Origin of the sequence: Mucilaginibacter celer (assembly GCF_003576455.2) — a bacterium.
In the GTDB taxonomy this organism is placed as follows: Bacteria; Bacteroidota; Bacteroidia; order Sphingobacteriales; family Sphingobacteriaceae; genus Mucilaginibacter; species Mucilaginibacter celer.
In genome coordinates this window covers 3226756-3284426 of record NZ_CP032869.1, presented here as the reverse complement: position 1 = coordinate 3284426, position 57671 = coordinate 3226756, and the positions used below count along the sequence as shown (strand labels likewise).

At 45.0% G+C, this 57671-nt stretch carries 47 protein-coding genes (1 of these 47 running past the window's edge); 30 read left to right on the top strand and 17 right to left on the bottom strand.

The genetic code is table 11. The features are described from left to right. The first annotated feature begins 475 nt into the window (after positions 1-475). The gene (locus HYN43_RS13045; RefSeq protein ID WP_119409765.1) at positions 476-949 is read left to right on the top strand and encodes a Dps family protein; all 474 of its coding nucleotides are present in this window, start codon (positions 476-478) and stop codon (positions 947-949) included. 53 nt (positions 950-1002) lie between these two features. On the opposite strand, the gene HYN43_RS13040 is transcribed toward HYN43_RS13045, so the two are convergent. Further along, on the bottom strand, positions 1003-1302 hold the full coding sequence (locus HYN43_RS13040) for a hypothetical protein (protein ID WP_119409764.1): 300 nt from the start codon (positions 1300-1302) through the stop codon (positions 1003-1005). A gap of 252 nt (positions 1303-1554) precedes the next feature. On the opposite strand from HYN43_RS13040, the gene HYN43_RS13035 reads away from it, so the two are divergent. The 4 genes from HYN43_RS13035 to HYN43_RS13020 all read left to right on the top strand — a co-directional run bounded on the left by HYN43_RS13035 (position 1555) and on the right by HYN43_RS13020 (position 10366). Then, a complete protein-coding gene (locus tag HYN43_RS13035) occupies positions 1555-4128 on the top strand; it encodes a BamA/TamA family outer membrane protein (protein WP_119409763.1) in 2574 nt (857 codons plus the stop codon). A gap of 280 nt (positions 4129-4408) precedes the next feature. Further along, entirely contained in the window at positions 4409-7825 is a 3417-nt protein-coding gene (locus tag HYN43_RS13030) for a SusC/RagA family TonB-linked outer membrane protein (protein WP_119409762.1), read from the top strand. An 18-nt stretch (positions 7826-7843) separates the two neighbouring features. Continuing rightward, positions 7844-9481 carry a SusD/RagB family nutrient-binding outer membrane lipoprotein gene (locus HYN43_RS13025; protein WP_119409761.1) on the top strand — a complete coding sequence of 546 codons (1638 nt, stop codon included), beginning with the start codon at positions 7844-7846 and terminating at the stop codon, positions 9479-9481. Between the two features lie 69 nt (positions 9482-9550). Then, positions 9551-10366 (top strand): tyrosine-protein phosphatase, encoded by an 816-nt coding sequence (locus tag HYN43_RS13020; RefSeq protein WP_119409760.1) that lies wholly within the window; start codon positions 9551-9553, stop codon positions 10364-10366. A gap of 103 nt (positions 10367-10469) precedes the next feature. Here HYN43_RS13020 and HYN43_RS13015 read toward each other — a convergent pair whose 3' ends face one another. After that, positions 10470-11453 (bottom strand): metallophosphoesterase, encoded by a 984-nt coding sequence (locus HYN43_RS13015; RefSeq protein WP_119409759.1) that lies wholly within the window; start codon positions 11451-11453, stop codon positions 10470-10472. A 380-nt stretch (positions 11454-11833) separates the two neighbouring features. On the opposite strand from HYN43_RS13015, the gene HYN43_RS13010 reads away from it, so the two are divergent. The 3 genes from HYN43_RS13010 to HYN43_RS13000 all read left to right on the top strand — a co-directional run bounded on the left by HYN43_RS13010 (position 11834) and on the right by HYN43_RS13000 (position 18805). Further along, positions 11834-17146 carry an Ig-like domain-containing protein gene (locus HYN43_RS13010; RefSeq protein ID WP_119409758.1) on the top strand — a complete coding sequence of 1771 codons (5313 nt, stop codon included), beginning with the start codon at positions 11834-11836 and terminating at the stop codon, positions 17144-17146. A 56-nt stretch (positions 17147-17202) separates the two neighbouring features. Next, positions 17203-17901: a head GIN domain-containing protein gene (locus HYN43_RS13005; protein WP_162996446.1), complete on the top strand. Its 699-nt coding sequence runs from the start codon at positions 17203-17205 to the stop codon at positions 17899-17901. A 433-nt stretch (positions 17902-18334) separates the two neighbouring features. Then, positions 18335-18805, top strand: a complete 471-nt coding sequence (locus tag HYN43_RS13000) for a hypothetical protein (protein WP_162996445.1) — start codon at positions 18335-18337, stop codon at positions 18803-18805. A gap of 81 nt (positions 18806-18886) precedes the next feature. On the opposite strand, the gene HYN43_RS12995 is transcribed toward HYN43_RS13000, so the two are convergent. Continuing rightward, on the bottom strand, positions 18887-19396 hold the full coding sequence (locus HYN43_RS12995) for a hypothetical protein (protein ID WP_119409755.1): 510 nt from the start codon (positions 19394-19396) through the stop codon (positions 18887-18889). Positions 19397-19845: 449 nt separating this feature from the next. On the opposite strand from HYN43_RS12995, the gene HYN43_RS12990 reads away from it, so the two are divergent. The 9 genes from HYN43_RS12990 to HYN43_RS12950 all read left to right on the top strand — a co-directional run bounded on the left by HYN43_RS12990 (position 19846) and on the right by HYN43_RS12950 (position 29299). Beyond that, complete coding sequence (locus tag HYN43_RS12990; protein ID WP_119409754.1) at positions 19846-20733, top strand: hypothetical protein; 888 nt, start codon at positions 19846-19848, stop codon at positions 20731-20733. A gap of 31 nt (positions 20734-20764) precedes the next feature. Continuing rightward, on the top strand, positions 20765-21148 hold the full coding sequence (locus HYN43_RS12985; protein WP_119409753.1) for a hypothetical protein: 384 nt from the start codon (positions 20765-20767) through the stop codon (positions 21146-21148). A gap of 63 nt (positions 21149-21211) precedes the next feature. After that, positions 21212-21778, top strand: a complete 567-nt coding sequence (locus tag HYN43_RS12980) for a papain-like cysteine protease family protein (protein WP_162996444.1) — start codon at positions 21212-21214, stop codon at positions 21776-21778. Further along, entirely contained in the window at positions 21775-23151 is a 1377-nt protein-coding gene (locus HYN43_RS12975) for a hypothetical protein (protein WP_119409751.1), read from the top strand. Before HYN43_RS12980 ends, HYN43_RS12975 begins: the two co-directional genes overlap by 4 nt. Positions 23152-23234: 83 nt before the next feature. Then, the gene (locus HYN43_RS12970; RefSeq protein WP_119409750.1) at positions 23235-24617 is read left to right on the top strand and encodes a hypothetical protein; all 1383 of its coding nucleotides are present in this window, start codon (positions 23235-23237) and stop codon (positions 24615-24617) included. Positions 24618-24651: 34 nt separating this feature from the next. Next, positions 24652-25725 (top strand): polyprenyl synthetase family protein, encoded by a 1074-nt coding sequence (locus HYN43_RS12965; protein ID WP_205589928.1) that lies wholly within the window; start codon positions 24652-24654, stop codon positions 25723-25725. 11 nt (positions 25726-25736) lie between these two features. Further along, positions 25737-27392, top strand: a complete 1656-nt coding sequence (locus HYN43_RS12960; protein WP_119409749.1) for a hypothetical protein — start codon at positions 25737-25739, stop codon at positions 27390-27392. Between the two features lie 269 nt (positions 27393-27661). Continuing rightward, positions 27662-28360, top strand: coding sequence for a hypothetical protein (locus tag HYN43_RS12955; protein WP_119409748.1), 699 nt, complete (start codon positions 27662-27664; stop codon positions 28358-28360). A 24-nt stretch (positions 28361-28384) separates the two neighbouring features. After that, complete coding sequence (locus tag HYN43_RS12950; RefSeq protein WP_119409747.1) at positions 28385-29299, top strand: hypothetical protein; 915 nt, start codon at positions 28385-28387, stop codon at positions 29297-29299. A 63-nt stretch (positions 29300-29362) separates the two neighbouring features. Here the strand turns inward: HYN43_RS12950 and HYN43_RS12945 are convergent, their stop codons facing one another. The 4 genes from HYN43_RS12945 to HYN43_RS12930 are packed head-to-tail and all read right to left on the bottom strand — an operon-like array spanning position 29363 to position 32035. Beyond that, positions 29363-30013, bottom strand: a complete 651-nt coding sequence (locus tag HYN43_RS12945) for a response regulator transcription factor (RefSeq protein ID WP_119409746.1) — start codon at positions 30011-30013, stop codon at positions 29363-29365. A gap of 43 nt (positions 30014-30056) precedes the next feature. Continuing rightward, complete coding sequence (locus tag HYN43_RS12940; protein ID WP_119409745.1) at positions 30057-30845, bottom strand: sensor histidine kinase; 789 nt, start codon at positions 30843-30845, stop codon at positions 30057-30059. Next, the gene (locus HYN43_RS12935; RefSeq protein WP_119409744.1) at positions 30803-31465 is read right to left on the bottom strand and encodes a hypothetical protein; all 663 of its coding nucleotides are present in this window, start codon (positions 31463-31465) and stop codon (positions 30803-30805) included. Before HYN43_RS12935 ends, HYN43_RS12940 begins: the two co-directional genes overlap by 43 nt. Continuing rightward, positions 31466-32035, bottom strand: a complete 570-nt coding sequence (locus tag HYN43_RS12930; protein WP_119409743.1) for a hypothetical protein — start codon at positions 32033-32035, stop codon at positions 31466-31468. A gap of 397 nt (positions 32036-32432) precedes the next feature. Here HYN43_RS12930 and HYN43_RS12925 point away from each other — a divergent pair, with 397 nt between their 5' ends. Genes HYN43_RS12925 through HYN43_RS12910 form a run of 4 tightly spaced genes read left to right on the top strand, consistent with a single transcriptional unit; the run spans position 32433 to position 41688 of the window. Continuing rightward, positions 32433-32966 carry a phage tail protein gene (locus tag HYN43_RS12925; RefSeq protein WP_205589927.1) on the top strand — a complete coding sequence of 178 codons (534 nt, stop codon included), beginning with the start codon at positions 32433-32435 and terminating at the stop codon, positions 32964-32966. Positions 32967-32998: 32 nt separating this feature from the next. Beyond that, a complete protein-coding gene (locus HYN43_RS12920; RefSeq protein WP_119409741.1) occupies positions 32999-33925 on the top strand; it encodes a methionyl-tRNA formyltransferase in 927 nt (308 codons plus the stop codon). Positions 33926-33973: 48 nt separating this feature from the next. Further along, positions 33974-40789, top strand: coding sequence for a cadherin-like beta sandwich domain-containing protein (locus HYN43_RS12915; RefSeq protein WP_119409740.1), 6816 nt, complete (start codon positions 33974-33976; stop codon positions 40787-40789). After that, positions 40789-41688 carry a PorP/SprF family type IX secretion system membrane protein gene (locus HYN43_RS12910; protein ID WP_119409739.1) on the top strand — a complete coding sequence of 300 codons (900 nt, stop codon included), beginning with the start codon at positions 40789-40791 and terminating at the stop codon, positions 41686-41688. The genes HYN43_RS12915 and HYN43_RS12910 overlap by 1 nt, the downstream gene beginning before the upstream one ends. A gap of 6 nt (positions 41689-41694) precedes the next feature. On the opposite strand, the gene HYN43_RS12905 is transcribed toward HYN43_RS12910, so the two are convergent. Continuing rightward, entirely contained in the window at positions 41695-42105 is a 411-nt protein-coding gene (locus HYN43_RS12905; protein WP_119409738.1) for a nuclear transport factor 2 family protein, read from the bottom strand. A 130-nt stretch (positions 42106-42235) separates the two neighbouring features. On the opposite strand from HYN43_RS12905, the gene HYN43_RS12900 reads away from it, so the two are divergent. Beyond that, entirely contained in the window at positions 42236-42661 is a 426-nt protein-coding gene (locus HYN43_RS12900; protein WP_119409737.1) for a DUF1801 domain-containing protein, read from the top strand. A gap of 16 nt (positions 42662-42677) precedes the next feature. Then, on the top strand, positions 42678-43376 hold the full coding sequence (locus HYN43_RS12895; protein WP_119409736.1) for an ankyrin repeat domain-containing protein: 699 nt from the start codon (positions 42678-42680) through the stop codon (positions 43374-43376). Between the two features lie 10 nt (positions 43377-43386). On the opposite strand, the gene HYN43_RS12890 is transcribed toward HYN43_RS12895, so the two are convergent. Then, positions 43387-44358 carry a helix-turn-helix transcriptional regulator gene (locus HYN43_RS12890; RefSeq protein ID WP_119409735.1) on the bottom strand — a complete coding sequence of 324 codons (972 nt, stop codon included), beginning with the start codon at positions 44356-44358 and terminating at the stop codon, positions 43387-43389. A 97-nt stretch (positions 44359-44455) separates the two neighbouring features. Here HYN43_RS12890 and HYN43_RS12885 point away from each other — a divergent pair, with 97 nt between their 5' ends. From HYN43_RS12885 to HYN43_RS12865, 5 genes are all read left to right on the top strand, one after another. Then, positions 44456-46543, top strand: coding sequence for a TonB-dependent receptor plug domain-containing protein (locus HYN43_RS12885; protein WP_119409734.1), 2088 nt, complete (start codon positions 44456-44458; stop codon positions 46541-46543). Between the two features lie 30 nt (positions 46544-46573). Continuing rightward, positions 46574-47185 carry an HmuY family protein gene (locus HYN43_RS12880; RefSeq protein WP_119409733.1) on the top strand — a complete coding sequence of 204 codons (612 nt, stop codon included), beginning with the start codon at positions 46574-46576 and terminating at the stop codon, positions 47183-47185. A gap of 182 nt (positions 47186-47367) precedes the next feature. Next, positions 47368-47859 (top strand): cupin domain-containing protein, encoded by a 492-nt coding sequence (locus tag HYN43_RS12875; RefSeq protein WP_119409732.1) that lies wholly within the window; start codon positions 47368-47370, stop codon positions 47857-47859. 243 nt (positions 47860-48102) lie between these two features. After that, positions 48103-50031 (top strand): arginine--tRNA ligase, encoded by a 1929-nt coding sequence (argS, locus tag HYN43_RS12870; protein WP_119409731.1) that lies wholly within the window; start codon positions 48103-48105, stop codon positions 50029-50031. Between the two features lie 37 nt (positions 50032-50068). After that, complete coding sequence (locus tag HYN43_RS12865; RefSeq protein WP_119409730.1) at positions 50069-50833, top strand: DUF4272 domain-containing protein; 765 nt, start codon at positions 50069-50071, stop codon at positions 50831-50833. A gap of 84 nt (positions 50834-50917) precedes the next feature. On the opposite strand, the gene HYN43_RS12860 is transcribed toward HYN43_RS12865, so the two are convergent. The 6 genes from HYN43_RS12860 to HYN43_RS12835 all read right to left on the bottom strand — a co-directional run bounded on the left by HYN43_RS12860 (position 50918) and on the right by HYN43_RS12835 (position 55232). Next, positions 50918-51208, bottom strand: a complete 291-nt coding sequence (locus HYN43_RS12860) for a YXWGXW repeat-containing protein (RefSeq protein WP_119409729.1) — start codon at positions 51206-51208, stop codon at positions 50918-50920. Positions 51209-51276: 68 nt separating this feature from the next. Continuing rightward, positions 51277-52167, bottom strand: a complete 891-nt coding sequence (locus tag HYN43_RS12855; RefSeq protein WP_119409728.1) for a 3-hydroxyacyl-CoA dehydrogenase family protein — start codon at positions 52165-52167, stop codon at positions 51277-51279. Positions 52168-52211: 44 nt separating this feature from the next. After that, the gene (bioD, locus tag HYN43_RS12850; RefSeq protein ID WP_119409727.1) at positions 52212-52829 is read right to left on the bottom strand and encodes a dethiobiotin synthase; all 618 of its coding nucleotides are present in this window, start codon (positions 52827-52829) and stop codon (positions 52212-52214) included. Next, positions 52819-53955 (bottom strand): aminotransferase class I/II-fold pyridoxal phosphate-dependent enzyme, encoded by a 1137-nt coding sequence (locus HYN43_RS12845; protein ID WP_119411227.1) that lies wholly within the window; start codon positions 53953-53955, stop codon positions 52819-52821. Before HYN43_RS12845 ends, bioD begins: the two co-directional genes overlap by 11 nt. A gap of 69 nt (positions 53956-54024) precedes the next feature. Then, the gene (locus HYN43_RS12840) at positions 54025-54381 is read right to left on the bottom strand and encodes a hypothetical protein (protein WP_119409726.1); all 357 of its coding nucleotides are present in this window, start codon (positions 54379-54381) and stop codon (positions 54025-54027) included. Positions 54382-54455: 74 nt separating this feature from the next. Next, positions 54456-55232: an XRE family transcriptional regulator gene (locus HYN43_RS12835; protein ID WP_119409725.1), complete on the bottom strand. Its 777-nt coding sequence runs from the start codon at positions 55230-55232 to the stop codon at positions 54456-54458. Between the two features lie 86 nt (positions 55233-55318). Here HYN43_RS12835 and HYN43_RS12830 point away from each other — a divergent pair, with 86 nt between their 5' ends. Beyond that, on the top strand, positions 55319-55675 hold the full coding sequence (locus HYN43_RS12830) for a GIY-YIG nuclease family protein (protein ID WP_119409724.1): 357 nt from the start codon (positions 55319-55321) through the stop codon (positions 55673-55675). On the opposite strand, the gene msrB is transcribed toward HYN43_RS12830, so the two are convergent. Both msrB and HYN43_RS12820 read right to left on the bottom strand, forming a co-directional pair. Continuing rightward, positions 55662-56138: a peptide-methionine (R)-S-oxide reductase MsrB gene (msrB, locus tag HYN43_RS12825; RefSeq protein WP_119409723.1), complete on the bottom strand. Its 477-nt coding sequence runs from the start codon at positions 56136-56138 to the stop codon at positions 55662-55664. The genes HYN43_RS12830 and msrB overlap by 14 nt on opposite strands. Positions 56139-56262: 124 nt before the next feature. Next, on the bottom strand, positions 56263-56829 hold the full coding sequence (locus HYN43_RS12820) for a fasciclin domain-containing protein (protein WP_119409722.1): 567 nt from the start codon (positions 56827-56829) through the stop codon (positions 56263-56265). 126 nt (positions 56830-56955) lie between these two features. Here HYN43_RS12820 and HYN43_RS12815 point away from each other — a divergent pair, with 126 nt between their 5' ends. Next, positions 56956-57671, top strand: the 5' portion of a protein-coding gene (locus tag HYN43_RS12815; RefSeq protein ID WP_119409721.1) for a phosphotransferase enzyme family protein. Its footprint extends 286 nt past the window's final position; the window shows 716 of its 1002 coding nt (coding positions 1-716); the start codon lies at positions 56956-56958; its stop codon lies off the right edge, out of view.

Below are 57671 nucleotides of genomic sequence, written 5' to 3'. Positions count from 1 at the left end.
TATTTTTAGATAATGAGAACTTATGGTTATCAAATTATTAAGCGGGTATCGGGAGGAAATTATTTATTAACAAACAGCGCATGATGTTAACAATCAAACAGTAATGGCTTGAGTGGATAGGGTGTTATTTGGTGATTTAACACTAAGGATATGTAGAAATAAATATATTATATATATGGCTGATTTAGCTGTGTTTTGAAAATTACCTGTTGCCCGGTAAAACGTATTGACCGGGCTGTTGAGGTTGAAAAAGCCAATTGTTATTAACGCCTCAATGCTTCTTTGTTACCTAAATCCCGGAATAGTTAATTTAGAATGGGAAGATTTAAGGTGCTTTTGTCATTAATAAGTATAAGTGATAAATGTTATTTTTTTTACAGGATATGCTTTTTACTTTTATCGCCGATTAGTGTAGTGCCGATATTGGTACCCGCTTAAATCAACATAGAACAATCAATCTGTAAAACATAAAAACATGGAACCTAAAATTGGTATCACCCCCGAAAATCTGGCTAAAGTTGCCCATGCGTTAAACGGCGTACTGGCCGACGAGTTTGTATTATATACAAAAACCCGCAACGCGCACTGGAATATTGAAGGCCCGGATTTTCACAGCAAGCATTTGTTTTTCGAATCGCAGTATAATAAGCTTGACGAGATTATGGATAGCGTGGCCGAGCGAATCCGTTCATTAGGCCACTACGCCCCGGCAACGCTGAAAAGTTTCCTGCAATTAACTCATCTTTCAGAGCAACTGCACGAAAAAAACGACGGCGATGGCTTTATCCGCGAACTGCTTAACGATCATGAAAGCCTGATCATCCGCCTGCGCGAAAACATCAACTATTTTGCAAACGATCTGCATGATGCCGGCACAAGCGATTACATTACCGGTTTGATGGAAACCCACGAAAAAATGGCCTGGATGCTGAGATCACATTTAAGGTAAGCAAAAAAACATTACATTTTAGTATTGGTGATAGCCTGGCGGGTAAATTCCTGTCAGGCTATTACGTTAAACAGGATGAGGATTGCGGTAATAAAAAGCACTATCATCCCACCCAGAAACAGGTAATCGGCCGTGGTTTCCAGTTTGCCTCCCGGTTTGATGTTGCCGCGGATTGATAAGAAGGATAAAATGCAGCTCAGCATAAAAAATACAAGGGCGATGGTAACAGTTTCGTCAATATAGGTGCGCTCGGATAGTTTCAGAAACTTTAATGAGGTAAGCACTACAAAACAAAGTCCCAATAAATTGGATGCCGCATTTAATATATGTGGTGATTTGGTGTTGGCTGCCATTTTTTTAATCAGAAGAATTAAATATCATTAAAACTATGAAAATATCCGGTTACCGGCAGCCGTAAAACCGCCGGTTGCTGCACCCAACCTCCGATAATTATATTATAATAGGATTAAATAACGATATATCGTTATTTAATTTCTTGTGATTTTTGTTTAAATTATTGAAAATAAGTGTTTTATGGTTTTGGTGCGCGAGTTGCTTTGGTTTTTCTGTATTTTTAAAGCTCCTATATCTTAATACGTATACCCATGATAAAAAAATTACTTGCCTCCTCACTATTTGTAGCCTCCGCTTTTTATGCGCATGGGCAGGCCATAGCGCACTCGGCCTGGCAAAAATTTCCTGATAGTACCGTTGTAAGTGTTCATGCATCTTATAATGATGTGAGCGGCATACACCGCTGGTTGTTTGGCGAAAACTATCGTAAAGATTGGGCCATGAAAGTTAAACTGCCGGTAATTAAATTATCGGAGGTCAACGGAGGCCTGACCCCCGTAAAGGAAGGCGGCGGTCTGGAATCCAAATCGCTGAGGCTGGAAGACAAAAGTGGCAGGGAGTGGGTATTGCGCAGCGTAGAAAAGGTACCGGATAAGCTGTTGCCGCCAAACCTGCAGGGCACCTTCGCGGTTGATTGGGTAGGAGATGAGTTTAGCGGCCAGCATCCATATTCGGCCTTAATTGTACCGCCATTGGCCGAGGCGGCACAGGTACCGCATGCTAACCCCGTAATTGGTGTTGTAGCTGCCGACCCGGCCCTGGGCCAGTACAGCAAAACCTTTGTCGGCCTGGTTTGCCTGATAGAAGAGCGGGAGCCCATCGGTCATTCGGATAATTCATTTAAAATGCAGGATCAGTTATTAAAAACCAATGATAACCGGCTGGACGGAAAGGAGTTTTTACGCGCCCGCCTGCTTGATTTGCTGATGGGCGACTGGGACCGCCACGAAGACCAATGGCGCTGGGCCGACGACAAAAAGGGCAAAGGCAAAACCTATACCGCCGTTCCGCGCGACCGAGACCAGGTGTTTCACGTAACCCAGGGTGTATTCCCCTCCATTGCGGCTTTACCGTGGATAGACCCTTTGCTCGAAGATTTCAGCCCGGAGATCCCGCGGGTAAAATTTTCTCTTTTTAAAACCCGCTTCATGAAGGAGTACCCCGACGCGCATCTTAGCTATGACGAGTACATGAAGGTAGTGAATGAGTTTGTAAAAGCCGAGACCGACGAAGTGTTGGAAGCCGGTTTAAAACGCTTACCCAAAGAATCGTATAATTTAAGGCATGCCGAATTACTGGCCATATTAAAAAAGCGTCGCGATAATATTCCCGCGGCAATGACCGAATACTATAAATTTATCAACCGCATAGTTGATATCCGCACAACCGATAAAAGCGAACTGATCACTATTACCGATGCCCCGAATAACGCAACCCGCATCACTGTATCAAAGCTTAACAAAGATGACGATACCAAAGATCAGTTAATGGATATGATTTATACTCCTGATATCACTAAGGAGATCAGGTTATATACCTCGGCCGGCGATGATAAAGTGCAGATCAATACCGCTAATTCATCAATAAAATTGAGGCTGATAGATAGTATAGGCAACAAAACAGTTGATGTTAAACAGGCATCACGCCGGGTGCAGTTTTACGGTCGGCAGGATAGTATCACATTTACAGGTAATGCGGGCCGGTTAAGCAAACATTTATCAAACGATACCTCAAATACTCAGTTTTTACCTACCAACCTATATAATGTATGGATGCCGCTTGCTACAGCGGCCTTAAATAAGGATGATGGCTTTTTATTAGGCCTGGGTTTTAAATATACCGGTCATGATGGTTTCCGTAAGCTCCCTTATTCAACCGTGCAGCAGGTAATGATCACCCACTCGTTTGCTACCGACGCGTTTAGGATCAATTATAAAGGTGAGTGGATTGATGCCTTTGGTAAGGCTGATTTTACCATGCAGGCCAATATTCAATCGCCCGATAATACGGTGAACTTTTTTGGTCTTGGTAACACCAGCACGTTGAACAAATTTCCGGGCTACCGTACTTATTACCGCACCCGGTATGATATTTACCAGTTCGACCCTGCTATCCGCTGGCATACCGGTAAAAACAGTGATATCAGCGTGGGCCCCTCATTCCAGTTTTATCACCTCGATTTGAATGATAATGCCGGACGGTTTATCAACCAATCATCACTCATCAATTCGTACGATAGTTTAACCGTTGGTAAGAACAAAGCACACCTTGGCGCGCTTATCAATTACACAACCAATCAGCGCGATAATAATATCCTGCCAAAAAAAGGTTTCTATTTTACGGTAACAGCTCAGGGCTATACCGGACTTAATGATTATTCAAAATCGTTTGTGCAGATCAAACCCGAGTTTACTTATTACCAAAGCCTTACCCCGGGCGGTGCCATTGTGCTGTCAGACAGGGTAGGCGGCGGCGTAAGTTTTGGCAAGCCTGCTTTTTATCAATCGATGTTTTTAGGTGGACAAGGTAATTTACTCGGCTACTTACAAAACCGCTTTGCAGGCAAGCACATGGTGTTTAACAATTTGCAGGGCAGAGTTAAGCTGGTTGATATAGCCAGCTACATTTTACCCGGCGAGCTGGGGCTTGTAGGCTTTTATGATGCCGGCCGTGTTTGGATAGAAGATGAGCACTCGGATAAATGGCATACAGGCACCGGCGGCGGCTTATATTTTGCGCCGGCCAGCTTAACGGTATTACAGTTGCTTGCAGGTCACTCCAGCGAGGGCTGGTATCCTTACATATCGCTTAATTTCAGGCTGTAATTAATCTATGCGAAAGCGCATATAAAGCATAACGAAAAAGAGCCGGAAATTGATAAAACGATTTTTCGGCTCTTTTGGTTTTAGATTGGTTTAGAGTGAGTTATGGCTTCGGTGTGCCAAATTGTATCAATGTTAAAAGAATTAAGAAATATTTAACATTAAATGATAAAATGAGGCTTTAAAATACATTTGTTTATAATTCCTTATTCCTATCTTATTAATATGAAAATCCTGCCTTAATACAGCGCCGGTAGTTTTGTTGCAAACTAACTGTATTGCAATGAAACAAAATTTACTTAAAATTTCACGGTTGTTGCTGCTTTTTGTGGTTTGCTTGTTTACTTACAGTAACCTGCAGGCGCAAAGCTTAACGATCAGAGGTATCATTTTAGATGATGCCAATCAGCCGCTTCCCGGCGTGAGTGTACGGATTAAAGGTACAAACACCGGTACTGTAACCGGTATTGAAGGCCGCTTTACAATTGCGGCTACCAAAGGAGATGTTTTAACCTTCAACTTTGTTGGTTATGCTTCACAGGAAGTAACCATCGGAACAGAAACCTACCTTTCAATCCAAATGAAATCTGATTCGAAATCATTAACCGAAGTTGTTGTAACGGCTTTGGGTGTTAAAAAGGAAGTTCGCCGCATAGGTTACTCATCACAGGATGTAAAAGGCGAGGAGTTAACCAAAGCCCGTGAGCCAAATGCTATCAACTCATTGGTTGGTAAGGTTGCCGGCTTAAACGTAGGCGTTTCTGCCGAGTTATTAGGCCGCCCGCAATTGGTTTTACGTGGTAGCACCGATCTTCTTTTTGTGGTTGACGGTGTGCCGATCAACTCTGATACCTTTAACATTAGTGCCGACGACGTTGAAACATATACCGTATTAAAAGGCCCTAACGCTGCGGCCCTTTACGGTTTCAGAGGCCAAAACGGTGCTATCCTGATCACTACCAAACGCGGTACCAAAGATAAAAGAGGTTTCTCTATCGATCTGAACTCAAGCACTATGCTTGAAAAAGGTTTGGTTGCCGTTCCTAAAAACCAAACTGATTACGGTTATGGTACAGCTTACGCTTATGATTACGGATCTGGTTTGTACAGTACAGCTGCCACCGCAGGTAGCGGTTCGTTCCGTGCCAACATCTGGGGTCCTAAATTTGATGGTCAGCCGGTAAGGCAGTATGATAGCCCTATCGATCCGGTAACCGGCATCCGTGGTACTTCACCATGGTTGGCAAGGGGTAAAAATAACTACGAAAACTTTATCGAAACAGGTTTATTAAGCAACACCAACCTTGCCATCGGTGCATCTGGCGAGCTTTATGACCTTCGTGCATCTTACGCGCACAACTACCAAAAAGGTACAGGCCCTAACACAGGTTTAAATGCCGATAACCTTAACCTGAGCCTCGGTTACAAAATCAGCAATAAATTACGTGTTGATGGTAACTTAAACTTCAATACTCAGTACAGCAAAAATATTCCTGATGCCGGTTACGGCCCAAACAGCTATCCATACATGTTTAAAGTATATGGTTCGGCCAGCTGGGATGTACGCGATATGGAGGATTATTATAAAGCTCCTGCCGGTAATCCGCTTGGTAAACCGGGTGTTACACAATACTATGCAGAGTACGGTCGTGAAAACAACCCTTACTTTGTTGCCAACGAATGGCTGCGTGGTCACTACAAAACCGATGTTTACGGTTATTTAAAATTAACTTATAGCTTCAATAAAGATTTGAATCTGGCTGTGCGTTCGCAGGTTACTACCTGGGATCAGTTACGTACCGAAAAAGTGCCATCTTCAACTGTATTGAACTCGTACCTTGCTCCAAGCGGTTCGCCGTTTAAAACCTGGGATGCCACTTATACCGGTGATTTCCGCCAGGATCACCGTAACCTGATTGAGAATAATACCGATGTTTTGTTATCATATAACAAAACCATTAAGGATTTTAACATCAGTGCATTAGCAGGTGCAAACTCACGCTCGTATAAATATGTATCAGACTGGAGCTCGACCAACTGGTTGCAATCAAACGGAAGCCAGCTTGATAACGCGGCTTACAGCTTAAATAACTCTAAAAACTCAGCCGCAAGGGTTTATGCCTATAACGCCAATATGCAGGTTTACAGTGCTTATTACTCGGTTGATATCGGTTATAAAAACTATTTTACCCTCAGCACTACCGGCCGTGTAGATAAAACATCTACGCTGCCTTCAGGTAATAACACATTTTTCTACCCATCGGTAGCACTTAGCTCGGTAATCAGCGACTATGTTAAATTTCCTGAGGTTATCTCATTCTTAAAAGTACGCGCATCATGGGCGGATGTTAAGGGCGCTTTAACCAGCTCAACCATTCCCTCAGCTTATGCTGCTTCAACAAACTTTACCAAAACGGTTAACTCGGGATTGTTGGGCTACGGTACAGAATTATATTCATCATATGATGGTCCATCATATGCTAACCAGTTAGGTTTATCATCTGGTACATACTACAATGGTACTTCTTCCATCGCAATTTCAAATACGCTTGCTAATCCTAAAGTTAATCCATTTGACGTAGGATCTTATGAAGGCGGCCTTGATGTTAAATTCTTTAATAATCGTTTAAGTTTTGCCGGTACCTATTTCAGAACAGTTAACGGTCCGTCGATATTCCCGTTAGGTATACCTTCTTCAACCCTTTATTATGCGCACACCGAAAATGCGGTTACTTCGCTGAAAAAAGGTTTCGAGCTATCATTAGATGGAGCGGTAATACGTAACCCTAACGGTTTCTCATGGAATATACTTGTTAACTACTCTACCTTTAAAGAAACCCTTAAGGATATTTACGGTGATGAGAAAAGTATTCCGATTAATAACCACGTGTACAAAATCGGCGACCGTTTAGATGGTTATTATGGTATCAAATTCCTGCGTTCGCCAGATGGACAGATCATTAATAACTCTGCCGGTATTCCATTGCCATCTCAATCAGGTATTGATAACCTGCAATACTTAGGTCACTTAAACCCAGACTTTAGCTTCGGTATCAATAACAAATTCAGCTACAAAGCATTTTCTTTAAGCTTCCAGTTTGATGGCCGCGTAGGCGGTAAAATCTATGATGAGGTTTACTCACGTATGATGAACGCCGGTACAGCTATCGAAACCGTACAGGGTGCCTACGGTGCAGCCCGTTTAGCCGATTGGAACTCATTAGTTTCTACCGGTAAAGTTGGTAACAACGGCTTAGGTTCGTATGTTGGCCCGGGTGTGGTTATCGCTTCCGGTACTCCAAAATATGCAAACGGTGTTATTTCAAACCTTAACGAGTTAACTTTTGCTCCAAACACAGTGCCAACCACTGTACAAAACTATGCTTCAAACGGTTTATTTAACCAAAATATTGACGAGGCCTTTTTGATCAGCCGTACTTATGCAAAACTGCGCGAGGTAACTATTGGTTACACCATCCCTCAAAAATTCCTGGGTAAATCATTTATCCGCAGGGCTTCAATTACCCTGGTAGGCCGTAACCTGTTATACTTTGCCGCACGTAAAGACATTGATCTTGATCAGTATGCTTCAGGGTTTAACCTGTCAACTCTTGGTACACAGGGTGTTAAGGGCTTGAGCAGCGATCTGCAAAGCTCAACATCACGTCGCTATGGTGTTAACTTAAACTTTGGTTTCTAATATATAAATCGAAACAAAATGAAAAAATTTAAATATTCTATCCTGATACTTGCGCTACTTGCGGTAAGTATTACAGGATGCCAGAAAATGGATGGTTTGCAGGCAAACCCCAACGTAAACAGTGCTACGTCATTACTTCCTCCGTCATTATTCTTTAACCACGCAGCCTACAGCTTGTACCAGGGCGGTGGTGTTATTGACGGCAGGCCGGGTTCGGTATTTGAAGGTCCGTGGGATCAGGTAATGCGTTGGAATCAGTACACAGTATCAAACTTTGCTTACTACCGCGGTCAGAACGCTTACATCTGGAGCAACAGCGCAACTGCATATGATTTGATTCGTTATGCTAATTTCATGGAGCAAAAAGCATTAGCTTTAAACGGTACCAACAACAATATTTACGGTGCGTTGGGTAAATTTTTGCGCGCTTACAGCTTTGTATGGTTAACTCAACGCGTTGGCGATATCCCTGCAAGCGATGTAGGTAACACTACAACGCTTACACCCAAATACGATAGCCAGCACGATGTTTATAAAAGGGTATTAGCCATGCTGGATACTGCCAACACTATTGCAGCAACCGCTATCAAACCTAATACATCAACCAACAACTCATCATTACTGGTTGACGGTGATATTTATGGTTTAACTTATGCACAATGGCAAAAAGTGATCAATACTTATAAATTACGTGTGTTGATAAGCCTGAGCAAACGTGCAGATGATAATGCTGATTTGAGTATTAAACAGCAATTTGCGGCTATTGTAAGTAACCCGAATACTTATCCTATCATGACGGCTAATGCAGATAACCTTGCTTTCAAATATGTTAGCTTGAACCCATATCCTCACTCGCCTACCGATGGTTATAACATTTATGAAAGTATTGGCCAGGTATATTTAAAAATTACCACTGATAACAAAGACCCACGTACATTTGTAGTGGCTACACCATCGCCGGCACAGCTTGTCGCTCCAAACAATAAATCAATCGGCGATTTCAGCGCTTATGTTGGTGCTGATATTAACTTAACCCAAACACAGTTAAACACTGCAGTAACAGCAGGTGTGCCAACAGGAGCATTAAGCCCTTACTCGTTTGTAAGCTTTAAAAGGTATTATTCATCATTAACCGGTCCGGAACCATACATTATCCTTGGTTATTCAGAAATGTGCTTTAACATTGCCGAAGCTGCTAACCGTGGCTGGTTGCCGGGTGTTAGTGCCGCTACATGGTATGGTAATGGTATCGATGCGTCATTAGCTTTCTACGGTATCAGCAATGGTCAAAGCCTTACTATAGGCGATATAAAAGGTAATACATTAGGTACAGTTACTGCAGATGTTGCTGCCTTTAAAACAGCTGCTGCTTATACAGGCGACAATGCTGCCGGTTTAACCCAGATCCTGAACCAGAAGTATGTTTCGATGTTCCAAAACTCAGGTTGGGAAGCATATTACAACTGGCGTCGTACAGGCATCCCTGCATTGGTACAGGGAGGCCCGGGTATAGGCACATCAAATAACCTGATCCCACGCAGGTGGCAGTATCCAACCGACGAAAAGGTTTATAACACTGCTAATGTAAACGCTGCTATACAAAGCCAGTACGGCGGTACTGATGATTTGTATAAGGATATGTGGCTTACTAAATAATATACATACGATTAATTAATTAAACAGGGGTCCGGTTTCGGGCCTCTGTTTTTTACATTTAAAACGGATATGAAAAAATTACTATTGTTATTATCTGTTTGCCTTGCCGGGCAAACGCAAGCTCAAATTGCCGACAGCACCAAACGCAAGGTTGAATTGCAAGGCGCTGTAAATTTTCGCGATATTGGCGGTTATGCCACTAAAGACGGACACCACGTAAAATGGGGAAAGGTTTACCGCAGCGCGGATATGAGTAAATTAACGGATCAGGATCTGGCCACTTTAGCCGAACGTAAAATAGCTTATGATGTGGATTTACGTGGCACTCAAGAGTCAAAACAGGCTCCCGACCGGATGAACCCCAATACCGATTATATTTTATGCCCGGCTGGCAGTGATGATGCCAACGGCAATATGATGCAAAGCCTGAGGAAAACAACCCATGGCGACTCGGTGATGACAGCTTATTATGCCAATACAACATTCCTGGCCGACAGGTACAAGCCATTTTTTGGTAAGCTGCTGGCAATGCCGGAAGATAAGAGCCTGGTGTTTCACTGTACAGCGGGTAAAGACCGTACCGGTATAGGTGCTGCCTTGTTGTTATACAGTTTAGGCGTTCCGTACGAAACTATTATGAAGGACTATGAAGCTTCGAACTATTATCGCGCAGCCGAAAATGCAAAATCTGTTAACGGCATGGTGAATTTTATGAAAATTGATGAGAACGTGGCCAAAGATGTATTAAGCGTTAAAAAGGAATACCTTGACGCCACTTTCACAGCCATCAAAAAACAATACGGGTCGATTGATAATTATCTTAAAACCCAGATTGGGTTAACCGATAAGGACATCAAAGCGCTTAGAGCTAAGTTTTTGGATTAAGAAAATATCGCCAATTAATTAAAAGCCGGGACGAGCAGATGTGCTGGTTCCGGCTTTCATTATATTTAAAGGATTTGTTTGTTCACCCTTAGCTGGCAGGGGCTTACTTAGTCAGCGTAGTTTCGTATAAAACTTTACCCGCCATGTTAATAGCCTTAACATGCAGTTTATTGCTGTTGATGGCAAAGTACATAAACCCGTGTTCAGAAGCCTCAAATTTACTATAGGGTATGCCCGAGGTAACCGGAGTAAGCTCCGAGCCTGCACCAGAAATAAACTGGTGCGTGTATCCCTCAGGTTTTAGGTGTTGCAGTGAATGATCATGTCCCGATAGGTAAACATCAACCTTATATTTTTCAAAAATACCGGCCATTTTTTCTCGTATCGTAAGCGTATCATAATTTTTAATACGCGGACCAACAGTGTAATAGGGGTGATGACCAACAACCATTTTCCACTTTACATCGGCCGATGCGTTTTTCAGTTGCTCATTAATCCATACCATCTGCTCTTCAACCATTTGCTTTTTGTCTTCGTGAAGCATCGGGTCGGTATCAATCATCAGCATTAATAACTTATCCGTTTTGTCGCCGGTTTTGCCTAAAGGGAATTCTTTTTTATAGTAGAGTGATGGCATATTCCAGCGGCGGCTTACCTTGCTGTATCTTACCTGCGCCTGCGGATCGGCACCCCAGTCATGATTTCCTAAAACAGGGTACCAGTTACATTGCAGCGAGTGTGCGGTGTAAATATTTTCGAACGAATAGTGAAAAAGCGGGTCGTTTTCGCTGATTACGCCAAGCGGATAAAAGTTATCGCCAACAGATACCACAAAATCGTTAGGATTGGCGGCCCCCCACAAACCCATTTGTTTGGCTACTTCGGTCTGGTCGTATTCGCCGTTGCGGCCCCAATCGCCAATAGCCATAAAATGCACGTTAAATTCATCTTTCAAACCGGCCGATGGTGAAAGATCGTCACTTTCAAAATGGGTAACGGTTTCGCCTGCAAGGGCTGTTATTGGTGTTATGATGGATGCGCCAAGCGCCGTAATTGTGGTATTTTTAATAAAATCTCTGCGTTTCATTTTAAATGGTTGGTGTTTGCCAGGGGCCAAAGGTAGATAAGGCGGCAAGTTGCTGTAATAAGAAATATTTAAGTAACGGTAATCATTGTGTTAACCTAATGCCCCGTTGTCGGGAGATTCTACCGGCAGTAAAAACAAACTTACAGGTAATGAAAGGTTTATCGGTAAGCGATATTTTTTATCTCGAAAGAAAATTTCCAAAAAGTTAACAATCGGCCTCCAAAACTGAACAATTTGAACAAAACAGCCGTATAAATCCTCACCTGATTAATTGTACCGGCATAGTAAAGCTATTTATCGCCCTGAACATAAATACTTCGCAATAATGTCTGTGACAACCTTATAATTAACTAATATGATTTAAAGGCTTTTAAGGTTTCATGAGCAAGCGTTTATTTACTATATTATTTTTATTCCTGGCGTTGCCATTTGGCTTAAGCGCACAAAACTGCGCCTTAAGTGTTAATATATCATCGCCCGGGACCACCATTTGTTCGGGAAGTTCGGTGGTGTTAACCGCCGCTACTACTGCTGGTACCGGGCCCTTCACTTATTTATGGAGCACCGGCGAAACCGGCTCAACCATTAGCGCTAACAAAGCAGGCACTTATACCGTAACCGTTACTGATAAAACCACCGGCTGCAAAGCTGTTGCCAAAGGCATTACACTGCGCGAGGCAAGTACGCCGGCAGCGCCTGCGGCCAAAAACGCCGTAGTTTGCCAAAATAGTCCGGCTACGCTCACTGCAACAGGCTCGGGCGGTGTTTATCAATGGTATGATGCACCCGTAAGTGGTAACTTTTTAAAAACCGGCGACACCTACGTTACGCCTCCCATAATGGGCACCACAACCTTCTATGTTGAAACTACCGTTGGTGGCTGTACAAGCCCCCGCACAGCCGTAACAGTTTTCATAACCGGCAAACCCGATGTGGCCGGTGCTGCAGTATGTTCGGGGGGGGGTGCTACCTTGCTGGCCAGCGGTGCCGATAGTTATACCTGGTATGACGCAGCAACAGGAGGTAAAGTTGTTGGTTCGGGGCCGTCGTTTAGAACACCACCCTTGCTTAAAACAACAATTTATTATGTGGTTGCCGCAACTAACGGCTGTACCAGTGCGCCAACGCCGGTTATAGCCAGGGTAAATCCGCCGCCGCCTACACCTGTTGTTACCAATGTCAATATTTGCTCGGGGCAGGTAGCCAGTTTGCATGCCGATGCGCCCGAGGGTTTTTTTGATTGGTTTGATGTACCAACAGGCGGAGTTTCCTTGATTTCGAGTCCCGACTATACAACCCCGGCATTAACTGCCACCAAAACATATTACGTACAGGTAAAGCTTAACGATTGCGAAAGCCCGCGTGTACCGGTAACCGTATTTGTAAGCCCTATACCGCAAACGCCCGCACCGCAAACTGCTACGGTTTGTTACAATACAGGTACAACCTTAACTGCCGCCGCAAAACCGGTGGGTACCTATGCCTGGTATGATGCTGCCATTGGCGGCCGCCTGCTAAAAACGGGCGTCACCTTTAATACGCCTGCACTTACAAGTAATACCACTTATTATGTTGAAAACCGCAGCAATGCAGGGTGTATAAGCGAGCGCGCAGCCGTAAAAGTGGCAGTTAATCCTCCGGTTGCCACCCCTGTTGCTGCCGGAGCTGTAATTTGTTCGGGTGCGATGGCCTCACTATTTACAACATCACCGGCCGATGGAAACTATCAGTGGTATGATGCCCCCGTGGGAGGCAAACTGCTGGCTGCTTCGCCCCATTATACCACACCGGCATTAACCGAAAGTAAAACCTACTATTTACAGGCAACTGCCAATGGTTGCGCCAGTACACGTACTGCTGTGCAGGTTACGGTTATCAAACCGCTTGCAGCACCCAAAGTTTCAAATACTACAGTTTGTTATAACGGCGCGGCGGTACTTACCGCTACCGGCGCAAGTGGCAGCTATGCCTGGTATGATAGCGCTACTGGCGGCAAACTATTATCAACAGGTTCAACTTATGTTACCCCCAATTTAACTTCCCAGGCAACTTATTATGTCGAAACCTCGGTTAACGATTGTGTGAGCCCCCGCACAGCCGTTACAGTTGATGTGATAACCCGCCCGTCGCCGCCTGTCGCAAGTGGCACCTCAGTTTGTTCGGGAACATCGGCACAACTAAAAGCCGGCGGAAGCGGTATTATCGAATGGTTTGGTGTGCCTGCCGGCGGAACGCCGTTGTTTACGGGTAGTAATTTTACAACCCCAAAGCTCTCCGAGAAAACTGTCTACTACATTCAAAGCAGGGTAGGCGATTGCGTGAGCCAACGGGTGCCGGTTACGGTTAACATTAGCTCTACAGATGATACACAATTTGTATATCCTTCGGGAACTTTTACTCCTAAAAGCCCTAATCCCAAACCGATAATTAATAATCCGTCGGGTGGCACTTTTACTTCATCGCCTGCCGGGCTGGTTTTTGTTGATGATCACACCGGCGAAATTGATGTAAAAGCAAGTGCGCCTGGCCAATACATTGTTACGATAACCAGTAATGGGTCTTGTGCGGCAACTTATAGCGCGGGTGTAAATATTGTTTCGGTATTGAATGCCCGGTTTGCCTACGGGGGGCCGTTTTGTCAGTTCGGCCTTAATCCACAGCCAAAGTTTTTTCCTAATGCAAGCGCGGGCACTTTTACGGCTACACCAGCGGGTTTAACTTTTACCAGCACAGCCACGGGCGAAATAAATTTAGCCAAAACTCAACCAGGAACCTACGAGGTTACGAACACCATTTACAATTTCGACGGAACGATAGCCAGCTCAGAAAAGGCTAAAGTTACCATTGATCAGGGGGCTATTGCCGATGCCGGTCCCGATCAAACTGTAGCACCGGGAAGCACCGTACAACTGGCGGGCAGTATAATTGGGGTAGCCGGAGGGCGATGGTCAGGCGGTTTGGGTAAGTTTTCTGATCCTGACCGGGGGGACGCAACTTATACCCCCGCGGCGGGCGAACGCCAGGTAACGCTTACCCTCACAACCGATGATCCATCAGGAACCTGCGGCCCCGGCGTTGATAAAGTGATTATTAATATAACTACCGGTTTACCGGCACCTACTGCCCCCGGTACATCAACTTGTAAGGGCAGCATTGCTACAGTATCTGCTACGGGCCCGGGCGGCACCTACCATTGGTATGATGCTGCCGAAAACGGTACCGAACTATCCACCGGACCAAACTTTATTACCCCGCCACTTACACAAACAACAACCTACTATGTAAATACCACCGTAGGTAATTTAATCAGCGAAATGACGGCTGTAACTGTAAGGGTTAACGAACAGCCGCAGCCACCCATAGTACGCAGCCTGGTGGCCTGCGAGGGCAGTCCCACCACGCTTACCGCCCGGGGCTCAAAAGGTACTTACCAGTGGTATGATGCTCCCGTTGGCGGCACACTACTTTCGCTTGATAGTATTTATGTAACCCCAGGGTTAGTAAGTAATACAAGCTATTATGTACAGGCCGTGGTTGATGGCTGCGTGAGCGAGCGGACCAAGGTTGATGTTACGGTAACCAAACTGGCAAAAATAACCAGTGCATCGGCCAATATCATTTGCAGTGGCGTTGCGCAGAGTTATGATATCACGGCCGATCAGCCGGGTACAACCTTTTTATGGTCGCGTGCGGCAGTGGCCGGGATAAGTAACACGGCGGTATCCAATCAGTCATCGCCACAAATTACCGAGACGCTTACCAGCGCAACCGCCGATCCGGTTGATGTTACATATACCATAATACCGGTGGTTAACGGCTGCTCGGGCCAGCCTTTTAATTATGTGGTTACGGTTTATCCCTCGCCACAGGTTACCAGCGACCCGGCTTCCAAGCTTTGTAATATGACTACCGGTAACTACGCCGTTGGATTTAATATTCCGGGTGTAAGCTTTAGCTGGTCGCGCGAGGTGGTGCCGGGTATCAGCAACCTGGCGGTGAGGGGGCAGATGGCCAATGTTATCCGCGAGGTGCTGTACAATACCACCAATAAACCTATTGATGTTACCTATGTATTTAACTATCAGACAAGCAATTGCTCCGGCCCACCGTTTAAATGGGTGGCAACTGTTAATCCATCAGTTAATATAACCAGTAAAGCAGCTGATGAAACCTGCAGCGGATCGGCTTTGGATTATACCATAACTTCCAACGTGTCATCGGCAACCTTTACCTGGAGCAGATCGGCAGTTCCGGGTATCAGCAACCCGGCTTCGGGTACGCAAACCGGTAATAAAATTAACGAGGTTTTGGTAAATAAAAGCGCTTCGGCCATTAATGTTATTTATGTGATAACGCCAAAAGCTTTTGATTGTGATGGGATTCCCTTTGCTTACCTGGTTAAAGTAAACCCCGAAATACCACAAAGAAAAATCCGGACCAACTCGCCGGTGTGTTTAAACAGCGACATCAAACTTAATGTTGACCCGGTTGCAAAAGCTACCTACCGTTGGACAGGCCCTGATAACTATAACGCATCCGGTCCAAATCCTGTAATTAAAAATGTCACTAAAAAAATGGCCGGCATTTATAGCCTGTATATTACTGTTAATAACTGTACCAGTTTAGCTGATACGGCAACGGTTGTTATTAATGATCCGCCAACGGCTAAAGCCGGCAAAAATGTGCGTGCCTGCGTTACCGACGAGTATATTCAGTTGGAGGGCATTATCGGGGGAGGAACAAACACCGGGGTATGGTCGAGCAGTGGCACGGGGCATTTTTCGCCTTCTGAAAATGAAAAAAGAGCACGTTACATACCATCTGATAAGGACAAAACAGCCGGATCGGTAGTGCTTACGCTTTCGTCAACCAGTAAGGATGATTGTGATATAGCAACATCTGATATGACTATCACCTTCGGTAAAATACCGGGTGTGGATGCGGGCAAAAGCATTGATGTTTGCGAACAGCAAAAAAGTGTAAAAATGGATGGTACTGTGTTTGCGCCGGGCGGCGGAAAATGGACAACCAGCGGCACCGGTACCTTTATATCTCCCGAAAGCGAGCAGGGGGCCGTATACCAGCCCTCGGATGAAGATGTTAAAAAAGGTTCGGTAAAACTGACGCTTACGGCCAATAACCCCGGCCAATGTTATTTTGCCACCGGTACCATGACCATAACGTTTTTGCCGCCGCCATCGGTTAATGCAGGTGGAGTGCGGTATGTGCAAAAAAATCATACCATAACCTTAACACCTACGGTTAGCGACGAAAATGTGCAATACCAGTGGCTGCCGGCAACAGGACTAAATGACAATAAGATAAAAGAACCTACACTAACCGGCGATGTTGATGGTATTTACACACTATACGTAACCGATAAACTGGGCTGCGTTGGTAAAAGCGAGGTGATGATCAAGGTATCGCCGGATATCACTATCCCCAATACATTTACCCCTAATGGCGATGGGATCAATGATTTTTGGGAGATTAAAGGCCTTATAGCTTACGAAAGCACCACGGTTGATGTATTTAACCGCTATGGCGAAAAGCTGTTCCACTCAGTAGGGTATAGTAGCCCCTGGGATGGTTTGTTTAATGGTAAGCAGTTGCCGGCCGGCACTTATTTTTATATCATCGATATGAAAACCGGGAAACCACCCTTATCGGGCCCGGTTACTATTTTGCGGTAAAATATATTGCAACGTTTTGCTGCAGCATGCGTCTTATAAACAAAAAACAGGCGATTATGAAAAAAATTATCTGCTCAATGATGGCATCGTTACTTGTTGTAGCGGTAGCCTTTACTGCTTCGGCACAAACAGTTACCCGTAATGTTTCGGGCTATAACGGCATTGCCTGTGGCGGCCCATTCAATGTATTTATTAAAATTGACGGAACAGAAGGTGTAAAGCTTGATGTTGATGCCAATATTGTTGACGATATTAAAACCGAGGTAGAAAACGGCATCCTGAAGGTTGAGTTTAAAGATCACTGGAAAAACCACCGCAACATTCAGCGGGCTAATATTTATATCTCGGCAAAAACTGTGGGTTATTTGGCCAACAGCGGTTCGGGTAATGCCACTGTTGATGGTGTGATGACTGCCGAGAATGCTAAAATAGCCTTAAGCGGATCGGGCAATATTAAAACAGCCGTTAAATCAGGCACACTTGATCTGAGGATCAGCGGATCAGGTTCGATTGATGTTAAAGGTAGTACCGGCATGGCCGATTGCCACATTAGCGGTTCGGGGCAAATCAACGGTAAATCGTTAAGTACCGAAACTGTGGAGGCTTCAATTGCAGGCTCTGGCGACGTAAATATTATGGCCAGCAAAAAGGTGTCGGCCCGCATAGCAGGTTCGGGCAGCGTGGTGTATTCAGGTTCGGCAACTATTGGCGAAACCCGCTATGCCGGATCGGGTAGGGTAAGCAAAGCCGATTAATTTAATCATTATATAGCGTATGAAAAAGACTGCCGGCCGGCAGTCTTTTTTTGTATTTGCTCTGTTTTTGTTCCGGTGTTCCACTTTTTTAGGTGGAACACTTGCGTATTTTTTAAAAATAAAAATACTTGATAATCAAATAGTTGCATTTTGTTGAAAATGTTGATTTATTAAATTGGAACATATTAGTGTTGATAATCAATTAGTTATATTTTTTAAAAAACAAAAGTGGAACACCCGTTTTTAAAATTGGAACACCTTTTTTTTGAAAATTGGAACGCTAATTTTTGCCCGAAAATACAGGTAAACGGCCCGGGATCCGGATACCTGCTACAAGCTGTTGTTTGATAGTGCAACCTCCTTGTTTTAATATTTTTTAAAACTGTAGCGATTGATACGCCTGATGCGTAATAATTATAAACTTTGTAAGTTTATGAAAACACCTATCCCATCATCACAAAAAACAATTAACCTTTTGCTGCTTGCCGGCATGTTTTCTACATGCCTTAGTGCGTGCAAAAAAGATAAGCCGCAACCGCCCGAACCGGTAAAATCAATCATGGGCGATTGGTATACTTCTTTGAAAACAGGTGAACAACGCACACATATTTACTTTTTTTCGGATAGTACAGTTGCAACGCGCAAGCTGCCCTATGCTGATGGAGAAACAACAGATACCGTATACAGCGGCCGGTTCAGAACCCAGGGCGACAGTTTAAAAATATCGATAACCGAAAAAACAATAAATCAGCAGGGAGCCGTATTAAGCAAAGAGCCATCTAACATTAAAATTTTTCAGCAGGCCACCTATAAAATTACCGGGCCAAACCTTGTATTAAATTATACGGATACAGATGGTGCCGCTGCCCGCATTACATTTTTGAGGCTTTTGCCATTGATGTAAGCTGGCCGCAATGGTGGGAAAATAAAAAAGGCCTCCCCAAACCAGGAAGACCTCAACCAATAAATATACCGATAGAAAAAATTACATAGATGGGCTCAGGGCTGCCTTGCGTTGTTTGTGCAATTTAATGGCCTGGTAAATCATCACCACGGTGAATATGGTAACCAGCGAGAGCAAGCCCGTTTTAACAACCGGCGAATCGGGACCGTCGGCCAAAGGTTGTTCAACCGGGAGGCGGGTAAGCGTTTCTACCACAGCCGGAACAAGCGAAAAGAATAATGTAGCTGTCATGCCCACGGTTTGCACATAATCGGCTTTGCCACCAAATATGCGTAAAGCAGGCGCGTAATAAACAATAGGCAGTAAAATAAGGATGAGGATTGACAGGTTGTGCGCACTGCTGAGGTGCCCGGTTTTCATTACCAGGAATGACGACAGGCAGGCCAGCACGGTAAATACTGCATACAGTTTCCCGTTTTTTGATTTTGGGCTGATCTTTCCATCCTGGAACAAGGCCATAAATCCTACCGCTACTCCCACAATGCTGATTGCGGTATGAATGGCTCCGAATGTTGATAAAGCGTTTGGCATAATAAAGAGTTTTAAGGTTAAAATATTGTTTTTTAGTGATTTGTAATTTGATGTGCCATGATTTGTCCAATGTATATGCCATTGTTTTAAAGTGTTGATATTGAGTATTTTGTGATTTTGTGTGACTTTTTGATGACGATATATCGTGAGTGCGTGCCGCTGCTTACGGTATATAGCAAGTAGCGGACCGGGCCCGGAAACTATCTTGCACTCATCACAGATGAGCGCAAGAAAATGCGACAGTACTTTCGCCTCCTCCAAACTCCCCTTAATCAACCTTTATTCCACCCTTAAATCCCCTTTAAATAAGCTGTTTTCACCCCTGCGGCCGGCCCGCATTCAGCATAGTTTTGAGCTGTAATCAATAGGCAAAAAGGCTGTCGCGAACAGGCAGCCCGGGCCCAAAAAAAGAAGAGTTTAGAATCTAAACCTTATCATCAAATCAAAACATGGACTTACTTATCAGCCTCAACCAGGAAAAATTAAATCAGGCTATTGCAAAGCTGCATAGCGATTCTAAAATTCACGCGTCGCTTTTCGTCGGATCAAAAAAAGGAAGTTTTGAAAAAGTGGATTTCCAGGTAGACTGGGATGTTACCGCCTCACCCCAAATTGATTTCAGGCCGCCAACCATCAACGAATGGATAAGCAGTATTAAAAGTGACGGCGGCAGGGCCATACCCTTGGATAATGCCTTTATTGTTTTTTTACCAGCCCTGGCGATAACCTTTTTTGATGGTGTTGATACCCGGCGTACCGAGTTTCCACTAACCATTATCGGCCGCATCCCCAATAACAACCAGGGTGCGCTGTTAACCGCCGAAGCTGTTGTAATTGATCTGTCCCGCTTATCCGATCTGGATAGTTATGTTGCAAGGGAAGAGTTTATTCCTGAGATTATCGACCAGGTTAACAAGGCCATATCAGGCCTCCAAATCCCCGCTCCATCGTTTGAAGGGGTTATGCTTACACCGCCCCGTGCCGGCATCAGCAATAAAAACCTCGTGGTAGCCTTTAACCTCATTGATCGTGGCCAGCCTGATGTAAGCCATGTATTTGTACCCGATAAACCTTTTGTGGTGATGGCCAGCCAGGACCTTATGCGCATAGCGGCCAACTACATGGTAACTACCCAAATTCAGGGTCAAACATTCCGTCTTGACGACAGGGTAGGCGGCTCGGGCTTTAATGCTCATTACAGCGTGGAAGCCCATATCGATTATATGCATGTTGAGCCTGCCGGTAACCCTACCATATTCAGAACAATGGCAGGCATGCGTGCCTTCGCTCAGGCCGGCGTCACCATCGATGTTCCGTACGATCCTACCAAATGGTAACCTTATCGCAAACAATTAAAAAAATAATACCATGGCAACCGTAAACGTAAATTTTGATCTCAGCCATCAGCCAAACCCTATCACTTTAAACCTGCAGGTACAATTAAACCGGGGCACTTTAACTATTGTACCGGTAGATATTCCGCGGGTTGTGGTAATTGCCATACCGCGCTATTCGGGCGGCGTGTTAGATAAAATCCTTTCAACCATCCTTGCACCCATTGCCAATATCATAGCAGGTTCGCTGGGCATGTTTGCTTCAGATATTTTCAGGGATAAAAGTTTTGATGTTTTCCATGTGCCTAACATGAGTTTCAATGCGCCGGGCATGACCATCACGCTAAAGCCTGCCAATCTTTCGCTGGGCGATTTTAACGGGATGCTGATGATTGGCGGTGATATCGAAATTTCATAAATGCGCTGGCCGACGGTATTAAAAAAACTGATGATGAAAATCATTATTGAAAATGAAAATTCAATGAGATCCAGCCTGGGCAATGCAAAAAAACTGAGTCCATCGGCCGGGGAATATATACTGCCTAACTCAACGCTGGCAAACCAACAATTGGAGCGCTGGTGCTGGGCCGCCATAGCCCAGGGATTAACGGCTTACTATCATCAAAACACTATCCAACAATATGAAATAGCCTCGCAGGTGTTAGGTTTTGATTGCTCGGCTTATACCGATAGCACTGATGTTAGCGAGCGATGCAATATCAATTATAACCTTGATAAGGCGCTGGAAGCTGTTAACTGCTACAGCCACTGGAGCCCCGGCAAGCCTTTTTTTGAGCGGGTACAGTTTGAGATAAGTATGGGCAGGCCGGTTTGCCTCCGGATAAACTGGTTTAAAGGCGATGCACACTATGTGATGATTAACGGCTTTAATGCCGCTAACGCAACGCTGCATATCCAGGATTCGTTGCATGGCCCCAGCCAGATAGTCTACAAACATTTCCCATCAAAATACCGCGCGGGCGGGGTATGGGCAGAAACCTATTGGACTATAAACAAATTATCAACCCAAAAAACTAAAAACCAATGAGCCAATTTGATGTGGCGGCGGGTATTTCCCAACAAGCCATCAACAACGTGATCCGCTTCCTGTTTGATAACGACGAAGCGAAGGAAAAACTTTTTACGTACCAAACCACCCAAACCATTCCTGATCTGGGCGATTTTGAACTGAGCCTGGTAATTAATGAGTTACCGCTTATTGTTTTTGAAGCGCCAACGCATGAGGAATGGGACGCTGCTATTAAACAGGAAAAGGCAGAGTGGCCTTTAGCCAACGGTTTTAAGCTGCAACTGCCATCGGTAACCGGCACAATGACTTATGATGAAGTAAGCACCACCGCAACCGGAGAGGTTATTATTATTTGCGATTTATTTGCCACCAGCCTTACTGATGTATGTTTAAAACCGCGGGCGATATTAGTTGATCAGACTGATTTTTCTGAAATGGATGCCGAACTGGTTAACCATCAGCTGGTGCCTGCACTGTTTGATATTGTTGACCCGGTGTTAACAAGCATCACTATACCGGCCATCCCCGCCTTTGAGGGTGTTGAACTGCAGCCTGTTGCCTTTAAAATAACCGGCGGCTCCATTGTGCTGGCATCATCGCTTAAAACCAATCCCGCCACCAATATCAGCGATTATACGCTGCCATCCGGTCTTACGTCGGGTGTTTACACTGAAGTATCAAGCGCTATCCCTAATGTTTTGCTTAATAAGGAGGTTAAAGGGCAAACCTTTGGTGATGAAGATAAAACGGGGCCTAATGAATGGTCGGCCGGGTACAAAATTGCCGTTACGGTTGCCGATTTGTCGCTCGATTTATCCGACGAAAAAATCACCGCGAAGCTAACTCCGGGCAATATCTCGGCAAAGGGCGAAGTAACCGGTTTGGGCATAGGCATCACCAAATCGGTATTATGCCCGGTAACCACGGCTATCGATGCCATGGTTGATCCGGATAACTGGGATAAATTAACTGCTTCGTTCGCTGTGAGCATTACTCCTAAAGAGGCATCTGTAGTGGCCGAAGCCAAACTGGTAACTGTAAAGGTTAAGGATAAAGATGTTCAGAAAGTACGCCTCAAAGTGGTATCAACCAACGAGTTTGCCATCAGGGCGTTGCCTACCTGGTCGGGCTCTATTGTGGGTACGGTAATGGCTACAGCCACCAGTGCCCTGGTTGATATGATCCCGAAATCGTTAGATAAGCTTATTGTAGATAAGATTATCACCAATCACCTGCAAAGCCTTGATGTTTATTCGGTACCCGTTATATCCAACACCATAGCGGGAGTGAAAATTTCGATAGGCATTCCTGATAATTCAATCACGGTATCAACAGGTAAAACCATAGTGCAGCAGCTTGAAATAAATGCCGTGCACGTGCCTGCCAACTAATAGCCCCAATTAAACAAACAACATAAATTAACCGGCACAGCACCCGGTTACAAAAAGGTTAAAACCAATTAAAAACTAAAAAAATGAACTGGAAAAATACCGAAAAGGCCATATATGCTGCTGTTAATAACCAGGCGCAGCAATTTGCATTAAAGGATACGGCCGAATATCCGCTGGCATTTAACGTTGATATGCCAACCTCATACGCTTTCAATAACGGCAACCTGAGCTTTAAGTTTACAGATTTTGTATGTTCCGATTTAAGGGATGTTCAACTCATTTCAGATGCCTGTGTAAAAACCGGCGATCAGGTCAGCATCCGTTTAATGCTTGATAAAATAACGCTGAAAGGCAGGTACACCATCAACGCTAAAATGGCTCACAAAATAACCATGGATACAGCCGGTAACATGTTGGATTTTGAAGATGAACGCGATTTGCTGCAGGCCGCAGGTGCAGACTCGGGCCGTAAGGATACCCTGAGCGCCGACGAGCAGCGCGCCTTTGCCGCAAACGCGCAGGACCAGGAAAAACGCCTGATGGATACGCCTGCAGGCCGTGAGCTGATGAAAACCTACCGCGAGCACAACGAAATATACAACGAGGTATTTAACACCAACCCTGCGGCCCGCAGAAGCTGGTATGCCAACGGTGCCACAGCCGCCATGGCCCGCGATACGGATTTCGCCCTGAAAACAGAGGGGGTGGTAGTTAACTCGCCCACAAAAACCTATGGCGTAAAAAATACCAGCTACAATGCCAACGCTATTTTACAGCAGCTGAACATATTTTCGAACACGCTGATAGCCGATCCGGATTTTGATATTACCGATCCCGATTCAAAACCCGATCCGGATAGTAAATACTATAAAGCCGCGGCTGCCGCTTTATCATTTGGTAAAGCCGTGGATCTGAATACCCATAATAACGATAAAAATATCAATCCCTTAACCGCTAACCAGGTTTATGATCACGTTAATAACTCAAACGCCATGCTGCCCCCGGTTACTGTTGAGGAGGTGATGAATGTTTTCTCGCAGGCCAATGGTAAAGGCGGGGCTGATGAGGCCGAAGGTAAAGGCTGGATAGTGCTTGATGAGGAACAGCGTAAACTGGTAAGGATGTGGCAAACAGAAGCCATCCAGCGGAAAGCTTTTGATCCGAATATGGCAGCTACTGTTTTATGGGAGGGCGAATGTGGTGCTGAGATCATCAATACCACGGTTGATGTAGAGCTGAGCATTAACGAGGCTGCACAACAAATAACTATTGATAAAACAAGCGTAAGCCTGCCAACTTTCGAATTTGATATCGACGATTCATCATGGACGGGTAAGGCTGCCGAGGTGATCCGCGAGCGCGTTTCGCAGCTTTATTTTATCAAAAGCCTGATAAGCAGGCAAATTGAGCAGGGCATTCAAACCGTAATCAATCAATCGGTTTTAACAGCCCTGCAGGCATCCTGAATTAAAATTGTAACAACTCACTGATTTTACTGCTTTGGAACCTAAATACGAAATAGACGATCTGAGCGGCAGCAGACCCGGACTTAAAATTACGACCGGCAGGACTAAAAACCCTGTCGATCGTATTTTGAACGATCTGCTTCCGGTTGATATGCTGCGCTTTAAAGAAACGCTTGCATCAGCGCTCGAACCGCAAAAAAACTACCTTACCGAAACCGAGCTTAACCTGTACAACCGGGGCAAAAAGCTGCGCCCTGTAATGATGATGCTTGCCGCCCGGCTGATTAGCGGCGATGGTGAGCTGAGCCATAAGGTGATTAAAGGTTCGGTATCGTTAGAGATGCTGCACGTAGCCACCCTGATACATGATGATATTATTGACAACTCGCTTTTACGCCGGGGCTTATCATCTGTTAATGCTACACGTGGCGTAAACGCGGCCATTTTGGTTGGCGATATGCAGTTTGTGCAGGCCATAAGGTGTTTTGTGGATGCCATTGATACCGGCAGCGAAATGGAATTGGTAAAGCTGGTGTTGGATACAGCCTTCAAAATTTGCGCGGGCGAGCTGGACGAGATAAACGCTGATCCGCATGCTTCTACCAAATCGCTTAAAAATCACTATTTCGAGGTAATAGAACGCAAAACGGCCATTATGTTTGGCCTGGCCTGCGAAACAGGGGCGGCAATTGTAGATGGCCGCACCGGCGAGGCAAGGCGCATAGGCTTTTATGGCCGCAGGGTAGGGCGGGCCTTCCAGATTATGGATGATCTGTTCGACTTTTTGCAGGATGCCGCTACATCGGGTAAAATATTAGGTACCGATCTGGCCCAGCGCAGGCTCACCCTCCCCATTATTTACGCGATGGAAGAGCTGGGTGATGATCACCTGGTAAGTAAAATAGTGCGCGGAACCATTGAAGCAACACCTGAGTTGCTGGAGCGGGGACAGGAGGCTATCAAAAACACCTCCGCCTTCGAGCGTTCATACGCCGATGCCCGTTTCCAGGCCCTCGATGCCCTGGAATACCTGAAGCCCTTTAAGCATAACCAATATTACCAGGCGTTGGAAGATATTGCCCTGTATACTGTCGATCGTAGTTTTTAAACCGATAACCTATGCCTTTTTTTAGTTTTTTACTCAATACTATCCGCCCGAGGGTTAACGATGAACACAACAAGCGCTTTTGGCTGCCCGGTGTATTAAAAGGAATTGATGGCCCCAAACCGGATACAAAATTGCTGCCTTTAAATATAAGCGATTGCAATATAGGCGCACTGAGCGGCGAGCCATGTACACTGGTAACAGAAGGTGTGCTTATAGGGATACGGACCGTGCTTACTGCGAAAAAGAAGGAGGTACGCCCGATAAATTTTGATCGTGAAGACATTATTCCCGATCCGGCAAACCCTGCTCCCTTGCTGTCGTTCAGTAACCTTGTTTTAAACGGGTTGGAAAATCAGTGGGTTTTGGATGATATGCCGGTTATTCAAAATAGCAGCGGCTATGAGGTGGTGATTAAACTTCAGCCCAACCATTATCCGGCAAGTACAGGATTAAGCGCACTGGGTATAAAAAGCGATTACCTGCTTTCGTTCACTGCCTGCGCTGCCGATTTGCCCGATCTGGCCAAATATAACGGCGGCTACAAGCAAAAGGTTGATGGTAGGGGCAAGGTTAGGCTTAGCATTATCAACGCGCTTTTAAAAGCAACAATTGGAGTTAATATTACCGGCGACGGACCAGACAGGCAGGCCGCTGTTGAGTTTAAAAATATTGTTTTTACCGATTTTTCTGCGGAGATGCCATTAGGTATCGAGGTAGATGAATTGGATGTAGAGTCGACCCTCAGCCAGTATTTTGTTGGCAAATGGGAAGATATGGCTAAAGTAGCCATGACATCTCCGCAAGGTGTGGAGGGCATTTTTGCCCGGGTTAACGCCGCCTTGAACGACGCGGATAACCTGCGCAGATTATCGGCCGAGGTTTCGCCGATGCTGGGGAATGTGCTGAACAGTATTTTTGGCACGGTGATGCCTCATGGCTTGCCGGTTGCTGAACATGCAGCTTTAAACCAGGTTGACGAGTATCTGTTCGACAGGATCAGGTATGCTTTTAATTATATAGATAATGACTGGTACCTGCCCAAAGCGGTATGCGCCTTGTCATCACCATCGCTCGAGCCCCTGCTGGTTGACCGGATCAATCTGCCCGATCAGAAGATAGCGGGTATGCTATTCGAGAATATCAGGATAACAGAACTTAATGTGGCGGGTTTTTCAAATATAATTGCACCCGCCGCGCAGCTATTATTTGATGAAAAGGGCAACCTTGATGCTACCCTGAAATTATGTGCACTTAACCCGCCGCCTGTTAAACAGTTCAGCGGTAAAAACATCCCGGCCCCGCCGCTTAAAGGTACGGCTAAAATTACCCTCGAGCGTAAGGGCAGCGAGCCTGTAACCATCAGTCTTGAAGTTACCATGCAAACGGGCGAGGTTAGCTTCCTCAACGAATTTTTGGGCGATAGTGTTGATACATTGCAACTGGATTTAAAATACCTGCGGCTTAAGGTAAGCCCCGATGTTATCACAATTGTTTTAAGTAAAGATTCGCCTTTTTCAGGCTTCATCTCATCAAAAATAAATACGCCCGAAATTAAAAATGAGATTATCGCCAAACTGAACGAATACGCGGCGGATAACCTGAAAAGTATCAGCGCGCAAATAACGGAGGCTATGCGTGCTGGGATAATATCGGGGCTGGATGTGTGAGATTAACCAAAACCCGATATTGGGAAACGCTCGATAATTTTTAAAAAAAATGTCATTTCGATAGAGCAGAGGGCGGATTGAGGGAGGCGCGAAAGAGAATTCCTGTACGCCATGCAAAGCGATTATGCAAGGTGTAAAAGCAGGGCGTACAAGATTTATCCTCACTCCGGCGCTCATCCCTACCCCGGTTCGTTCGAAATGACATCGGGCTTTTCGTCTCCGCATTAAACTTATTAAAACATAAATCAATCACCTTAAAAAATTAAATCATGTCACAAACAGATCCATTCATCTCGCTATTGATCATTTTTATAACCGATCCGGGCAGCGATTTTTATCTCCCTAAATTATTACAGGCCTGCAATGATCCAAAGCTTGAACCCTACACCAATAATAATATCGATCTGGGCACTTACCCGGTAATGAGGCGCGATTACAGATTTAACCTCATCAATATTAAAGTGGAAGGGATCAGCAATATCCAGGTTGAAAAGGAAGGGGCAAATGTACCGAGGATTTACATCAACGGCAGCAACGTTAAATTTTACGCCCGGCGCCCTAACACCGAAGCCCCCATGCCGCAACTGCCCGCCAAACTAAAACTGGCTGCCGATTTGATCATCACCCCGGTTGGCAGCGTCTCGCTCCCTGCAATACACGTAACGGCCGACATCGCGCACGCCCAGCTTTTCGGCGAATTTGATGCCACCTCTAACGGACGCGACGCTGAAACTATCCGCATCACTTTCATAAAACTTGCCCTGCAGCAAATGTTGGATCAGGCTGATAATATCGTGTTTAATATCGATGCCAAATCTGTTTTTAACCAGATGATCAACCGGATCATTAACCAGGATTCGGTAAAGCTTAAACTGGTAACCGAGCTGAATAACCAGTTAAGTTCGGCCTCGGTTTTGGGAACGCTCAGCGCGCAATCAACCGCGGCAGCTATAGCTGCACTTAAATAAGAGGTATATCAAATTAAACCGGTTATGGAGCGGGAATTAAGAGGTACGTTAAACGATGTTAACGGCTTTCTAAGCCTCATCAGGCCTTATTGCACCGGCGATAAGGCCCGATTTGAAATTTCGTGGACATTAAGGCCCGGTTGTTTTGAAAAATACGGCCGGCTTAATTATTGGATGGATCTCCACTCAATTGCTGATGGAGAGGTGGTGAAATTCATCCTTAATGATTTAAACGCGCCGCAGCAGATAAAAAATGCTTTTGAACAGTTTACCGGTCCCTTATGTGTAGGTTTTGGCTTCGCCACAACAGGTGGCTGGCCGGTGCTTCGCCTTTATCTGCACGGCCGGGGCCGCAAAGCACATGAAAGGGCCGGTTATTACGAGGCCTGGCGATGGGATCCGCACGGAACGGTTAAAAAGCATGTTTATACTTTTCAGTTCCATTCCGATATAACAGGAAGCGCCGTATCCGGATCTATCCCCGCCGTGTTTACGGATGCCTTTAATAAGATGACCGGCAATGAACGCTTCAAACAAACTTCCGGCTACTGGATTCGCAAGGATGCCGCGGGTATAACAGATAATATTTATTTAGCCCTGCCCTGGATGCCGCCTGTTGGGCAATTACCCGGTATTGATCAGGTACTGAATGATCTGAATATCCCGGACTGCTTTCGCCGGCAGGTTGCGGAGTTTCCGGTGAGGAATTTTGGTTATAAAATAAAAAATGGCACCCCGGAGATCACGATCTATACACCCGGTGAAATTTTTGGTGAAATACCAGATAACGAAGCAGAGTTGCAATATGCCGTTTTAAAAGCGGCGAATGAAGCAAATGCGTATTTAGAATTGTTTGCAGACGCCTTGCAGCCAGGTGTTACCGGCAACCAAAGTCAGCCATCCTTTGCGCAGGTAAGTTGGGATGGCTTTAGCAAATAAGAAGCCCGTTTGTCATTTGCCCGATCAAAATGACATCGTTCATTAATTAGAGTAGATTTCCTTTTAAACCGAGATCAACTCATTTTTGATGGCAAAAAGCACCATCCCCGTCCTCGATTTTAGCCCGAATTTTTGAAACAGCGATTCGCGATAGTTATCGATAGTGTGGGGGCTCAGGTTCATTTCTTCGGCTATCTCCTTGTAAGTAAGTTCGGAGCAGCTCAGTTTTAAAAACCTAAGCTCGTTGACGGTAGGTTCTTTTGATTTATCAACCTGGGCATTTTTATTTTGCATGGTATGCAGCAGTTTGCCGCTTACCAGTTCGTTTAGGTAATAGCCGTGTTTGCGGATGGTTTCGAGAGCGAATACCACATCCCTTATTTTTGATTCTTTGAGCATGTAGCCCACCGCACCGCTTTTGAGCATATTGATGATAGGCTTATCATCATCAAACATACTTAAGGCCAATACTTTTACCGATGGGTGGGTTTGCTGCAGCCAGGCGGTGGCTTCGTACCCGTTCATCACGGGCATGGTAATATCCATCAGGATCATATCGGGCAGCGGAAACTTTTTTAGCTTGCCTATCATGTCTTCGCCGTTTTCGGCATCAAATAAAATTTTAACTTCTTTAAAATCGCCAAGAAGGCTTGCCATGCCCTGCCTGAACAAAGTATGGTTATCAACAATAGCAATTTGTATTGGAGCGGTCATTATGATACGGGGGTAAATAATAGGTATAAAGGTATAATTGTGCTTATAAAGGTACGTATATATTTATTAAAGTGCCTTTTCCTGGTTCCGAGTTAATTTCGGCGCGGCCGTTTACCAGTTCGGTCCGTTTTTGCATGTTGTGCAGGCCCATGCCCTGGCGTTTGCCAAATACTTCGGCTACGTTAAAGCCTATTCCATTATCGGCTATGGCAAGCTGCGCGCATTGCCCGGTGTTTGATAATTTAACGGTAACCTCCGTTGCTTTCGAGTGCTTTACCGCATTATTCAAAATTTCCTGGAATAGCCTGAAAATAACAATCTCTTTATCCTGTGCATCCGGCGCAGTTACAAAACTATCGGCGCTGAAATCAATTGTAAAATTAACAGAACGTTTTATCCACTCCAGTTCAAATTCAATTGCTTTCACAAGCCCTTTGCTCAGCAATTCCTCGCCGTGAAAAAGGCGGGAGAGGCCGCGCAGCTCCTGGATACAACGCTTGGCCAGGTCTTCGGCGTGGTTTATTTTATCGGCAAGGCGGCTGGTATCATCTAAATCCACCGAACCTAAAGTCATGGCGGTAAGGCTCAGGATCTGGCCGATATGATCGTGCAGATCATAAGCTACGGCCTGCAGGGTTTGTTCCTGCACTTCAACCTGGTTGCGTAACAGCTTGCTTTCGTAGTCTTTTTGCAGCAGTTCCTTCTCTTCAAAGTGCTTTTTTTTGCGGCGGTTACTGATGATAACGTACGCGATTAAAAAGGTCGGCGCTATCAAAAAAATAACCGAAACTAAGATGATGAGATGAAAGAAGTCTTTTGACGATATCTGCATATAAACGCGTACGACCAGCAGCCGTAAAGCAATAGGTTTAACGCATTAAAGATAATATACCGGGCGGTTAAATTAAAGTCGGTTTCTTCTTTAATGAGATATTGAAAAAAAATGTTACTTACCGTACTGCCGAAGTAAAAAAACAATACGCCGTTAACCCACCAAAACTCGGGCGAGGAAAGGAGTGACTGGTAGTCATCATATTTCTGCACCAGGTAATAATATACCAGCGATGCTACTACGAAGACCACCGAAATTACAGAAGCCGTGATATCAACATAACCCTGAAAATGTTTAAAGAATACGAACTCTGAAATATATACTGTAAGGAATATAAAAGCCCATGCTGCTAAAAGTTTAAAGGGCTTAAAATACCTGCGGAACAGGTAATAAAAAAAGTAGCTCACCGTACCACACTCGGCCGTAATAAAAATATCATAAACGATGGAGTTACGCTGATGATGATCGCGCAGGTAAATGCCTGTAAACTCGATAAGGCAGGTTGCAAACTGGTAAATGAGCAATACCCGCCAGGCAGGGGTTTTATCCCAGGCTACACAAAACAGGCCAATAAAAAAACACAGGAGCTCGGCTCCTGTGTTGATGGTGATATAATGCACTTATTTATCAAATAAAGTTGCTCCGATTGATTTGCAGGTAGCGGGAGGAGGGCAAAGCTCGCCGCGGTTTTCGGGCGTGGTGGTGAAGATACCGCCGCTACCGCCATTTGAAAACGGCGATCCTTTATAATAATCGTTATGGTTGCCGCTGGCCTGGTCAAGGTAGGTTGATACCATAATAAGGGTGCTGTGGCCCCAGTAATCTTTTGGCGGGGTGTTGAGGCCTTTAGGATTGTAATGGTTGTCATAAGCAGCCATGTAAAAGCGGATCCCGTCGCCCTTTTCGGCCTTGATTTTTTTAACCAGGCTGTCTAAACGGTCGATACTGAACCAGATGCACCTGGTGTTAGGACGTTTTTTACCAAGAACGCCTTCGCCGGGAATGCTGTCATGCGTGTTCCGGCTAAAGTTGGCCACATACTTCATCGCCGAATCAACGCTGATGGTGTCGGGATCGAGTACAATTGATGGTGCCGGAGTGGTAGCCGCGCCCTGGGGCTTTTGGGTACATGCATAAAATGACATGGTGGCCAGTACGGCCGCTGCAATAGTTAGGTTTTTAAGGTTCATTATAGTTTTTGTTTTAGGTGTTTACGAAAGTGCAATATTTTAAATTAATCAAAGAAAGATTTAGTGCGGCTGCCAAAATCATTTTCTCCTGCCAAGAAATATCCATCCCCTTTTAATTATTCATTACAAAATTATAGGTAATAGTACTTGTAAAAAGGGTGTTTTCACCCTTTTAAACCTTTAGTCATAAACGGAGATTTGGGATATCAAATAATGAAGATGCAGGTTGAAATTTTTACTTCGGTTATAAACAGGTTATCCGGTTATAATAACCTTAAAGCGCTGATTAAAAATAAATTAATTAGTATTATAATAGTTAATAATTAAAACAAAACCATACATTTAACCCAATCAATTATCAACCTAAAAAAGAGGCTTAAGCCTTATTGCTAAAATTATGGAACCTTACATTGGCGAAGTCCGCATGTTTGCGGGCACCTATGCCCCCCAGGGGTGGGCAACCTGCGATGGTCAGACCATGTCTATCGCTCAAAACCAGGCTTTGTTTGCTTTAATTGGCACCACCTACGGCGGTGATGGTATTCAAACCTTTCAACTGCCCGATTTAAGAGGCCGTGCACCGGTACACGCCGGGCAGGGACGTAACCTGAGCCCTTATACACAAGGCCAAACTGCAGGTGCGCAGGTAAACTCGCTTACCGTAGCGCAAATGCCACAGCACTCGCACTTACTGGGCGCAAATTCGGCTGGTGGTAACCAGATTATTCCTACAAATTTTTATCCATCGGATATATTGGATCCGGTTACCGGTTCCGGTACGCCATTTTATTCGGACGTTGCTCCTGATGTTACCCTTAACCCGGCTACTATACAATCAACAGGCGGCGGGCAGCCGTTTTCAATACAATCGCCGGTGCTGGCTGTAACCTTTATCATAGCGCTTACCGGTATCTGGCCACCGCGTCCGTAATCTTTTTCAACCCTAAACCATTGAAATTGACAATGAAAATAGGCATTGTATCAAATTCAAAAATCTGCATACCCCTGCTTTCTTATTTAAGTAATTATAATAAAGCAGGGGTTATGCTCTATCTCGGCAAATCCGAGAACCCCGATCTGAATATTAATGAGATCATCGGGTTTTGCAAAGCGAGAAATATATCGGTTTATACCGAACATGATAAAGAAGAACTTTATGCCTGGCAGCAAATGCTTAATCCCGACATCCTGTTTTTTTCGGGATACAGCCACAAGGTGAGTGTAGCCAGGCTGGAGGATGTGAAGTATGGTGTATATAATATCCATTTTGGCAAACTGCCGGTATTCAGGGGGCCATCACCGGTTTTCTGGCAGTTAAAAAAGGGCGAGCCTAACCTGAGCCTTACCATCCACAGGCTCAGCGATAAATTTGACAGCGGGGCAGTTGTATGGGAACATCACATTAAAAATGAAGAGCATTGCAATTACAGCTATGTAAATGATGTTTTTAGCGATTTACAGGTGCGCGGCGTATTGGATGTGCTGGAATACATTAGCCATAACCGGCCGCTGAACCAGGTAGCGCAAGACGAAACCAGGGCGGTTTATTATAATAAACCTCAACTGGCCGATATTATGATAAACTGGGAACAAATGACCGCCCGTGAAATCATTAACCTGATAAAAGCCTGCACCCCCTGGAACAGAGGGGCCAGCAGCCTGATTAACGGTCACGAACTAAAAATACTTGATGCCGAACAGGTACCGGTTGCAAGGGCAAACACCGCGCCGGGCACTATCGATATCACGAACAAAACCTTTAATGTAACCTGTGTAAATGGTGCTTCATTAAATGTTAATTTTTTTAATATCAACAACACCAGCATCCCTGCCCGGCATGCCGGTTTTTATGGTTTAAAAACCGGGCAGCAATTCATGAGTAAATTATAACGGAGAAAGCTGTACAAAATATAAACCCTACTACTTATTACTTTTGTTATGTTAAAACATTTACTTCTACTTAAAAAGCATTTTTCAAAACTACCCGGTTTAGGGGTGGCATTTGTATTGATGCTGATGTTGCTTGGATTGGCCGGGAGCAGCCAGGCGCAGGTTTATTATTTAACCAACGATGCAACCAGCGGCTCGTCATCGGGCACCGACGGAATAAGCCGGATGGGCTACGATGGTGCATCTGCAACAGCCCTTGGCTCGGGGTTCACCAATTCGCCGGCGTTATTGCAGGTAGATTTGCCCAACAACAGGGCTTTTGTCTATGAGGCTTTTTCATCCAGCCCGCCAACCAACCTGGCTATAAAAGTAGTTAACCTTACTTCGGGTGCTGTTATAACAACTATTCCGCTGGCACTTACAGGCCGGATCCAATCCATTAAATACGACCCTATTAACGATTATATTTATTATGTAGTTCAGGATGCTACACCAACTTCTGCTTCAACCACCAATGATGCGCTGATCAGGGTTAAGCCCGATGGTACCGGTTCAACAACTTTAATAACCGGTTTTTGTACCAATCCATCGTTCCTGGCCCTTGATATAGCTCATAACCGGGTGTTTGTTTACCAAAATCTTTTTTCTGATCACTCATTTAAAGTGCTTACGCTTTCGGGCAATACTGCAAGTTTAACCGCCACATTGCCTACAGCTACTGTTCCGGCACCGATGGTAGGTGTTGATTGCGAATATGACGCTGCTACCGATTATATTTATTTTTTAACATCAGATAATGCCGCCGGTACTACGGCCACTGCTAACGATGCTTTGTATAAAATGCATTCGGACGGTACCGGGCAAACTACCGTTAAAGCATCGGTAATCCCAAGCGTACAATATCAGCTGGCTTTAGATGCCGGTAATAACCGCGCATTTTTAATTGATAACAGTTCATCTGAAAAAGCTATTTACTCAGTTAGTCTTGCCGATGGTACAACAACTAAAGTAAAAACAGTATTTGGGGTAACAAGCAGTTTGATAACCGGTATTTGGGTACCTGCCCGCGCTATACTCAGCACAACAGCAGCAAGCAACATATCATCAACAACGGTTACTTTAGGCGGCAACATTACCCGCAGCGATGTAAGCGTAACCGAGCGCGGGGTGGTATACAGTTCAAGCAATACCACACCAACAACTGCCGATAGCAAGGTAACCGGCGGTACCGGTACAGGTTCGTTTACAGTAAACACTTCGGGCCTGAGCCCGGTTACCACCTACTATGTTAGGGCTTACGCTATAAGCGGGGCGGGCACATCATATGGCAGTGTACAAACATTCACTACCTTATCTAACGATGCTTCGCTTTCGGCACTTACAACCAGTTCGGGCAGCCTTAGTCCATCGTTTTCAGGCAGTACAACGGCTTATAACGTTTCGGTGAGTAATGCCACAACTTCAATAACCGTAACACCTACCAGGAACAATGCCAACGCCACAATAAAAGTTAACGGTACCGCTGTTACATCAGGTACGGCATCAGGCAGCATCAGCCTGAATGTTGGTGATAATACCATAACAGTTGTTGGTTTGGCGCAGGATGGTATCACTACCAGAACCTATACTTTAACCGTAAACAGGGCTAAATTTACACAGGTTATAACTTTTGCCGCGCTACCTTCAAAAACTTATGGCAATGCTGATTTTGCGCCGGGCGCTACCGTAAACAGCAGCTTAACAGTTAGCTACAGCAGTGATAATACCGCAGTTGCCACTATAGTTGGCGGGCAAATTCATGTTGTAAGCGCGGGTACGGCAAACATCACCGCCTCGCAGGCCGGTGATGCCAATAACCTGGCTGCCGCCAATGTTACGCAAAGCCTTACCGTTAGTAAAGCTGCCGTTACTGTAACCGCCAATGCTGCAAGTAAAACTTACGGCGATGCCGATCCTTCATTAACTTATGGTATAACTACCGGCGCGTTAGTTGGCAGCGATACTTTTAGCGGTTCGCTTAGCCGGGCAGCGGGCACCGATGCAGGTACTTATGCCATAACACAGGGCAGCCTTGCCTTAAGCGCTAATTATACCCTTTCGTTTGTTGGTGCCAATTTAACTGTCAACAAAAGGCCAATTACAATTGCGCCGGTGCCTGCAAGTAAAGTTTATGGCGATGCCGATCCGGGAGCTTATCCTTATAATATAGCAGGAAGCGGGCTGGCCGGCAGCGATGGTATGTCCGGCTCGTTTACCCGGGCTGCAGGAGAAATTCCTGGTACTTATGCCTTAGCTTTGGGTACCAAGCACCCGATAAACTCCACAACGGGTGTCGACCAGAGTAACAACTATACACTCACGTTTACCCCCGAATATTTAACCATCAGCAAACGGGCTATAACCCTCAAACCCCAGCCGGCTACTAAGGTTTACGGCAGTGCCGATCCTGCGTTCCCTTATCAGTTTGTTGTAGGTTCGGTTGCACCGGGTGAGGGGATGACCGGTAGTTTTGGCCGTGCCGCAGGCGAAGATGTAGGCACTTATGCCTTAACCTTAGGCACTAAAGGGCCTGTAAATGCGTCAACAGGCGTTTCAACAGCCGATTATTATACCATATCGTTCGTGTCTGATAATTTAACCATCACCAAAAAAACAATTAATGTAACAGCAAACCTTGCAAGTAAGGTTTATGGAGATGCCGATCCAACCTTGCCTTATACTGCTGATGCGCTAAGCTTTGGTGATACGTTTACAGGCGCACTAACACGTGCAGCAGGCGAAAGCGTAGGCACCTACGCCATAAGCCAGGGCACACTGGCTTTAAATGCCGGTAACTACACACTTAATTTTACCGGCTCAACCTTTACCATATCCAAAAAAGTGATCAGCGTAACCGCCAACGCGGCTACCAAAGCTTATGGCGATGCCGACCCTGCATTTACCTATACAGCCGATGCCCTGGTAGGCAGCGATAGCTTTAGCGGTTCATTAACCCGTAGCCCGGGCGAAATTCCGGGCAACTATGCCATTAACCAGGGTTCGCTTGCTTTAAGTAATAATTATACCATCAGCTACACCAGTGCCGATTTAACTATCGGTAAGCGCAGTATCACCGTAAACGCAAACCTGATTAATAAACAGTATGGCGATGCCGATCCTGCTTTAACTTATACCTTAACAGGATCATTAGTAACCGGCGATGCGTTTTCGGGTTCGCTAAGCAGGCAGGCGGGCGAAAGCACCGGCTCGTACGTTATTCAAAAAGGAACCTTAACGGCGGGTGCTTATTATGATATCACCTTTAATGAAAATGATTTTGTTATTGCTAAACGTAATGTTACGGTAAATATCAATTCGGCGTCTAAATATTATGGCGATCCTGATCCTGATTTCACCTATACCATCGTCAGCGGTTCATTATTGCCGGGCGATCATTTTACCGGTGCGCTTACACGTGCAGCAGGCGAAACAGGAGTTCAGAACTACGCAATCACCAGAGGTACATTAGCCATCGATAATCCTGACTATACCTTATCAGTAACCCCTTCGGTACTTGCCATTAACCAGGCACCACTTACGGTAACTGTTGATAATAAAACCAAAAAACAAGGGGAGGCCAACCCGGTATTCACCTTTACTTACAGCGGCTTTAAAAACGGAGAAGGCCCTGCCGATCTGGTTAGCCAGGCACAGGCCACTACAACTGCCGGTACAAATTCGCCGGCAGGCACTTATTCTATTTATGCGGGATATGTTGCCTCGCCAAACTATACGGCCAATTATGTAGATGGCGTGCTTACCATATTACCGGTATCGCATGATGCCTCGCTTTCAAATATCACTTTGGCCGGTTTAAGCCTGAGCCCGGCTTTTGACAGTGCTACTACTTTTTATGAAGCCGATGCAGGCGATGCAAATTCTGTTACCATTACCCCAACTGTTAATGAGGCGCATGCTACCCTAACTATTAATGGCGATGTTGCTACTTCAGGCTCGGCCAAAACGTATAGCCTGTATGGCGGTACCAACTATATACAGGTAAATGTTACTGCCGAAGACGGAACAAGCACCAACAGCTACCTGGTGCTGGTTAATAAAAACAGGGCGGTTGATGCTAATCTTACTGCTTTGTCAATTGGTGGCAATGCTGTACCCGGTTTTGACCCTAATGTTACCACTTATGCTTTATCGGTACCTTACAGCACTGCTTCGGTTACGGTTGCTGCCGTATTGAGCGATCCGCATGGCATGGTAAGCTTAAATGTGAATGGCACACCGGTTGAAGGCGGCGCCGAAAGTCCGGTTAATTTGATTGAGGGCGATAATGTGATAAAAGTCAAGGTACGTGCCGAAAATCCATCGGTTAGCAAAACGTATACGGTAACCGTACATCGCGCCGAAAAAGTAAACGATGCAAGCCTGGCTTCACTTACTACCAGTCCGGTATCATTATTAGTAAGCACATCGGTATCAGGTACTGTTGTAAATTACACCACTTCGGTAGATCCTGCTGCGGGCAGTATTTCACTAATCGCGACAGCCAAATATGCGCTTTCAACCATTAAAATAAATGGTGTGACTACACCGAGCGGGGCTGCTTCAGCGCCTATATCATTAACGGATGCCACAACTGTGATAAGCACGGTAGTAACAGCGCCCGATGGTGTAACCACCAAAACCTATAATATTACTGTTAATAAAACAGGATCGAACGATGCTTTAGTGGGTTTAACAATGGATCCAAGCTCAATTTTAGTATCGGCAGGCGTTGTGGGTAATCAAACTACTTATAATACATCTGTGGCCGCCGGTACTACCAGCGTACGCATAACCCCTAAGGGTCGCGATGCCAATGTATCTGTCAAAATAAATGATGTACCTGTTGCTAACCAAACCCAATCGGCACCAATACCGCTAAACGCGAGCGGAGTTACGCCTGTTACCGTGGTAGCTACCGCGCAGGATGGTGTAACTGTGCGTAATTATGTTATTAATGTAAGCCGTAACGGATCAAACAATGTTAACCTGGCGGGTATTAAATTCAGCGCACCGTCAACCACGGTGGTAACCAGTAATGATGCCGAACTGGCCAGGTACACCGTAACCGTTGGCAGTACGGTTAGCAGTATTACGCTGCAGCCCACGCTACAAGATCCGAACGCTACGTTATACGTAAATGGTCTACCACAGGCCAGCGGTGCGGTTTCTGACCCTATCAATCTGTTCAGTGACCGCCCTACACCGGTAAATGTGTATGTGGCGGCGCAGGATGGTGTATCGGGCAAATTATATATTTACTCGTTTGTGCGGAGCGATGCTCAGAACACCACCCTGACACTTAAACTCGACCCCTCATCAGTGCTAATAAAAACCGGCACAACGGCCAATGTTATCACTTATACTACATCTGTATCTGCCGATGTAAGCAGCGTAACTATAACGCCTACCGCAGCCGTAACAGGCACTTCCATAAAAGTGAATGGCAGTGTAGTAAATAGCGGCTCGGCATCGGCACCCATAGCCCTTAATGCAACGGGTACTACCAGTATAGGTGTTGTAATTACCGCTGCCGATGGCATTACTACCAAAACCAACACAGTTATTGTAAGCAAAACGGGTTCAAATAACGCCAGCGCTTCTTTCAGGCTTAATGTTGCGGGCGTGCCGGTAGTTACATCATCATCCGGTTCGGTTTACAACTACAGTGTGTCTGTAGATAATGCAGTAAATAGTGTAAAGGTTATACCTACCACTCAAAACGCGTTTGCCACTACAATGATTAACGGGTTGGCGGTGGCCAATAACACCGAATCGGCCTCGATTGCTCTTAATGCATCCGGCGAAACGATTGTTACAGCAATAGTTACAGCCGAAGACGGTTTAACAACTAAAACGTATAATATCGCTATAAAGAAAAATGGATCGAACGATGCTTTGGTGGGTTTAAAAACCGATGTTAATTCGGTGCTTGTTTCTACCGGCATTGCGGGTAATCAAACCAGGTTGGTAACATCGGTTGGGGCGGATGTTAGCAGTTTAAGGCTAACCGCTACCGGCCGCGACCCTAATGTAACTATTAAAATGAACGGTGTGCCTGTGTTGAACGGCGTAGCCTCAGATCCGATTGCGCTGAATGCCACCGGCGTTACTACAGTTACAACCGAGGTAACAGCACAGGATGGAGTTACGGTACGGATCTTTATTTTAGAGATAAGCCGCAACGGATCAAATAACGCAGGTTTGGCATCGTTTAAGTTTACACCGGCATTAAGTCTTACCACGGTAAGCAATACTACAACAGCGGCTGTTTCAACCGCAACGGTAGCTAATTCGGTTTCGAGTGTTAAGGTAACACCCGTTGCCATTAACGCAGGGGCAACTATAACTGTAAATGGTAGCCCTGTTAACAGCGGCGTGCTATCAGATGCTATAGCGTTGGCCGTTGGCATTAATACGGTAACCATAGCTGTAACTGCCGAGGATGGCGTAACAACCAAAACATACACCGTAAACATAACAAGGGATGCGGGCGGCTCATCATTTGTAGCGCGAAACAATTTTGATGCGACTAATGAGGCTGCTGCTTTAACAGTACATTCGGCCGTATCACCTAACGGGGATGGTATTAATGATGTGCTTACCATTGATGGAATTAACAGTTATCCTGAAAATAAATTATCGATAATAAATAGCACCGGACTTGCTGTAAATGAGATAAAAAATTACGATAATAGTACACGGGTATTTGACGGGCACGCACAGAATGGTACGCTGCAAAAACCGGGTACTTACTTCTACGTGCTGGAATACCAGGATGGTAAAGAAACTAAGCGCAAAACAGGATATATCATACTAAAATACTAATGCCTAAACTAAGCTTCGCGCTGCTGTGCGTGCTGACCTTATTCACCATAAGGGCAAACGCACAGCAGCCTACCCGGTACACACAGTACATGAACAACCTAACCTTGTTAAACCCGGCTTATTCGTTAGTGGATAATACAGGTTCGATAAGTACACTGGTACGTAAACAATTAATAGGTATTAACGGTGCCCCCGCCACCTATGCCATCAACGGTAATCTGCCCATCGAATCGATAAACGGTTCGGCGGGTTTTATTGTTCAGAACGACGAGATAGCTGTAGAGCACCAGTTTCAGGCCAACGCGTATTTTGCCAAAGCCATTCAGCTAACCGAAACCGACTTTTTGGGCGTATCGCTTAACGGCGGCTTTAAAAATTACCGGGCCAACTATTCGCAATTAGATGATAACGATCCGCAATTCAGGAATGATGTAAGAGAAACCAGACCAAATATCGGTTTCGGGGTCATTTACTTTACCAAAGATTATTACCTGGGCATATCAGCTCCCGAACTTACCTTGCGCAGCCTTGGCACGGCGTCGGTGCAAACAGGCAGTAATTTTCGTAATCACTACTACTTGTCGGGCGCGTATTTAGCCACTGTTGGCGATGATGTGCAATTTAAGCCCGCCGCCCTGGTTGGGCTTACCCGCGGGCAGGATGCATTGGTAAATGTTTCGGGCACTTTGTATCTGAAGGAAACTTTGGGGATAGGGGCTAATTACAGCACCAACAAACAGGTGGCCGGGATCTTGAGCATCAATACCTCGACCATTAAAATAGGGTATAGCTATCAGTTCAACGCCTCATCAGGCCTGAGCAATTCATATAGTGCCGCACACGAGGTGACCTTAAGTTACCGTTTTGGCAAAAATGCTACAAACAACAGGTTGCTGTAATTTAAATTACAGCCGCCTGTCTTGTTCGGTAATAGGCAAATCATTGATGCTGGCATAGCGTTTTTGCATCAGTCCGTTTTCATCAAACTCCCAGTTTTCATTACCATAGGCACGGAACCATTCGCCATCGGCATTGTGGTATTCGTACTCAAAACGCACGGCAATGCGGTTATCGGTAAAGGCCCAAAGCTCTTTTTTTAGCTTATAGCTGAATTCTTTTTGCCACTTGCGGGTTAAAAATTCAACCACCTGTTGGCGCCCGTTAATAAATTCCGAGCGGTTGCGCCATTCGGTATCGATGGTGTAGGCTAAGGATACGCGGGCCGGGTCCTGGCTGTTCCAGGCATCTTCGGCCAGCTGAACTTTTTGTATAGCAGTTTCCCGTGTAAAAGGAGGGAGGGGAAGTTTCTGTTCCATAATGGTGTTTTTTTTATAGTATGTACCAAAATTATGGCTTTGCAGGCTATTCTAATTGTACTAATTATGGTTGTTGTTGTATTATATTGTTTAAATTAGATAGCGTTAATTAATCAATTACCTGCCCCAGATGAAAACCAAAAAAGCAGAGCAGCCCTTAGCCGATACCCCCGGCGTTGATGCCTATATGCAAAAGCTGGATCATCCGCTTAAAAATGTACTGGAAGCCTTAAGGCAAATCATCCTCAGCGTTGATCCCGAACTGGGCGAGCACATTAAATGGAATGCGCCCAGCTTTTTGTATACGGGGGAGATGAAGCCTTTTAACCCCAAAGAGTACAAGCGTTATGTAATTGTATCCAACCTGTTTCAGAAAGATTGCATCAGGCTGGTGTTTTGGCGCGGCGATTTGATTAACGATACAACAGGATTTTTAACCGGAGATTATGCGGATGGCAGGCGACTGGCATTTTTTCGTAGCATGGACGAGGTGAAGGAAAAGGAAGAAGTTTTGCGTAACGCCATTAAGGTGTGGCTTTCGGTATTGGATAAATAGATTTTGAGTTTTTGTTATGATCAGATTTATACAGCATATAAAGGATTTTAATGTTGATGCTGTTAAGGCAATGATAGAAAAAGATCCAAAATGGCTAACCTGGGCCGAAGACAACGGCAAAAACGCCCTGCATTATTTATGCGGAGTTGAAATATCCCGTCGCCCCGGAAAAGCAGCGGATAGTTTACAGTTGCTGAAGTTTTTGTTAGAGAAGGGGATGAACATCAACAGCATTCACCGGATAAAGGACGAATGCGGTTTTTTCCCGGCCACGCCGCTTTGGCATGCTTATGCTAAAGGACGCAATGAGCTGCTGTACAAACACCTACTTGCAAACGGCGCCGACCCTGAACATTGCATGTACGCCATTGCCTGGAATAACGACGTGGAAGCCGCCGAACTGTTTAAAAGCTATGGAGCCGATATTGATGATACAAGCGCCGATACGCCCTTTATGGGAGCCTTTAACTGGAAACGCTTTGAAGTAGCCGAATGGTTTTTAAACAACGGCGCCGATATCAATTTTGCCGATAAGGATGGTAATACTACCCTGTATCACGCCGTAAAACGCAAATACAAGCTTGACCAGATTAAACTGCTGCTGCGCTTCGGGGCCGATTTTGATAAAGAGAATAACAAAGGCGTCTCTCCTAAAATGCTGGCCCAACAAAACAACCAAACCGGTATGTTAAAACTTTTTGCCGCCAAAGGCTGATTTTCATCTACTATAGCCAAAACACACCCGTTACCAATAATATTATAGCTTTGCCCAGCCTGCTGGGTAAAATATCAAAACGTTTTTTAAATGCGGCCGTAAAGTGATGGGCATTTTTATAGCCAACGGTTTCGGCTACCTCGCCAACGCTGCGGCCTTGCTGCAGTAGTTTGTAGGCCAGGTTCATTCGTAACTCGGCCAGGTAACCAAAAACGGTGTTGCCGAACAGTATTTTAAAACCTTTCTTCAGTTTAAAATCATTAAGCCCGGTTTTTCGTGATAGCTCGATCAGTGAGCAGGGCGATCGCAGGTTGGCTTCCACCAGTTTTCTTGCTTCCATCAGGCGTTCTTTATCAGCATCGGTAAGCGCAAAGCCTGTTTCAGGACCGGGCTTAGCCGGTTGGTGTAGCCCGGTTAACAGTTCGAGTGTTTTAGCCTCGAGTAGCAGGCGTTTGATGTAGGGGAGATGATTGGTCCTTAAGATATCCTGTATGGCTGTAAAAGATTTCACAGATTGATAACTAAGTATATCGGGCTGCTCTTTTAAATTAAATTGGATGGCAGTTCTGTATGCTATTTTATTGATAAAGCTTTCGGTGAGTATAATGGTTATCAAACTGCAATGGCCGTTAACTGATAGCGCTGTACTAATACCATCGGTATAAATAGAATGGATATCACCTTCATCCATTTTAAATTTTGCGCTGTCGGTTTTCAACTCCAACCGCCCTTTTAATACCTGGCTCAGATAACTTCCTCTTATATCACTTCGGATCATCAAATGTGCAGTTTGCTTCAGGTTGATTGTGGTTTGGATAATGGCCACCCCCTCAAACCAATACTCCCCGATATCGATTAAGCCGCCATCGCTAAATAGTATCTGCCCGGTTCGTTCATCAATACAATTGGCAGCCAGGAAATCGTCTGGGTATTGCAGTTGTAAGTCGGTGGTTGGTGAAGCAGGAGTAAGGCTGATGTACATAAAATCCGTTTGGCGTTGTTTTCAATCCGTTTGGCGTTAACCACACTTCATGACGATGTCACAAATTTGCATCATTATTTTTAATTAGTCTAAATAAATGAAATTTTTCTTTCCTCTCGCACTCATCATAACCATACCGGCCGCTGTATTTGCACAGCAGGATACCACGAGGAAGGATAGCACCAAACAGTTAAAAGAGGTAGTGGTAACAGGAACCCGTACTGCCAAAAACCTGCAGCAGGTACCCATCCCCATAACCCGCATCACATCCGAAGAAATAAAAAAACGCGGCTTGGTACGCCTCAATGAAGTTTTATCCGAGCAAACGGGCATCAATATTTTAGATGATCCGCACGGGCAGGGCATCCAGATCCAGGGTTTTGATCCGGCTTATACCCTCATCCTGATAGACGGTTTGCCGCTGATTGGCCGCAGCACAGGCATCCTGGAACTGTCACGGATCACCACCAATAATATCGACAGGATAGAAATAGTAAAAGGCCCTACATCTTCCCTTTATGGCTCGGAGGCAATGGCCGGCGTAGTGAACATCATCACCGCCGAGCCTGCCAAAGGCTTTTCGGGCGGTGTAGCCGGCAGGTACGGCACCAATAAAAATGCCGATGTATCGCTAAATTCTGCCTACAAAACCAATAAGTTTTATATCAGCGGCTTTGCCAACAGGTACAGCAGCGCGGGCTACAGTTTGCAGCCCGCATCGGGTATCCCAACGGTATCACCTTTTTATGGCTATACTTTAAATGGCAAATCGGCCTATCGCTTTGATGATAACACCAGTTTGAAGTTATCCGTACGATATTATACCAACAACCAGGATAGCCGCTTTACCGTTGAGGATAATCGTTTTGCATCCGGCAAAGGCACCGAAAAGGATTTTAACATTGCCCCGGTCCTCACGCATCGCTTCAGCAAAAAAGATGTATCGGTATTGCAGCTTTACCGCTCGGTTTACAAAACCAACTCCGATATCAGGTACGAGGACAACAATGCCGTTTACGATCAAACTTTTTTCAATCAAACCTTTAACCGTGGCGAAATTCAAAATGATTACGCTATTCAGGATAATTTGAAACTAACCGCCGGTGCCGGTGCCCAGTATGAAACTGTGGAGGCCACGCGCTATACCAAACAACAATCGTTCACGTCGGGCTACGGCTATTTCCAGGCCGATTGGCTGCCGGTTAAAAAACTGGATCTTATTGCCGGTGGCAGGTTTGATGCGCACAGCGTTTATAAATCGCAATTCAGCCCTAAGCTGGCTGCCAGTTATGCGCTTAGCGACAAGTTTACCGTACTGGCCTCGGCAGGTAAAGGTTACAAAGCGCCGGATTTCAGGCAGCTATACCTCAATTTTACCAATGCCGAGGTTGGCTACAGCGTATTTGGCTATGAAGAAGCCCAGGCCGGTATCAACCGCCTGAAACAAGCCGGCCAGATAGAAACCGTCCTGATCGACCCATCAACCCTTAAAAGATTAAACGCCGAAAGCTCAACCGCCTTTAACTTCGGGTTCAGATACAAACCCGCCGGTAAATTATACTGGACAGCCAACCTGTTTCGCAATAACATCAATAACCTGATCGAGACGGCTGCCATCGCCCTGAAAACTAACGGGCAATCGGTATTCTCCTACTTCAACCTCAATAAAGTTTACACGCAGGGTGTAGAAACCGATTTAACTTACCAGCTATTCAACCCCCTGCAAATTGGCGGCGGCATGCAATACCTTGAGGCTTACGATCAGGATGTGCTTGATCAGATTAAAGCCGGCAAGGTATTCACCAAAGATCCGGAAACCAATCTTACCAAAACTTTAAAACGGAGCGATTACGGAGGCTTACTTGGCCGTTCAAAATATACCTACAACATCAGGCTTAATTATAACGACGAAAAAACAGGTCTCAATACCTCGGTAAGGGCCATTTACCGCGGCAGATATGGCTATAAAGACAGCGATGGTAATGGCATAGTAAACCGCGATGACGAGTATACCAACGGCTACATGCTCATCAATGCCTCGGTATCCAAACTGTTTTTGAAGGATGCCCTGAGATTGCAGATCACGGCTCAAAACCTGTTTAACCATAAAGACCCACAGGTGATCCTGAACCTGCCCGGACGACTGATCAACGCCGGCCTGGCCTATAATTTTAACAAGCAATAATTATTAAACGATCATAAAAATTCAAAACACATGTACAAATTCAAAACTTTATCATTAGCCCTTTGCTCCGCAGTTATTTTATTGGCATCATCATGCGATAAAAACAATGACGACCCAACACCCGAGCCAAGCAAACTAACCACCAAAACCATTGCCGACCTGAACGGCACAACCGGTGCGGTATACTTTAGCCTGGCAACCGGCGCGCAGGTAACCGGTGCCGACACGGCTTCGGCCACCAAATGGGATCTGAAATTTAAATCGACCAGTATTTTTGTAAATGGCGGTACATCAGGCACCGGCACAGCCCAGGCCCAGGTGGTGAGCAGTACCTTCGAGACCCTGACCGCGGCCCCGACTGCCGATTATAAAACTGATGCAACCGGCGCTCCCGCTATTGCAGGCTGGTACACTTACACTGCCGAAACTGCCCCGCAGCATGCCATACTTACCGTGCCCGGTAAAATATTGGTTATCAAAACAGCCGATGGCAAATACGCCAAGGTTGAAATGATAAGCTACTACAAAGGCAATCCAAACACAACAACAGCAACATTTGCCGATTTGGCTACCCGCCCGGCATCACGTTACTATACCTTCCGCTACGCTTACCAGGGCGACGGAACCACGAGCTTCAAATAGACAGGTTATCTATTGGTTGGTTAATTAATGTCGGAAGCCTCTCGCAAGGGAGGCTTTTTTGTGTTTTTTATTTTTTACCCTCTTTGCGGCGCAGCCGGAGAGAGGGTCGGCCAGCGAAGCGTAGCCGGGGGGAGTAAATATATGTTATGCTTATCCCGGTGAAATATTAATATACTTGTCTTATGAAAACTCAATCTGCCGCATATTACATCCAAACGCTAAACCTCCTGCCTCATCCCGAGGGAGGGCACTACAAAGAAACTTTCCGGTCGGGGCAAGAGGTAAGCCGGGTTGGCGCAGCAGATGTTAAACAAGCCTGTACTTCAATTTATTATTTATTGGAGAATAATGATTTTTCGGGTTTTCATCGCATCGCCTCTGATGAGATCTGGTATTTTCATAAAGGCGCACCGCTGTTGATTCATGTAATCGATCTGGATGGTAATTTGACAAGTCATGAATTATCCGACCTGGATACCGGCAGCTTTTCGGTTATGGTGAAAGCCGGTTTATGGTTCGCCGCCGAAATTAAAACGGGAGAGGGCTTTACGTTGGTGAGCTGCGCCGTTGCACCTGGTTTTGATTTCAGCGAATTTGAGATGGCTAAGCGGGATGAATTGGTTAAGAAGTATCCGCAACATATGGATTTATTGAGACGGATGTGTCGGGAGTAGATTACCGGCCGCTTTAATATACGTGGCACCTACGGAGCCTTAAAGCAGATTTTCTTAATTGCTATAAACACGGTACTCCTACGGAGTTCAATAATTCCGCTTTTTACAACTCCGTAGGAGTAGCGTGTTTATAGCCAAAACGACACAGTGTTTTCCGGCTCCGTAGATGCCTCGTATCCGCACGCACAGAAACATCACCAATTTAATCTCCCCAATCCGCCCATTTTATTTAATTTTGCCATTATGGATTTTATTATTGAAGCAGCCGTAAAAGCAGTTAAAGCATTATACCAAACTGATATCGAACCGGCTGCCGTTAGCATACAGGAAACCCGTAAGGAGTTTGAAGGCCAGGTAACTATCGTAACCTTTCCGTTTACAAAATTTTCAAAGAAAGGTCCGGAACAAACCGGTGCCGAAATAGGGGAGTACCTCAAAAACGAGCTGAAAGAAGTTGCCGCTTTCAATGTTATCAAAGGATTTTTGAATCTTTCTATCAGCGATGAATACTGGATTGGCCGGTTATATAATACCATTACTGCCGATGATTTTGCCGAACCAAAACCAAACGGGCAAAAGGTAATGGTTGAATATTCATCGCCAAATACCAACAAACCGTTGCACCTGGGCCATATCCGTAACAACCTGTTGGGTTATTCGGTAGCCGAAATTTTGGAGGCTGATGGTTACGAGGTGATTAAAACCAACCTGGTTAATGATCGCGGGATCCACATTTGTAAATCGATGCTGGCCTGGCAAAAATTGGGTAACGGCGAAACTCCTGAGTCATCGGGTATGAAAGGCGATCACCTGGTAGGTAAGTATTATGTGCTTTTTGATAAGGAACTGAGGGAGCAGCTTAAACCTGTGTTAAACGAGGTTTATGAAAAACATGATCTGTCGGCCTTTAAAGAAAATCAGAAGGCGAAAATAGAAGAATCATTAGCCACTATAGCCAAAGTAAAGGAAAAGCGTGCTCAAACACCCGAAACCAATACAAAATTGCTTGGCGAACTGGATGATAAAATTGCTGCGGAAGAAGATAAAATTAAGGAGATAGCCAAAAATGCTACGCCTATCATGATTGAAACCCAGCAAATGCTGCAAAAATGGGAAGCCGGCGACGAGGAGGTGATGAACCTGTGGCGTACCATGAATGGTTGGGTTTACGCTGGTTTTGCTGAAACCTACAAGCAACTGGGCGTTGATTTTGATAAATACTATTACGAATCAAACACCTACCTGTTAGGTAAGGATATTATTGAAGAAGGCCTTGAAAAAGGTGTGTTCTTCAAAAAAGAAGATAACTCGGTTTGGATTGACCTTACATCCGACGGGCTCGATGAAAAGCTGGTGCTTCGCGGCGACGGTACTTCGGTTTATATAACCCAGGATATGGGTACAGCCCAGCTTAAGTACAACGACTATCACATGGATAAATCCATCTATGTGGTGGGTAACGAGCAGGATTATCACTTTAAAGTATTGTTCCTGATATTGCAAAAATTGGGTAAAGTGGATGGTAATGGCTTGTTCCACCTGTCGTACGGTATGGTTGATCTGCCTTCGGGCAAAATGAAATCGCGCGAGGGAACGGTGGTTGATGCAGATGATTTGATGGCCGAAATGGAAGCGACTGCAAAGCAACAAACCGAAGAGATGGGCAAGGTAGAAGCTTTCAGTGAACAAGAAAAAACCGAACTTTACCATACCATTGGGATGGGGGCACTTAAGTACTTCCTGTTAAAGGTTGACCCTAAAAAACGTTTGTTATTTGACCCTAACGAATCGGTAGATTTTCAGGGCCATACCGGACCGTTTATTCAGTACACGCATGCGCGTATCAAATCGGTGTTAAGCAGGGCAGATTATCAGCCGCAAAGCAAGCCAACGGTTACAGAACTTGCCGGTGTTGAGCGCGACCTGATCGTATTGCTGGATAAATATCCCGAAACAGTTAAGGAGGCGGCGAAAGGTTATAGTCCGGCTATTATTGCTAACTATGTATACGAGCTTGCTAAAACCTACAATAAGTTTTACCACGAAAAATCGATACTACAGGCAGAAGACGAAGATTCGAAGCAATTCAGGTTAATCTTATCGGCTTCATCGGCCAAAGTGATCTCGAAAGGGATGAAATTGTTGGGAATAGAAGTGCCGGAAAGGATGTAGCCCAGTTGCTGAACTATATAAAAACGAACCTCATCTGATGAAAAAATATAAAATACTTTTTGCAGGATTGGCCGCGTTTTTATTCGCTTGTAATAACAGCAATAAGCCGCAGGCACAGGAACCGGTAACAAAGCCCGTTGAGTATGTGAAGCCCACTGCTGAACAGGCCGAACGGCGACGTACATCTGAAGCTTATTGCAAGCTCCATGAGATCCCGGTTTATAAAAATCCTAATGCGCTGTTTACCGATCCGGAAAGCAAGGTTTCTATCCGCACTAAAGATGAAATTGTAAATCGCGCCCTGGCATTAATGTATTTGGGCATTAAAAGCGAAGGGGAAACAAAGGATAAGCTTGATGAATTGGATAAGAAATATCACATGTCATCAAACTTTACAGCTAAAGAGAAGGAGTATGTCAATACGGCGCAGCCTACAGCACAACAAACTGCAGATGCCAACTGGCGATATGAAAGCCTGCACGTGATGCTTTGGGCATTGGGTTATATCGATAATTTATCATACCCGGATACCGTTTGCAATGTATACAAGGATGTAAAGATCATTTATGATTTAAGCGAAGAGCAATTCAGGGCGAAGGCGAAATTAAGAAGCAGGAAGGAAATTCTTGATCAGGCAGATCTTATTTTAAGGCTTCACTGGGCCTGCGTAAGCGCCCGCCTTAAAAATAAGGCTGCTCCCGGCAAACTCGATGCAGATATTGTAAGCGAACGTCACTACGCGCTAAACTGGCTCATTAACTACATGAACCAGGCCTGGGACGATGTAACAACCGATACCTGATGCAATAAAACCAAAAGCCCTGAGTAAATCAAACACTCAGGGCTTTTGGTTTTTTATAACTCCCCCTTTAGGGGGCTGGGGGGCTTATCTCCAATAACCTCTCACCCAAACATAACCGCGATTGGTTGGCTGCCAATGGCCTTGTACATATACCCTGTTATAGCGGGGCCTTGCATAAAAGCCTCTGCGATATACATAATGGTTTCCGCGCCAAACCCATTCGCCGGGCACCCAAACGGCGTTGGGATATGGAGCTACGGGGCGTTCGTAGACAGGTTCAACCGGTTGTTCGGTTACGTAAGCCTGGCTTGAGCACGATGCAAACAATGAGCCTGTTAAGGCAAGTACTATTCCTAATTTAGCTATGGTTTTCATTTTTAGATGTTTTTTAATTGTCAAGTATTAACTATTGACACTTGCAAACATCAAAAGTTTAACCGCTCCTAACCAGCAAACTTATCAGCTACTATCAGTTCCTTGCTTCCCGGCGTATATTTATAAAAACCACTGCCGGTTTTAGCACCTAAATGACCTGCCGTTATCATGTTAACCAATAGCGGACATGGAGCGTATTTAGGGTTGCCAAAACCATCGTGCAATACTTTTAAAATAGCCAGGCAAACATCAAGGCCAATAAAATCGGCCAGTTGCAATGGTCCCATCGGGTGGGCCATGCCCAGTTTCATTACGGTATCAATTTCCTGCACGCCGGCCACGCCCTCGTACAAGGTATAAACAGCCTCGTTTATCATCGGCATTAAAACGCGGTTGGCTACAAAGCCGGGGTAATCGTTCACCTCAACAGGCTCTTTACCCAGCGTGCGCGAAAGCTCCATAATAGTTGCGGTAACCTCATCGGTGGTGGCATATCCCCTAATCACCTCTACCAGTTTCATTACCGGTACAGGGTTCATAAAGTGCATGCCAATCACATTGCCCGGTTTTTTGGTTACCGAGGCTATTTTGGTGATGGATATGGATGAGGTGTTGGATGCCAGGATAGCGTTTTCGCCGCAGATTTCGCTTAGCTGTTTAAACAGTTTCAGTTTAATCTCCTCATTTTCGGTTGCGGCTTCAATTACCAGGTCGGCATTTTTGGCACCGTCATTTAAATCGGTAAATACGCTGATGCGGCTTAGCGTGTCGGCTTTGGCTTGCTCATCAATAGTCCCTTTTTTTACCTGCCTGTCTAAATTATTGGCAATGGTTTGCAAGGCTTTACTCAATGCGTTGTCGCTGATGTCAACAACGGCTACGTTAAAGCCGTGTTGCGCAAAAGTATGAGCTATGCCGTTGCCCATAGTGCCCGAACCTATAACGGTAATATTTTTCATAACTGGATGTTTATAACCCGTTAAAGATATTAAAAACGCCTGTATTACAAGGTAATCAACTTGCCGGCTTCCTTAATGGCTTTTTTGTCGATGGTTTTGTAATCGGGAACCTGGCCCAGATCATTCAGTTCCGAGTATTCGAGGATATAGCTTTTGGAGTAAATATCCTTCGGCCCGTTAAAAACTATCCCCATAACCGGGATGCCGTACTTTTTAAGGGCATGTATAGAAAGCAGGGTATGGTTAATACTGCCCAGGTAATGCCTGCTTACCAGCACCACACGCGCATTTAACTGTTTAATCAAATCGATAATTAAAAAATTATTATTCAGGGGTACCATCAGGCCGCCGGCACCTTCAATTATCAGTTGTTTTTCGGTTTGGGGGAGTACTATTTTTTCCAGATCGATGGTTACTTTATCCAGCGCTGCCGATTTGTGGGGCGAAAACGGCTGCGTAAGCGCATAAGCCTCGGGAAAAAAATGTGTTTCGCTGTTTGAAATGAGGCTTTTAACGGTAAGCGTATCGCTTTTGTCCAGATCGCCCGATTGGATGGGCTTCCAGTAGTCGGCTTTTAATTTCTCGGTTAAAATTGCCGAAATTATCGTTTTACCTACACCGGTGCCAATACCGGTAACAAAAATAGGTTGCTTATCGAGCATGTAATCGTGTTAAATTTTTAAGGGTATCAGCCAGCAAAGTTAAATCATTTTCTGTATTAAAACTATGCAGGCAAATCCTGATCCGCTCCGTACCGGTCGCAACTGTGGGGCTTAAAATAGGCCGTACATCCAACCCGTTTATTTGCAGCTGGTTAGCAACTTCGCGCGCCAGATCATTATTCCTTAACAGAATACATTGTATGGAGCTGTGGCTTTCAATTAACGGAAAATCGTTGCTTAGTTTAACTATATCCTTAAATAACCGGATGTTATTTTTAAGGTTGATGACGGTATCCGGAGAGTCTTTGAGCAACTGATATGCCATTTTTACAGCGGCCAACTGGTGAAAAGGAGCGGCCGTAGTATAAATAAAAGGCCGCGCAAAATTAATGAGGTAATTACGCAGGTTGTTACTGCCTAATACAATGGCACCGTGGCCGCCGAGTGCCTTGCCGAAAGTAACTACGCGGGCAAATACCCGGTTATGCATCTTTAATTCACTTACCAGGCCGTGCGGGTATAAACCAACGGCATGCGCTTCGTCAACAATTAATGCGGCATTGTATTTTTCGGTAAGCGTTAATATTTCGGATAGGGGAGGCATATCACCATCCATCGAATAAACGCTTTCAATAACCACATAACAATTGCCTTTGGCCAGTTTTAGTTTACTTTCCAGGCTTTCCGGGTCGTTATGTTTAAAGCTGTACCGGTTGGCATAGCTTAGCCGGGCACCATCAATAATAGAGGCATGCACCAGCTCGTCTAAAATAATGGTATCACCGCGCTGAGCCAGGGATGACAGTAAGCCGAGATTAGCATCATAGCCCGAATTGAACAGTAGTCCTGCTTCGGCCTGGTGCCATGTAGCAATTTGTTTTTCAAGCGCTTCTGCATATTGGATATTACCGGATAGCAATCTCGACCCGGCCGAACCATTTAAACTGAGCGGATGATTTTCTATCTCATTTGTAATGTTCTGTTTTAAAATGGCCGAATGGGCAAAACCCAGGTAGTCGTTCGAACAAAAATCAATCAGGCCGTTTTCAGGCTTAAGTTGGCGGTATATACCCGCCTCGCGGCGCTCATGCAGTTTGCGTTGTAAAAAATCTTCGGCCTGTTTCAATGCTGTTGTTTTATGCAAAAATAAAAAAAGCGGCCATTAGCCGCTCCTTTATCCCAATAGGGTTAAATATTATTGGCCTCCGCCCTGGCGCATACGCTCCATGCGTTCTTTCATGGCTTTATCGTAAGCGGCAGCTTGCTCCGGAGTTAAAATAGCTTTAATTTTGGTGTTGGTTGCCTCCATCATCGGGCGCATTGCCGAACGCATAGCATCCCTGTCGCCGTTGGCAGCGGTACGTACACTATCCATTTTAGTAGCCTGCTCTTTGTAAACCGCAGTGATCTTGGTAGTTTGATCATCCGTTAGTTTAAGCTGAGTTTGCAAATCCTTGGCTCTTTCTTCAGGGCTTTTCCTCATCATGCCTTGCGCATGGCTTGCTGCCGAAATTCCTAATACGAAACAGCACATTAACAATAATTTTTTCATCGCTTTTTAATTTAATTTACGTTTTAATCTTAAGATAAAGATATACCGTAATGGTTTAAAAAAGCCGATGTAACTTAATTGTTGCCTTGCTGCAGGTTTGATATTGAGCGTTGCATTTGCGCCATCATAGCCGTTAAACTTTCCATTGTAGGCTCGGGCGATGGCTCGGGCAGATGGGTTGAAATGTAGCCTTTAGCCTTCCAAAGTTCCAGCACATCCTCGCCCGATATTTCGTAGGGCTCGTATACCGGGTTATCCGATATCAGCTTCAGTTTTTTATTCTCTTTAAATTTATTGCCGATACGTTTATATACTACACCATCATTTTTAGAGATCACCACGTAAGTTTCGCCGCTTTTAACATCACCCCAGTTTTCTACATATTCACCTATTATAATAGTACCCGATTGTAAGGGCAGCATCGAATCGCCTTTAATCTCGAAAGCGCGGAAGGTGCCCTGCTTAAACATAGGCAGGTAAAACTTCGGTAATTGCGATACATATTCCGGGTCGGCATAGCCGTTAAGGTAGCCGGCACTGGCTTTTACAGGCACCATCTCGATATTTTCATTATCCTCTTTATCAACCGAGATGCTCAGGATGCGGATGTTGGCCGGGTTACCTTTTGGCTTGGGCTGCCACTTTTCGTTGATGGTTTCGTTGATAAAGTCATCAATAGTAACGTCAAAATAGGTTGCTAATGTTTTTAGTAGTTCGTATTTCGGGTCGGCACGGTCTTCTTCGTATGCGCCTACTAATGAGCGTTTTATACCTAATTCATCCGCAAATTGCTGTTGGGTAAGCCCCTTTTTTTTGCGGAGAAATTTAATATTTTGTGAAATTATTGACATAAAATTTGGATTTGCTAAATTTATTAGTAATTTTATGCTCATAAAGTTAGTAATAATTATTTGTTCACCAAATTTTTTATCATAAAATGAAACGTTTCGTTTATATCATTACCGACAGAAACCGCAAAAATCTGCACGTAGGCCTATGTTCTGATCTGATGAAAACCATCCAGTTTTACAGCGAAATGCCAACCTTGTTTTTTGACAATGCGCAGCAGCTAAACCGCCTGGTGTATTTTGAAGAGATCAATACCGAAGAGCAGGCCATGGAACGTTTTAAAGTAGTGAGCACTTTTACCCGCCCGCAAAAAGAAAAAATGATCCGTGCGGTTAATGCCGACTGGATCGATTTAACCATCGGGTTGAAATATGAAAGTGGTTTACGTGTAAGACCGCAGCTGCGCCCGTCGCTCAACACCAACCGCAGGGCTATGGCTTTTTAATAAATTTTAAAGCGCCCGAGTTCATGCAGTACCTTTTGCCGCCGCGATTGGCGGGGCCATCGTCAAACACGTGGCCAAGGTGCAGGCCTGTACTTTTTTCGATAACCTCATCGCGCGTCATGCCGTAACTGTTATCGGTAACTATTGCTACTTTATTCGGGTCTGCCGGTTTTACAAAACTTGGCCAGCCCGTACCGCTGTCAAATTTATCATCCGACGAAAACAGTACCTCGCCGGTGGCAGCGCTCACATATACACCCTTTTCGTGGTTGTTCCAGTATTCGTTATGGTATGGTGGTTCGGTACCGCTTTCAACCATAATATGATATTGATCGGGCGTTAGGGTCTTTTTCCATTCGGCAGCCGGTTTGCTCAGGCGTTTGCTGTTTTGCCCGCTGCTGTTTTGGCAGCCGAGGACGGTTAGCATGCTTAGCGTTATTAATATTGCAAGTATTTTTTTCATGGTGTTTTTTTTTTAACTTAAACAATACAATATGCGGGATGCATTTTGACTGCTATGCCGATGTTACATCGGCTATTTAAAATTACGTAATTCCGGTTGGCGAAGATGTCATTAAAAAGTTTGTTTATATCACCCGTTTCTTTGGTATCAACACTTTGTTCACCACATGAATAACGCCGTTGTTTTGGGCAATATCTGCCTGGCTTATGATGCTTTTGCCTCCGTTGGCATCTATTAAAACAATGTTGCTGCTGCTGTCTATCCGGGCAGTAAGGATGCCGCCGGAGAGCGTGGTAAATGTTGCTATCCCTTTATGTTTATTTATTTGTTTCCTGATCTGTTTTATTTTGTATTCGCCGGCTATGGCGTGATAGGTAACCAGGTCGGTTAAATCCCATACGTGAGCAGGCTTGGCCAACGAATCGAGTTTACCGGCAGGCATATCAGTATAACCCGTGTCATCCGGCACAAATATGGTGATAGGGCCGCGGCTGGTGTAGGTGCGGGTTAAGTTTGTTTTTTTGATGAAGGATGAAAAAGTATGTGTATTGGGCGCTAAGGAGATGTTTTTAACAATATCATTTGTTGAAAGCATCGCCGGGACTACAGGCGCATTGTTTTTGCCATCGGCCTGGGCAAGTAAGGTTGTTGTGTAAAAAAGCGCCGACCCAAATAGTAGTAACTTTTTCATAGTGTGATGGTTATCACATAAACATACAAAATAAAAATCTGTTTTTGAAATGAATTATATGTGGGTGGCCGGGGGATGGCAATAGCACGGAATCTATACCTATTAAAGTATTACCTTTGTTAAGCTATGGAAATCTTTCCCACCCAATACTCAACCTTATCTTCCGCAGCATTGAATATTAAACTCGGCGAAAGCTATAGCTTAAGTGATACTACCTGCAGATTACTGGTCAGGAATGTGAGTGACACGTACATACTTGAAAGTGCTACCGGTAAATATATCTTCAAAATTTACCGCGATGCGCATCGCAAACAGGAAGAAATTAGGGGAGAAGTGGAACTGTTGACTGTTTTGTTTGAAAAAGGCGCCAGTGTATCCCGCCCCATTCCTGATAAAAGCGGAGAAATACTACAGGTTTTTAATGCTGCGGAAGGTACCCGATACGGAGTTTTATTTACGTGGGCCGAAGGTAAGCCTGTTTACACCATGACTGATAGTCAATTAGAAACAGTAGGACGGGAGATGGCCATACTCCATGATATCAGCTCATCCATTCAATTAAGTTATCAACGGAAAGCTTATTCGGTTGAGACAGTGATTATTCGCCCGCTTGAGGTGGTTGAACCGGCTTTTGCCGGGCTTGAAGAAGAATATGACTATTTAAAACATACGGCTAAAGAGGTGATCAATCAATATCAAAACTTTTTTTCCGGTTTTAATTATGGGTACTGCCATTTTGATTTTTTGCCAAAGAATTTCCACTTTGATGATAACGATGTCATCACTTTTTTTGATTTCGATTTTGCAGGCGAAGGCTTCCTGGCTTATGACATCACATCGTT

Excerpts from the sequence above, each read along its gene's own strand:
- HYN43_RS12915 (WP_119409740.1), top strand. The coding sequence starts at position 33,974 with ATGTTAAAACATTTACTTCTACTTAAAAAGCATTTTTCAAAACTACCC.
- HYN43_RS12920 (WP_119409741.1), top strand. The coding sequence starts at position 32,999 with ATGAAAATAGGCATTGTATCAAATTCAAAAATCTGCATACCCCTGCTT.
- HYN43_RS12975 (WP_119409751.1), top strand. The coding sequence starts at position 21,775 with ATGAGCCAATTTGATGTGGCGGCGGGTATTTCCCAACAAGCCATCAAC.
- HYN43_RS12865 (WP_119409730.1), top strand. The coding sequence starts at position 50,069 with ATGAAAAAATATAAAATACTTTTTGCAGGATTGGCCGCGTTTTTATTC.
- HYN43_RS13005 (WP_162996446.1), top strand. The coding sequence starts at position 17,203 with ATGAAAAAAATTATCTGCTCAATGATGGCATCGTTACTTGTTGTAGCG.
- HYN43_RS12900 (WP_119409737.1), top strand. The coding sequence starts at position 42,236 with ATGAAAACCAAAAAAGCAGAGCAGCCCTTAGCCGATACCCCCGGCGTT.
- HYN43_RS12910 (WP_119409739.1), top strand. The coding sequence starts at position 40,789 with ATGCCTAAACTAAGCTTCGCGCTGCTGTGCGTGCTGACCTTATTCACC.
- HYN43_RS12985 (WP_119409753.1), top strand. The coding sequence starts at position 20,765 with ATGGCAACCGTAAACGTAAATTTTGATCTCAGCCATCAGCCAAACCCT.
- HYN43_RS12925 (WP_205589927.1), top strand. The coding sequence starts at position 32,433 with ATGGAACCTTACATTGGCGAAGTCCGCATGTTTGCGGGCACCTATGCC.
- HYN43_RS13015 (WP_119409759.1), bottom strand. The coding sequence starts at position 11,453 with ATGAAACGCAGAGATTTTATTAAAAATACCACAATTACGGCGCTTGGC.
- HYN43_RS13020 (WP_119409760.1), top strand. The coding sequence starts at position 9,551 with ATGAAAAAATTACTATTGTTATTATCTGTTTGCCTTGCCGGGCAAACG.
- HYN43_RS12830 (WP_119409724.1), top strand. The coding sequence starts at position 55,319 with ATGAAACGTTTCGTTTATATCATTACCGACAGAAACCGCAAAAATCTG.
- HYN43_RS12995 (WP_119409755.1), bottom strand. The coding sequence starts at position 19,396 with ATGCCAAACGCTTTATCAACATTCGGAGCCATTCATACCGCAATCAGC.
- HYN43_RS12940 (WP_119409745.1), bottom strand. The coding sequence starts at position 30,845 with ATGCAGATATCGTCAAAAGACTTCTTTCATCTCATCATCTTAGTTTCG.
- HYN43_RS12860 (WP_119409729.1), bottom strand. The coding sequence starts at position 51,208 with ATGAAAACCATAGCTAAATTAGGAATAGTACTTGCCTTAACAGGCTCA.
- HYN43_RS13045 (WP_119409765.1), top strand. The coding sequence starts at position 476 with ATGGAACCTAAAATTGGTATCACCCCCGAAAATCTGGCTAAAGTTGCC.
- HYN43_RS12955 (WP_119409748.1), top strand. The coding sequence starts at position 27,662 with ATGTCACAAACAGATCCATTCATCTCGCTATTGATCATTTTTATAACC.
- HYN43_RS13010 (WP_119409758.1), top strand. The coding sequence starts at position 11,834 with ATGAGCAAGCGTTTATTTACTATATTATTTTTATTCCTGGCGTTGCCA.
- HYN43_RS12980 (WP_162996444.1), top strand. The coding sequence starts at position 21,212 with ATGAGATCCAGCCTGGGCAATGCAAAAAAACTGAGTCCATCGGCCGGG.
- HYN43_RS12930 (WP_119409743.1), bottom strand. The coding sequence starts at position 32,035 with ATGAACCTTAAAAACCTAACTATTGCAGCGGCCGTACTGGCCACCATG.
- HYN43_RS12855 (WP_119409728.1), bottom strand. The coding sequence starts at position 52,167 with ATGAAAAATATTACCGTTATAGGTTCGGGCACTATGGGCAACGGCATA.
- HYN43_RS13040 (WP_119409764.1), bottom strand. The coding sequence starts at position 1,302 with ATGGCAGCCAACACCAAATCACCACATATATTAAATGCGGCATCCAAT.
- argS (WP_119409731.1), top strand. The coding sequence starts at position 48,103 with ATGGATTTTATTATTGAAGCAGCCGTAAAAGCAGTTAAAGCATTATAC.
- HYN43_RS12835 (WP_119409725.1), bottom strand. The coding sequence starts at position 55,232 with ATGTCAATAATTTCACAAAATATTAAATTTCTCCGCAAAAAAAAGGGG.
- bioD (WP_119409727.1), bottom strand. The coding sequence starts at position 52,829 with ATGCTCGATAAGCAACCTATTTTTGTTACCGGTATTGGCACCGGTGTA.
- HYN43_RS12820 (WP_119409722.1), bottom strand. The coding sequence starts at position 56,829 with ATGAAAAAGTTACTACTATTTGGGTCGGCGCTTTTTTACACAACAACC.
- HYN43_RS12945 (WP_119409746.1), bottom strand. The coding sequence starts at position 30,013 with ATGACCGCTCCAATACAAATTGCTATTGTTGATAACCATACTTTGTTC.
- HYN43_RS13030 (WP_119409762.1), top strand. The coding sequence starts at position 4,409 with ATGAAACAAAATTTACTTAAAATTTCACGGTTGTTGCTGCTTTTTGTG.
- HYN43_RS13035 (WP_119409763.1), top strand. The coding sequence starts at position 1,555 with ATGATAAAAAAATTACTTGCCTCCTCACTATTTGTAGCCTCCGCTTTT.
- msrB (WP_119409723.1), bottom strand. The coding sequence starts at position 56,138 with ATGAAAAAAATACTTGCAATATTAATAACGCTAAGCATGCTAACCGTC.
- HYN43_RS12905 (WP_119409738.1), bottom strand. The coding sequence starts at position 42,105 with ATGGAACAGAAACTTCCCCTCCCTCCTTTTACACGGGAAACTGCTATA.
- HYN43_RS12950 (WP_119409747.1), top strand. The coding sequence starts at position 28,385 with ATGGAGCGGGAATTAAGAGGTACGTTAAACGATGTTAACGGCTTTCTA.
- HYN43_RS12895 (WP_119409736.1), top strand. The coding sequence starts at position 42,678 with ATGATCAGATTTATACAGCATATAAAGGATTTTAATGTTGATGCTGTT.
- HYN43_RS12970 (WP_119409750.1), top strand. The coding sequence starts at position 23,235 with ATGAACTGGAAAAATACCGAAAAGGCCATATATGCTGCTGTTAATAAC.
- HYN43_RS12880 (WP_119409733.1), top strand. The coding sequence starts at position 46,574 with ATGTACAAATTCAAAACTTTATCATTAGCCCTTTGCTCCGCAGTTATT.
- HYN43_RS12890 (WP_119409735.1), bottom strand. The coding sequence starts at position 44,358 with ATGTACATCAGCCTTACTCCTGCTTCACCAACCACCGACTTACAACTG.
- HYN43_RS13025 (WP_119409761.1), top strand. The coding sequence starts at position 7,844 with ATGAAAAAATTTAAATATTCTATCCTGATACTTGCGCTACTTGCGGTA.
- HYN43_RS12960 (WP_119409749.1), top strand. The coding sequence starts at position 25,737 with ATGCCTTTTTTTAGTTTTTTACTCAATACTATCCGCCCGAGGGTTAAC.
- HYN43_RS12990 (WP_119409754.1), top strand. The coding sequence starts at position 19,846 with ATGGACTTACTTATCAGCCTCAACCAGGAAAAATTAAATCAGGCTATT.
- HYN43_RS12885 (WP_119409734.1), top strand. The coding sequence starts at position 44,456 with ATGAAATTTTTCTTTCCTCTCGCACTCATCATAACCATACCGGCCGCT.
- HYN43_RS12840 (WP_119409726.1), bottom strand. The coding sequence starts at position 54,381 with ATGAAAAAATTATTGTTAATGTGCTGTTTCGTATTAGGAATTTCGGCA.
- HYN43_RS12875 (WP_119409732.1), top strand. The coding sequence starts at position 47,368 with ATGAAAACTCAATCTGCCGCATATTACATCCAAACGCTAAACCTCCTG.
- HYN43_RS13000 (WP_162996445.1), top strand. The coding sequence starts at position 18,335 with ATGAAAACACCTATCCCATCATCACAAAAAACAATTAACCTTTTGCTG.